The organism is Perlucidibaca piscinae DSM 21586, from assembly GCF_000420045.1.
Classification (GTDB): Bacteria; Pseudomonadota; Gammaproteobacteria; order Pseudomonadales; family Moraxellaceae; genus Perlucidibaca; species Perlucidibaca piscinae.
Genome location: NZ_ATUE01000007.1, coordinates 227,849 through 284,342, shown reverse-complemented (window position 1 = coordinate 284,342; position 56,494 = coordinate 227,849). Strand labels below are relative to the sequence as shown.

General features: G+C 65.8%; 53 protein-coding genes and 1 pseudogene (2 of these 54 cut by a window edge). 17 read left to right on the top strand and 37 right to left on the bottom strand.

Annotated elements, in window-relative coordinates:
* From pdxJ to F595_RS0108795, 7 genes are all read right to left on the bottom strand, one after another.
* Positions 1 to 521, bottom strand: partial view of a pyridoxine 5'-phosphate synthase gene (gene pdxJ / locus F595_RS0108825; protein ID WP_022956504.1) — the 5' portion only. Its footprint begins 217 nt before the window's first position; the window shows 521 of its 738 coding nt (coding positions 1–521); it begins with the start codon at positions 519 to 521; the stop codon falls past the left edge of the window.
* A gap of 18 nt (positions 522 to 539) precedes the next feature.
* Positions 540 to 1,259, bottom strand: a complete 720-nt coding sequence (gene recO, locus F595_RS0108820; protein ID WP_022956503.1) for a DNA repair protein RecO — start codon at positions 1,257 to 1,259, stop codon at positions 540 to 542.
* Between the two features lie 15 nt (positions 1,260 to 1,274).
* The gene (gene era, locus F595_RS0108815) at positions 1,275 to 2,234 is read right to left on the bottom strand and encodes a GTPase Era (protein ID WP_022956502.1); all 960 of its coding nucleotides are present in this window, start codon (positions 2,232 to 2,234) and stop codon (positions 1,275 to 1,277) included.
* A complete protein-coding gene (rnc, locus tag F595_RS0108810) occupies positions 2,234 to 2,941 on the bottom strand; it encodes a ribonuclease III (protein ID WP_022956501.1) in 708 nt (235 codons plus the stop codon). Before rnc ends, era begins: the two co-directional genes overlap by 1 nt.
* Positions 2,938 to 3,765, bottom strand: coding sequence for a signal peptidase I (lepB, locus tag F595_RS0108805; RefSeq protein ID WP_022956500.1), 828 nt, complete (start codon positions 3,763 to 3,765; stop codon positions 2,938 to 2,940). The genes rnc and lepB overlap by 4 nt, the downstream gene beginning before the upstream one ends.
* Positions 3,766 to 3,812: 47 nt before the next feature.
* Entirely contained in the window at positions 3,813 to 5,615 is a 1,803-nt protein-coding gene (gene lepA, locus F595_RS0108800) for a translation elongation factor 4 (RefSeq protein ID WP_022956499.1), read from the bottom strand.
* A gap of 135 nt (positions 5,616 to 5,750) precedes the next feature.
* A complete protein-coding gene (locus F595_RS0108795) occupies positions 5,751 to 7,178 on the bottom strand; it encodes a Do family serine endopeptidase (protein WP_022956498.1) in 1,428 nt (475 codons plus the stop codon).
* 254 nt (positions 7,179 to 7,432) lie between these two features.
* Here F595_RS0108795 and nadB point away from each other — a divergent pair, with 254 nt between their 5' ends.
* Positions 7,433 to 9,079 (top strand): L-aspartate oxidase, encoded by a 1,647-nt coding sequence (nadB, locus tag F595_RS13530; protein ID WP_022956497.1) that lies wholly within the window; start codon positions 7,433 to 7,435, stop codon positions 9,077 to 9,079.
* On the opposite strand, the gene F595_RS0108785 is transcribed toward nadB, so the two are convergent.
* Together F595_RS0108785 and F595_RS0108780 are read right to left on the bottom strand one after the other, a co-directional pair.
* Entirely contained in the window at positions 8,988 to 9,509 is a 522-nt protein-coding gene (locus tag F595_RS0108785) for a protein YgfX (RefSeq protein WP_022956496.1), read from the bottom strand. The genes nadB and F595_RS0108785 overlap by 92 nt on opposite strands.
* Positions 9,481 to 9,738, bottom strand: a complete 258-nt coding sequence (locus tag F595_RS0108780; protein ID WP_022956495.1) for an FAD assembly factor SdhE — start codon at positions 9,736 to 9,738, stop codon at positions 9,481 to 9,483. The genes F595_RS0108785 and F595_RS0108780 overlap by 29 nt, the downstream gene beginning before the upstream one ends.
* Positions 9,739 to 9,854: 116 nt before the next feature.
* Here F595_RS0108780 and ygfZ point away from each other — a divergent pair, with 116 nt between their 5' ends.
* Positions 9,855 to 10,811 (top strand): CAF17-like 4Fe-4S cluster assembly/insertion protein YgfZ, encoded by a 957-nt coding sequence (gene ygfZ, locus F595_RS0108775; RefSeq protein WP_022956494.1) that lies wholly within the window; start codon positions 9,855 to 9,857, stop codon positions 10,809 to 10,811.
* A 9-nt stretch (positions 10,812 to 10,820) separates the two neighbouring features.
* On the opposite strand, the gene F595_RS0108770 is transcribed toward ygfZ, so the two are convergent.
* From F595_RS0108770 to F595_RS0108740, 8 genes and pseudogenes are all read right to left on the bottom strand, one after another.
* A complete protein-coding gene (locus F595_RS0108770; RefSeq protein ID WP_022956493.1) occupies positions 10,821 to 11,942 on the bottom strand; it encodes an enoyl-CoA hydratase/isomerase family protein in 1,122 nt (373 codons plus the stop codon).
* Positions 11,943 to 11,969: 27 nt separating this feature from the next.
* The gene (gene ung, locus F595_RS0108765) at positions 11,970 to 12,680 is read right to left on the bottom strand and encodes a uracil-DNA glycosylase (protein WP_022956492.1); all 711 of its coding nucleotides are present in this window, start codon (positions 12,678 to 12,680) and stop codon (positions 11,970 to 11,972) included.
* Positions 12,680 to 13,399, bottom strand: coding sequence for a TetR/AcrR family transcriptional regulator (locus F595_RS13525; protein WP_051144676.1), 720 nt, complete (start codon positions 13,397 to 13,399; stop codon positions 12,680 to 12,682). The genes ung and F595_RS13525 overlap by 1 nt, the downstream gene beginning before the upstream one ends.
* Positions 13,400 to 13,455: 56 nt before the next feature.
* Positions 13,456 to 14,583, bottom strand: a complete 1,128-nt coding sequence (locus F595_RS0108755) for an OmpA family protein (RefSeq protein WP_022956490.1) — start codon at positions 14,581 to 14,583, stop codon at positions 13,456 to 13,458.
* A 124-nt stretch (positions 14,584 to 14,707) separates the two neighbouring features.
* Complete coding sequence (locus F595_RS0108750; RefSeq protein ID WP_022956489.1) at positions 14,708 to 15,529, bottom strand: MerR family transcriptional regulator; 822 nt, start codon at positions 15,527 to 15,529, stop codon at positions 14,708 to 14,710.
* A 108-nt stretch (positions 15,530 to 15,637) separates the two neighbouring features.
* Positions 15,638 to 15,895 (bottom strand): annotated as a pseudogene (locus tag F595_RS14875) (YkgJ family cysteine cluster protein); the annotation flags it as partial.
* 123 nt (positions 15,896 to 16,018) lie between these two features.
* Positions 16,019 to 18,193 (bottom strand): 3-hydroxyacyl-CoA dehydrogenase NAD-binding domain-containing protein, encoded by a 2,175-nt coding sequence (locus F595_RS0108745; protein WP_026913416.1) that lies wholly within the window; start codon positions 18,191 to 18,193, stop codon positions 16,019 to 16,021.
* A 36-nt stretch (positions 18,194 to 18,229) separates the two neighbouring features.
* Entirely contained in the window at positions 18,230 to 19,441 is a 1,212-nt protein-coding gene (locus F595_RS0108740) for an acetyl-CoA C-acetyltransferase (protein ID WP_022956487.1), read from the bottom strand.
* 219 nt (positions 19,442 to 19,660) lie between these two features.
* Here F595_RS0108740 and F595_RS0108735 point away from each other — a divergent pair, with 219 nt between their 5' ends.
* Positions 19,661 to 19,969 (top strand): DUF962 domain-containing protein, encoded by a 309-nt coding sequence (locus F595_RS0108735; RefSeq protein WP_022956486.1) that lies wholly within the window; start codon positions 19,661 to 19,663, stop codon positions 19,967 to 19,969.
* A 33-nt stretch (positions 19,970 to 20,002) separates the two neighbouring features.
* Here F595_RS0108735 and nqrM read toward each other — a convergent pair whose 3' ends face one another.
* The 10 genes from nqrM to yaaA all read right to left on the bottom strand — a co-directional run bounded on the left by nqrM (position 20,003) and on the right by yaaA (position 29,973).
* Positions 20,003 to 20,260, bottom strand: a complete 258-nt coding sequence (gene nqrM / locus F595_RS0108730) for a (Na+)-NQR maturation NqrM (protein WP_022956485.1) — start codon at positions 20,258 to 20,260, stop codon at positions 20,003 to 20,005.
* A gap of 50 nt (positions 20,261 to 20,310) precedes the next feature.
* Complete coding sequence (locus F595_RS13520) at positions 20,311 to 21,402, bottom strand: FAD:protein FMN transferase (RefSeq protein ID WP_169447000.1); 1,092 nt, start codon at positions 21,400 to 21,402, stop codon at positions 20,311 to 20,313.
* A 43-nt stretch (positions 21,403 to 21,445) separates the two neighbouring features.
* Positions 21,446 to 22,684 (bottom strand): NADH:ubiquinone reductase (Na(+)-transporting) subunit F, encoded by a 1,239-nt coding sequence (nqrF, locus tag F595_RS0108720; protein WP_022956483.1) that lies wholly within the window; start codon positions 22,682 to 22,684, stop codon positions 21,446 to 21,448.
* Positions 22,685 to 22,694: 10 nt separating this feature from the next.
* Positions 22,695 to 23,312: an NADH:ubiquinone reductase (Na(+)-transporting) subunit E gene (nqrE, locus tag F595_RS0108715; RefSeq protein ID WP_022956482.1), complete on the bottom strand. Its 618-nt coding sequence runs from the start codon at positions 23,310 to 23,312 to the stop codon at positions 22,695 to 22,697.
* Positions 23,313 to 23,325: 13 nt separating this feature from the next.
* The gene (locus F595_RS0108710) at positions 23,326 to 23,997 is read right to left on the bottom strand and encodes an NADH:ubiquinone reductase (Na(+)-transporting) subunit D (protein WP_022956481.1); all 672 of its coding nucleotides are present in this window, start codon (positions 23,995 to 23,997) and stop codon (positions 23,326 to 23,328) included.
* A 2-nt stretch (positions 23,998 to 23,999) separates the two neighbouring features.
* Entirely contained in the window at positions 24,000 to 24,782 is a 783-nt protein-coding gene (locus F595_RS0108705) for a Na(+)-translocating NADH-quinone reductase subunit C (protein ID WP_022956480.1), read from the bottom strand.
* A complete protein-coding gene (locus F595_RS0108700) occupies positions 24,775 to 26,040 on the bottom strand; it encodes an NADH:ubiquinone reductase (Na(+)-transporting) subunit B (protein ID WP_022956479.1) in 1,266 nt (421 codons plus the stop codon). The genes F595_RS0108705 and F595_RS0108700 overlap by 8 nt, the downstream gene beginning before the upstream one ends.
* A gap of 3 nt (positions 26,041 to 26,043) precedes the next feature.
* Positions 26,044 to 27,378: a Na(+)-translocating NADH-quinone reductase subunit A gene (locus F595_RS0108695; protein WP_022956478.1), complete on the bottom strand. Its 1,335-nt coding sequence runs from the start codon at positions 27,376 to 27,378 to the stop codon at positions 26,044 to 26,046.
* Between the two features lie 219 nt (positions 27,379 to 27,597).
* Positions 27,598 to 29,049, bottom strand: a complete 1,452-nt coding sequence (locus tag F595_RS0108690; RefSeq protein ID WP_026913414.1) for a glyceraldehyde-3-phosphate dehydrogenase — start codon at positions 29,047 to 29,049, stop codon at positions 27,598 to 27,600.
* 114 nt (positions 29,050 to 29,163) lie between these two features.
* Complete coding sequence (yaaA, locus tag F595_RS0108685; RefSeq protein WP_022956476.1) at positions 29,164 to 29,973, bottom strand: peroxide stress protein YaaA; 810 nt, start codon at positions 29,971 to 29,973, stop codon at positions 29,164 to 29,166.
* Positions 29,974 to 30,045: 72 nt separating this feature from the next.
* Here yaaA and F595_RS0108680 point away from each other — a divergent pair, with 72 nt between their 5' ends.
* Together F595_RS0108680 and F595_RS0108675 are read left to right on the top strand one after the other, a co-directional pair.
* Complete coding sequence (locus F595_RS0108680) at positions 30,046 to 30,951, top strand: MBL fold metallo-hydrolase (protein ID WP_022956475.1); 906 nt, start codon at positions 30,046 to 30,048, stop codon at positions 30,949 to 30,951.
* Positions 30,952 to 31,008: 57 nt separating this feature from the next.
* Positions 31,009 to 32,367, top strand: a complete 1,359-nt coding sequence (locus F595_RS0108675) for an ABC1 kinase family protein (protein WP_022956474.1) — start codon at positions 31,009 to 31,011, stop codon at positions 32,365 to 32,367.
* On the opposite strand, the gene F595_RS0108670 is transcribed toward F595_RS0108675, so the two are convergent.
* Positions 32,358 to 32,855 carry a hypothetical protein gene (locus tag F595_RS0108670; protein WP_211213156.1) on the bottom strand — a complete coding sequence of 166 codons (498 nt, stop codon included), beginning with the start codon at positions 32,853 to 32,855 and terminating at the stop codon, positions 32,358 to 32,360. The two genes, F595_RS0108675 and F595_RS0108670, sit on opposite strands and share 10 nt — an antisense overlap.
* Positions 32,856 to 32,986: 131 nt before the next feature.
* On the opposite strand from F595_RS0108670, the gene F595_RS0108665 reads away from it, so the two are divergent.
* The 5 genes from F595_RS0108665 to F595_RS0108645 all read left to right on the top strand — a co-directional run bounded on the left by F595_RS0108665 (position 32,987) and on the right by F595_RS0108645 (position 39,921).
* Complete coding sequence (locus F595_RS0108665) at positions 32,987 to 34,144, top strand: acyl-CoA dehydrogenase family protein (RefSeq protein WP_022956472.1); 1,158 nt, start codon at positions 32,987 to 32,989, stop codon at positions 34,142 to 34,144.
* Positions 34,145 to 34,348: 204 nt separating this feature from the next.
* Positions 34,349 to 35,926 (top strand): S8 family peptidase, encoded by a 1,578-nt coding sequence (locus tag F595_RS13515; protein ID WP_169446998.1) that lies wholly within the window; start codon positions 34,349 to 34,351, stop codon positions 35,924 to 35,926.
* A 198-nt stretch (positions 35,927 to 36,124) separates the two neighbouring features.
* Complete coding sequence (locus F595_RS0108655) at positions 36,125 to 37,954, top strand: long-chain-acyl-CoA synthetase (RefSeq protein ID WP_022956470.1); 1,830 nt, start codon at positions 36,125 to 36,127, stop codon at positions 37,952 to 37,954.
* 328 nt (positions 37,955 to 38,282) lie between these two features.
* Positions 38,283 to 39,296, top strand: a complete 1,014-nt coding sequence (locus F595_RS0108650) for an NAD-dependent epimerase/dehydratase family protein (RefSeq protein WP_022956469.1) — start codon at positions 38,283 to 38,285, stop codon at positions 39,294 to 39,296.
* Positions 39,271 to 39,921, top strand: coding sequence for a DUF6989 domain-containing protein (locus F595_RS0108645; protein WP_156873848.1), 651 nt, complete (start codon positions 39,271 to 39,273; stop codon positions 39,919 to 39,921). The genes F595_RS0108650 and F595_RS0108645 overlap by 26 nt, the downstream gene beginning before the upstream one ends.
* 73 nt (positions 39,922 to 39,994) lie before the next feature.
* Here the strand turns inward: F595_RS0108645 and F595_RS0108640 are convergent, their stop codons facing one another.
* Positions 39,995 to 40,849 carry a metal-dependent hydrolase gene (locus tag F595_RS0108640; protein ID WP_022956467.1) on the bottom strand — a complete coding sequence of 285 codons (855 nt, stop codon included), beginning with the start codon at positions 40,847 to 40,849 and terminating at the stop codon, positions 39,995 to 39,997.
* A 111-nt stretch (positions 40,850 to 40,960) separates the two neighbouring features.
* On the opposite strand from F595_RS0108640, the gene F595_RS0108635 reads away from it, so the two are divergent.
* Complete coding sequence (locus tag F595_RS0108635) at positions 40,961 to 42,022, top strand: AraC family transcriptional regulator (RefSeq protein WP_022956466.1); 1,062 nt, start codon at positions 40,961 to 40,963, stop codon at positions 42,020 to 42,022.
* Here the strand turns inward: F595_RS0108635 and F595_RS0108630 are convergent.
* From F595_RS0108630 to F595_RS0108605, 6 genes are all read right to left on the bottom strand, one after another.
* Positions 41,992 to 43,284, bottom strand: a complete 1,293-nt coding sequence (locus tag F595_RS0108630) for a DASH family cryptochrome (protein WP_022956465.1) — start codon at positions 43,282 to 43,284, stop codon at positions 41,992 to 41,994. The genes F595_RS0108635 and F595_RS0108630 overlap by 31 nt on opposite strands.
* The gene (locus F595_RS0108625) at positions 43,281 to 44,816 is read right to left on the bottom strand and encodes an FAD-binding domain-containing protein (RefSeq protein ID WP_022956464.1); all 1,536 of its coding nucleotides are present in this window, start codon (positions 44,814 to 44,816) and stop codon (positions 43,281 to 43,283) included. The genes F595_RS0108630 and F595_RS0108625 overlap by 4 nt, the downstream gene beginning before the upstream one ends.
* Positions 44,817 to 44,900: 84 nt before the next feature.
* Positions 44,901 to 45,353: a BLUF domain-containing protein gene (locus tag F595_RS0108620; protein ID WP_022956463.1), complete on the bottom strand. Its 453-nt coding sequence runs from the start codon at positions 45,351 to 45,353 to the stop codon at positions 44,901 to 44,903.
* Positions 45,354 to 45,447: 94 nt separating this feature from the next.
* Positions 45,448 to 46,086: a ParA family protein gene (locus F595_RS0108615; protein WP_022956462.1), complete on the bottom strand. Its 639-nt coding sequence runs from the start codon at positions 46,084 to 46,086 to the stop codon at positions 45,448 to 45,450.
* A gap of 124 nt (positions 46,087 to 46,210) precedes the next feature.
* A complete protein-coding gene (locus tag F595_RS0108610; RefSeq protein WP_040568416.1) occupies positions 46,211 to 46,855 on the bottom strand; it encodes a class I SAM-dependent methyltransferase in 645 nt (214 codons plus the stop codon).
* Positions 46,856 to 46,857: 2 nt separating this feature from the next.
* Positions 46,858 to 47,856 (bottom strand): AraC family transcriptional regulator, encoded by a 999-nt coding sequence (locus F595_RS0108605; protein ID WP_022956460.1) that lies wholly within the window; start codon positions 47,854 to 47,856, stop codon positions 46,858 to 46,860.
* Positions 47,857 to 47,983: 127 nt separating this feature from the next.
* Here F595_RS0108605 and F595_RS0108600 point away from each other — a divergent pair, with 127 nt between their 5' ends.
* The 5 genes from F595_RS0108600 (at position 47,984) to F595_RS13510 (ending at position 53,705) form a co-directional block, all read left to right on the top strand.
* Complete coding sequence (locus F595_RS0108600; protein WP_022956459.1) at positions 47,984 to 48,865, top strand: MaoC family dehydratase; 882 nt, start codon at positions 47,984 to 47,986, stop codon at positions 48,863 to 48,865.
* Entirely contained in the window at positions 48,862 to 50,175 is a 1,314-nt protein-coding gene (locus F595_RS0108595; protein ID WP_022956458.1) for a thiolase family protein, read from the top strand. The genes F595_RS0108600 and F595_RS0108595 overlap by 4 nt, the downstream gene beginning before the upstream one ends.
* A gap of 99 nt (positions 50,176 to 50,274) precedes the next feature.
* Positions 50,275 to 51,042: an SDR family NAD(P)-dependent oxidoreductase gene (locus tag F595_RS0108590; RefSeq protein WP_022956457.1), complete on the top strand. Its 768-nt coding sequence runs from the start codon at positions 50,275 to 50,277 to the stop codon at positions 51,040 to 51,042.
* Positions 51,043 to 51,073: 31 nt separating this feature from the next.
* On the top strand, positions 51,074 to 52,294 hold the full coding sequence (locus F595_RS0108585; protein ID WP_022956456.1) for an acyl-CoA dehydrogenase family protein: 1,221 nt from the start codon (positions 51,074 to 51,076) through the stop codon (positions 52,292 to 52,294).
* Positions 52,287 to 53,705 carry a phosphotransferase gene (locus F595_RS13510; protein WP_022956455.1) on the top strand — a complete coding sequence of 473 codons (1,419 nt, stop codon included), beginning with the start codon at positions 52,287 to 52,289 and terminating at the stop codon, positions 53,703 to 53,705. The genes F595_RS0108585 and F595_RS13510 overlap by 8 nt, the downstream gene beginning before the upstream one ends.
* Before the next feature lie 13 nt (positions 53,706 to 53,718).
* Here the strand turns inward: F595_RS13510 and F595_RS0108575 are convergent, their stop codons facing one another.
* Together F595_RS0108575 and F595_RS13505 are read right to left on the bottom strand one after the other, a co-directional pair.
* Positions 53,719 to 54,273 (bottom strand): hypothetical protein, encoded by a 555-nt coding sequence (locus F595_RS0108575; protein ID WP_022956454.1) that lies wholly within the window; start codon positions 54,271 to 54,273, stop codon positions 53,719 to 53,721.
* Positions 54,274 to 54,367: 94 nt separating this feature from the next.
* A complete protein-coding gene (locus F595_RS13505) occupies positions 54,368 to 55,036 on the bottom strand; it encodes a TetR/AcrR family transcriptional regulator (protein WP_022956453.1) in 669 nt (222 codons plus the stop codon).
* 145 nt (positions 55,037 to 55,181) lie between these two features.
* Here F595_RS13505 and F595_RS0108565 point away from each other — a divergent pair, with 145 nt between their 5' ends.
* Positions 55,182 to 56,494, top strand: the 5' portion of a protein-coding gene (locus tag F595_RS0108565) for a flavin-containing monooxygenase (RefSeq protein WP_022956452.1). Its footprint extends 193 nt past the window's final position; the window shows 1,313 of its 1,506 coding nt (coding positions 1–1,313); its start codon is at positions 55,182 to 55,184; the stop codon falls past the right edge of the window.

The window sequence follows — 56,494 nt, the reverse complement described above, 5'->3', positions numbered from 1 at the left end:
CGCTGGAACTCGCGCTCGATGACCTCGGGATCGGTGGCCTCGGCATAGGCGCCGGTATGCAGCTCGATGGTGGGCGCACCGGCACGGATGGCAGCGTCGATCTGTGCCGGCTCCGGATCGATGAACAGCGACACGTCCATGCCCAGGGCGCCCAGACGGCGGCAGGCAGCGCTGACGCGGTCAAAGCCGCCGACCACGTCGAGCCCGCCCTCGGTGGTCAGCTCCTCACGCTTTTCCGGCACCAGACAGACGTGTCTGGGGCGAATCTCCTCGGCAAAGCGCAGCATGTCCTCGGTAACGGCCATCTCGAGATTCATGGGTGTCTGCAGCACCTCGGCCAGCACGCGCACGTCACGCTTCTGGATGTGCCTGCCATCCTCGCGCGGGTGCACGGTGATGCCGTCAGCACCATGCTCCTCGGCCATCAGGGCGGCATGCACCGGCTCCGGATAACGGGTGCCGCGGACCTGGCGCAGCGTGGCGACATGATCGATGTTGACGCCGAGATACAAGGCTGACATGACAGCACTCCTGAACGGTTAGGCGGGTTTCGCCGGTTGCATGGCGAGAAAGAGGTCACGACTCTTGAGCGGGCGGTCACCCAGCAGCGGCGCCAGCGCAGCACGGTAGAGCGTCTTGGCGAGCCGCCGGCGTGATGGCGTATCGAGCTCATCGCGGCCGACCGCGAGAATGTCGGCACCGCTCCAGGCACCGGCCTGCCCCTCTCTGGCCGGAAGCCAGCCGTGCTGGGGATAGTACTGGTAATGCAGGGTCGCTTGCAGCGGCTGATCGGTGTCTGCCTGACGTTCGTGGCTGATGCTCTGCCCCATGGCATCCAGCAATTGCCGCTCGAAGCGGCGCAGGGCCGGCTCGATGGCGTCTGGCGATGTCGCTTCCGCCAGCTCGCCGAGCGCTCCGGCATAGGCCACGAACAGCTCGCCCTGGGCCAGATCGCGCGGCAGCAGCCGCACCAGCAGCTCGTTCAGATAGAGCCCGGAGAACAGCGCGTTGCCGGTCAGCGACAGCGGCACGCCCGCCGGCTCGGCAGCGGTCACGGTGTGCAGATCGCCGGCACCGGCAAGCTGGATGAACCAGGGCTGGAACGGTGCCGGCATGGTCTGGCCCTTGCGGCGCGCGCCCCTCAGCACGGCAGCGACACGTCCGCGTGCCGGCAGGAAGAAGTCGGCCAGCACGCTGGTTTCGCGATACGGTCTGGCATGCAGCAGATACGCCGGTTGCCAGTCGCGATCACGTGTCATGTGCGCGGCCTCGGCTCAGAGATCGCTGTAGCCCAGGCTTTTCAGGGCGCGCTCGTCATCGGACCAGCCACCCTTGATCTTGACCCACAGCGACAGGAAGATCTTGCTGCCGAACAGCTTCTCCATGTCCAGGCGCGCCTCGGTGCCGATCAGCTTGAGGCGCTGGCCGCCATCGCCGATCACGATCTTCTTCTGACCCTCACGCTCGACCAGGATGCAGGCGGAAATGCGCAGCAGCTTGCCTTCCTGCTTGAACTCCTCGATTTCCACGGTCATCTCGTAGGGCACTTCCTCGCCGAGCTGGCGCATGATCTTCTCGCGCACCATCTCGGCGGCGAGAAAACGCTGCGAACGGTCGGTGACCTGGTCCTCGTCATAGAACGGCGGCGAGAACGGCAGGCGCTGGCCGACCGCATCGTGCAGACGATCCAGGTTGTGGCCCTTGAGTGCCGATACCGGAATCACTTCGGCAAAGGGCAGGCGCTGCGACAGCTGCTCGATGTGCGGCAGCAGCGCGGCCTTGTCCTCGATCGTGTCGACCTTGTTGATCACCAGCAGCACCGGCAGGTTGACCTTCTGCAGCTTGGTCAGCACCAGCTCGTCGTCCGGCGACCACTTGAGGCCGTCGACCACGAACAGCACGACGTCGACATCCTTGAGGGCCGAGGTCGCCGCCTTGTTCATGTAGCGGTTGATGGCCTTGCGCTCCTCGCCATGGATGCCCGGCGTGTCGACGTAGATGGCCTGCACCTTGTCACGGGTGACGATGCCGAGCATGCGGTGACGCGTGGTCTGCGGCTTGCGCGAGGTGATGGCGATCTTCTGGCCGAGGATGTGGTTGAGCAGCGTCGACTTGCCGACATTGGGACGCCCGACGATGGACACGTAGCCGCAGCGGTAGTCGGCCGGTATCGCCGACGGCGTCTTGGCAGCACCGGCAAAGAACGAATTGATGAGGTCATCGGACGTGGACATCAGGACTCCTGGGTCGCCGTGATCTGCGCCAGAATGGCGGCAGCGGCATCTTGTTCGGCGAGACGGCGACTGGGGCCGCGGCCCTCGGCCACCAGATCCTGCGTGCTGTCCGGCAAGGCCGCAACCTGGCAGCGGACCTGGAAATGCTGCTGGTGGGCGACACCGGTCACCGACAGCAGCGTGTACGTGGGCAGCTCCAGACGCCGGCCCTGCAGCCATTCCTGCAGACGGCTCTTGGCATCCTTGAGGGCCTCGCCGGCGCGGATGCCGGTCAGGCGTTCACCATACCAGCGCCGGATATGGTCCTGCATCTCCGCCGGCGTGACGCCATCGAGATGCATGGCACCAAGCACGGCCTCGACCGCATCGGCGAGGATGGAGTCGCGGCGGAAGCCGCCACTCTTGAGCTCGCCCGAGCCCATGTGCAGATAGTCACCCAGCTTCCACTCGCGCGCCAGTGACGCCAGGGTCTCCTCGCGCACCAGGGTCGCGCGCAGACGCGACAGGCGGCCCTCGTCCTCGTCGGGAAACTGCTGATACAGGCAATCGGCTATGACGAAATTGAGCAGGGCGTCGCCGAGAAACTCCAGACGCTCGTTGTTGTGGCGTCCGGACACGCTGCGGTGGGTCAGCGCCAGGCGCAACCAGGCCTCGTCGTGAAAACGGTAGCCCAGCACGCGCTGCAGGCGTGCCAGCGCGTCACTCACTCGATGCCCCCGTTGCGCGAGAAGCTGGGCCAGTTCAGGCCGGGCTTCTTGTGCATCCAGATCGCCACTGCCTTGCCCACGATCAGGTGCTCGGGCACCGGACCCCAGAAGCGGCTGTCATTGGAGTTGTCGCGGTTGTCGCCCATCACGAAGTACTGCCCTTCCGGCACCGTGAAACGCCAGTCGGCGCCCACCGGATCGCGGCCGATCTCTTCACGGATGGTGTACTGGCGTTCGCCCTGCGACTCGCGCCAGACCTGCTCCCAGGGCGCCTCGACCGGCGTCTCCGAGACCAGGCTGCGTGCCACCGGCTGACCGTTGATGAAAAGCTGTTCGCCGCGGCTCTCGACTTGGTCACCGGGCAGACCGATGACGCGCTTGATGTAGTTCATGCCCGGCTGCGGCGGAAACTTGAACACCATGACATCGCCACGCTCGGGCAGCGCAACCGGCAGGATTTCGCGGTTCAGCACCGGCAGGCGCAGGCCATAGCTGAACTTGCTGACCAGCACGTAGTCACCGACCTGCAGCGACGGCAGCATGGAACCGGAGGGGATGGTGAACGGCTCAGCCACGAACGAGCGCAGCACCCAGACCACGGCAAGCACGGGAAAGAAGCTGTGTGCGGTCTCGAACAGCCAGGGTTCGCGCTGCAGGCGCTCGCGGGCCTCGGCCGGCAAGGCGGCCCCCTGCGCTGCCGCCGTCGTCTCGGCGGCAGCCAGGCGGCGCAGGCGGCCCGGCTTGAGCAGCAGGGCATCAAAGGCCCAGAGTGCTCCGCAGACCAGCACGGCCACCGTCAGTACCAGGGAAAAATCAATGTCCATGCCGCACTCCGGGGCTGCGGGCGGTGTGTCCGCCCGGATTCACAGGCTTACTTGTCGACCTTGAGCACGGCCAGGAAGGCTTCCTGCGGGATTTCCACGCTGCCGACCTGCTTCATGCGCTTCTTGCCTTCCTTCTGCTTCTCGAGAAGCTTCTTCTTGCGCGACACGTCGCCGCCATAGCACTTGGCGAGCACGTCCTTGCGCATGGCCTTGACGGTCTGACGCGCGATGATCTGCGCACCGATGGCGGCCTGGATGGCGACATCGAACATCTGGCGCGGAATCAGTTCCTTCATCTTCTCGACGATGGCCATGCCGCGGTAGCGGGCGTTGGCGGTGTGGCAGATCATCGCCAGCGCGTCGACACGCTCGCCGTTGATGAGGATGTCGACACGGGCCAGGCTGGCGTTCTCGAAGCGGCTGAAGGCGTAGTCCAGCGAGGCGTAGCCGCGCGAGCAGGACTTCAGGCGGTCGAAGAAGTCGAGCACGACCTCGCCCATGGGCACGTCATAGGTCAGCGCCACCTGCTTGCCGTGGAACAGCATGCTCTTCTGCACGCCGCGTCGCTCCTGGCAGAGCTTGATGACGTCGCCGACGAACTCCGGTGGCACCAGGATGTGGCACTCGGCAATGGGCTCGCGGAACTCCTCGACCGATCCCGTGTCAGGCAGCTTCGAGGGGTTGTCGACGTAAAGGGTCTCGCCCTTCTTGGTCACGATCTCGTAGATCACGGTCGGTGCCGTGGTCAGCAGATCGAGGTTGTATTCGCGCTCCAGACGCTCCTGCACGATTTCCATGTGCAGCATGCCGAGGAAGCCGCAACGGAAGCCGAAGCCCAGCGCATCCGACGACTCCGGCTCGAAGAACAGCGCCGAGTCGTTCAGGGTCAGCTTGGACAGGGCATCGCGGAACGGCTCGTAGTCATCCGAGGAGATCGGGAAGAGGCCGGCGTAGACCTGCGGCTTGACCTTCTTGAAGCCGGGCAGAATGGCCACGTCAGGCGTGGTCGACAGGGTCAGGGTGTCGCCGACCGGTGCGCCGAAGATGTCCTTGATGCCGGCGATGACGAAGCCCACTTCACCCGCTTCGAGCAGACCGGTTTCCTGGTGCTTGGGGTTGAACACGCCGACGCTGGTGACCAGGTGGGTCTGGCCGGTGCTCTTGACCAGGATCTTGTCGCCCTTCTTGACGCGGCCGTGCTTGACACGCACCAGAGACACCACGCCCAGGTAGTTGTCGAACCAGGAGTCGATGATCAGGGCCTGCAAGGGCGCATCACGATCTCCCTCGGGCGCCGGGATGCGCGCGACCAGGGCCTCGAGCACGTCGACGACACCGAGACCGGTCTTGGCCGAGCACTGCGGCGAATCAACGGCTTCGACGCCGATGATCTCCTCGATTTCCTCGCAGACGCGATCGGGATCTGCCTGCGGCAGATCGATCTTGTTCAGCACCGGCATGACCTCCAGGCCCTGCTCGATGGCGGTGTAGCAGTTGGCCACCGACTGCGCCTCCACACCCTGGGCGGCATCCACCACCAGCAGGGCACCCTCGCAGGCCGCCAGCGAACGGCTGACCTCGTAGGAGAAGTCGACATGACCGGGGGTGTCGATGAAGTTCAGCTGGTACTTCTGGCCGTCCTTCCGCGAGGTGTAATACAGCGTGACCGAGTGCGCCTTGATGGTGATGCCGCGCTCGCGCTCGAGGTCCATGGAGTCAAGCACCTGCGCCTGCATCTCGCGGTCCTCGAGGCCGCCACAGATCTGGATGAAGCGGTCAGCCAGCGTCGACTTGCCATGGTCGATGTGAGCGATGATGGAAAAATTGCGGATGTTCTTGATGTCGGACACGGACTCTTACCCGGATGGGGGCTATGCAAAGTCGCGAAGTGTAGCATGCAGCTGACGCGCTGGTGAGCGGACAGCACAGGCTGGCGCGTTGCCAGCGCCAGCCTCCCGCAGCCATGATCGGGCTGCCGCGACGGCTCAGCCGCCCTCGCCCTCCGGCTGCGGCATGCGCAGTGCCAGGATCTGGCTGCTTCCGCGACGCACGATGCTGATCGGCAGGGTCTTGCCGGCAGGCTGGCCGCTCATCACGGCAGCAAAGTCCTGGGTGGAGTTGATCACGGTACTGCCGACGCGATTGATGACATCACCCACCGCCAGACCGGCCTCCGCCGCCGAGCCTTCGCTGACCCGCACCACCAGCGTGCCGGCCTTGACCTTGAGCGCCGTCTTCTCGCTGGGCAGCAGATCGCGAACCACCAGACCGAGGCGGGAAAAGTCCGGCGCCTCCTTCTTGCCGGCACCCTTGGCTGGCGTACCGGCAGCCGTCTCTTCGGCCTCCGGCAGGGCGGCCACCTTGACCATCACGGTCATCGGCTTCCGCTCGCGCACCACCGTCAGGCGATAGCTTTCACCGACCTTGGCACGCCCCACTGACTGCGGCAGCTCGGCCGACAGGTTGAGCGCGCGGCCATTGAATTCGGTCACCACGTCACCCTGGCGCAGACCGGCCTCGGCCGCCGGGGAACCCGGCTCGATGCCGGCGATCAGCGCCCCGGCAGGCCGCTCCAGACCATAGGCATCCGCCAGCTCGCGCGTGACCTCCTGGATGGAGACGCCGAGGTAGCCACGTCGCACCTTGCCATGCTCGCGCAGCTGCTCCACCACCTCCATGGCGACATCGATGGGAATCGCGAACGACACGCCCATGAAGCCCCCGGAGCGGCTGTAGATCTGCGAATTGATGCCGACCACCTCGCCCGCCGCATTGAACAGCGGACCGCCGGAATTGCCGGGGTTGATGGCGACATCGGTCTGGATGAAAGGCACGTAGGCCTCGTTGGGCAGGGCCCGTGCCTTGGCGCTGACGATGCCGGACGTGGCCGAGTAGTCGAAGCCGAACGGCGAGCCGATGGCCAGCACCCAGTCGCCGACGCGCAGCGCACCCGGGCTGCCGATCTTCACGGCCGGAAGATTGCCTGCCGGAATCTTGAGCAGGGCGATGTCGGTGCGCGGGTCGGTGCCGATGACCTTGGCCTCGACCTCGCGTCGGTCACTGAGACGAACCATGACCTTGTCGGTGTTGTCGATGACGTGGTTGTTGGTCAGCACGTAGCCATCGGCACTGATGATGAAGCCGGAGCCGAACGACTGGCGCTGGCGTGGCTGCTGCGGCTGCAGGTCCAGCCCGTAGAAGCGGCGCAGCAGCTCCTGCATTTCCTCGCTGGAGGCATTGGCGGCCGGGCGCGAGCGCGCGGTGGCGCTGATGTTGACGACCGAGGGGCTGGTGCTGGCAACAATGTCGGCGAATTCGGGCAGCGCCGCTGCCACCGGCAGGGGCGCCAGACCGCAGGCAAACACGGACATCAGCATCAGGGCAGGAAGACCGGGACGGCGGGACGGCGACATCGACTCTCTCCAGGACAAGCCACGAACACATCAGGATAGTGGCGACAGTTTGCAGGCGCTGCAAGGGGACTCGGGCAGGCCGCAAAGCCGCCACGTCCCTGCCATAACGTCGCCTGTCGCGGCGCGCTGACACGCTGCCGGCGAGCAATGTGTCACTGTCCTGCAGCTGTCCGGCCCGACGGTCTCGCCAGCACGCGGCCGGCACCGCATACTGTGGCATCATCACGCTTTCATGACAGCCAGCCTGATTTTCCATGAACACGACTTACGAGCATGACGTGCTGGTCATCGGCAGCGGTGCCGCCGGCATGACCCTGGCACTCAACCTGCCCGCGCACCTGCGCATCGCCCTGCTGTCCAAGGCAGTGCCCACCGAGGCCAGCACCTACTACGCCCAGGGCGGTGTCGCCGCCGTGCTGGATGCCACCGACTCGCTGGGCAGCCATGTCAGCGACACCCTGGTGGCCGGTGCCGGCCTCTGCCACGAGGACAGCGTCACCTTCACCGTCGAGCATGGTCCCGAGGCCGTGAACTGGCTGGTGCAGCAGGGTGTGCGCTTCACCCTGGACGAAAGTGATCATCTGCACCTGACCCGTGAAGGCGGCCATTCGCATCGCCGCATCATTCACGCCGACGATGCCACCGGGCGTGCCATCTCCACCGGTCTGCTGGACAGGGTACGTGCCGCCGCCAACATCGATCTGCTGGAAAATCGCGTCGCCGTCGACCTGATCACCACGCACAAGCTCGGGCAAGCCGGTGACAACCGGGTGCTCGGCGCCTACGTGCTGGACAAGGACAGCGGCGAGGTGGATGTCTTTCGCGCCCGTTTCGTGGCCCTGGCCACCGGAGGCGCCAGTCGCGCCTACCTCTACACCAGCAATCCCGACATCGCCACCGGTGACGGCATCGCCATGGCCTGGCGGGCCGGCTGCCGTGTCGCCAACATGGAATTCAACCAGTTCCATCCGACCTGCCTGTACCATCCGCAGGCCGGCACCTTCCTGATCACCGAAGCCATGCGCGGCGAAGGCGCCCTGCTGCGCCTGCCCGACGGCACCCGCTTCATGCCCAGCTTCGATGAGCGTGCCGAGCTCGCGCCACGCGACATCGTGGCTCGCGCCATCGATTACGAAATGAAGCGTCTTGGCATACGTTGCGTCTATCTCGACATCTCGCACCAGCCCGCCGACTTCATCAAGGCGCACTTCCCCAACATTCACCAGAAGTGCCTGGAGCTGGGCATCGACATCACCACCGACCCCATCCCGGTGGTGCCGGCCGCACACTTCACCTGCGGCGGCGTGATGGTCAACGGGCACAGCGAAACCGATGTGCAAAACCTCTATGCCATCGGTGAAACCTCGTTCACCGGACTGCACGGCGCCAACCGCATGGCGAGCAACTCCCTGCTAGAATGCGTGGTCTATGCCATGGCCGCCGCACGCGACATCAGCACTCGTTTCGACAGCACGCCGCCGCCCTCCGCCTGCCCGGCATGGGATGCCTCGCAGGTGCGCGATCCGGACGAGGACGTGGTGATCCTGCACAACTGGGACGAGCTGCGCCGTTTCATGTGGGACTACGTCGGCATCGTGCGCACCACCAAGCGGCTGGAGCGCGCGCTGCACCGCGTGCAGCTGCTGCAGGACGAGATCGAGGAGTACTACAGCCACTACCGGGTGTCGGCCAACCTGCTCGAACTGCGCAATCTGGTGATGGTGTCCGAGCTGATCATCCGCTGTGCGCTGATGCGCAAGGAGTCACGTGGCCTGCATTACACGCTGGACTACCCCGAGCTGGACAGCGTCATCCAGGACAGCGTGCTGGTGCCGGAGCAGTCGACCTGGCGAGTGCCCTCGCTGTCGACTCGGGACCGCGCGATCGCCAGCGCAGGCTGACCCGCAGGCGCCGCCAGTCATCCGCCGGCAGCTGATCGGACCACAGGGCCAGACGCCAGATGCGTGGCTGCTGACCCGGTGCCAGATCGGCGGCCTGCTCCCGCCAGGCCAGACAGAGCAGATGACGCGCATCGCGTACCGGTCCGTGCAGATCGGCATGTGCCGTGCTGCCATCCACCAGGGTCAGTCGCCATCCGGTGGCAATCTGCCGGCAGGCCCGCACGTCCGCGTCATTGACGCGCCCGGATTGCCACCGGATCAGTCCGGCCCAGATGGCGACCAGCACGGCGGCTGCACCCTGCAACCAGAGCGGAGCATGACTGCAGGCAATCGCGGGCAATGCCAGCAGGAGCAGCGCCAGGCACCAGAGCCGGGCCAGGCGTGAGGCGCGGAAACGGTGCTCAGGTTGCCAGACGCCGGAGCACGACATGCACTATGCGCTCCAGCTCGGCATCGTCGGGAACGGTGTATTGCATGAACCAGGACAGCAGGTCGACATCCTCCTCGGCCAGCAGACGCTGAAACAGGTCCTGCTCCTCGGCACTGACATCACGGTAATGCTCCTCCATGAAGGGTTCCAGCAACACGTCGAGCTCCTTGAGCCCGCGACGGCATTGCCAGCGCAACCGGCGCTCGGCATCGGTAAATGGCCGCGACATAGAAAATCCTGCAGTCCTGATCCTGAACGCGGCATTATAGATCTTGTAAATAGCCACGCGATCCCCATTTCGCCACCATGTCCGTCATCTTGTGACCTTGTCATCCAGGAGTCTTCATGTCGTCTGCCAGCCTCTACCCGCGCCCGGCCCTTGCCGAACGGGAAGCCACCGCCAGCCTGCTGGCCTCGGCCGATCTGCAGGCCCTGCTGCCGCTGGCGACCCTGGCCGTGACCGGCCCCGATGCCGCCAGCTTTCTGCAAGGTCAGGTCACCTGCGACATGCGTGAGGTGACGACGGAAAGCAGCCGTCCGGGCGGCCTGCTCAACCTCAAGGGTCGCCTCCAGATCAGCTTTCGTGTGCTCGCCGTGGCCGACGGCTTTGTGCTGGTTCTGCCCGCCGACCAGCTTGCGGCAGCGCAGCAGCGCCTGGGCAAATACGCCGTCTTCTCCAAGGTGACGTTGACGGCCGGCGGCTGGCAGGTCGCTGGCGTGCTCGGCCAGCATGCCTGGCAGGCCAGCGGCCCGTGGCCTGCCGAGCCGAACCAGGTTTGCCAGGACGAGGGCCGGATGAAACTGCATCTGCCGGGCCACTTTCGCGGACTGGTGCTGACGGCAGCTGCTGCCGGCAGTGCCGAGGTGACGGCAGACGCAGCGGCCTGGCAGGCCTGGCTGACCGGCAGCCTGCGTGCCGGTGACCTGATGCTGCCAGCCGCCGACAGCGAACGCTTTCAGCCCCAGGAGCTGGATTTTCATGTCCTGCAGGGCGTGAGTTACCAGAAGGGCTGCTATCTGGGTCAGGAAATCGTGGCGCGGCTGTATTTCCGCGGGCAGCTCAAGACCCGTCTGGCCTGCCTGCAGGGCAGCGATCCGGGCGGTGATGACGCGTTGACCCTGGTGTCAGGCACGCCGGTGACCGCACATGGCCAGACTGTCGGCGAACTGGTGGCGGCGAGCTGGGGCGACCCGGCTCATGTCACCGTGCTGGCGCTGCTGCGTGACGACAGCGAACACTATGAGCTGATCAGCCAGGAAGGCCGCTCATTGACCCTGAGCGCCTTGCCCTTCACCCGCTGAGCGTTCGCCTCAGCTGCCATAGCAGGCTTCGAGATCGTCCAGCGGCAGCGCATGGCCCGCCGGCACCTGATCAAAGCCGGCCAGCCACGCCGGCGTGACCTCGGCCAGCGTGGCCGGCTGCCAGCGCGGCTGCTGGTCCTTGTCGATGAGCAGGGCACGCACGCCTTCGGGGAAATCATGGCGGGCAGCACAGTGCGTCGCGATGCGCCACTCGTCACGGAACACCTGCGCCAGCGACTGCCGGCTGCCACGGTGCCACTGCTGCCAGACCAGCGCAGCGCTGGTGGGCGAGCCGGCACGATACGTGGACATCGCCTTGGCAAGCCAGTCCTGCTCCGGCACGACATCCCGCCAGACCGCATCCAGCGTGACCAGATCGGCATGGGCACAGACCGCTTCGATGGCGTCCTCTCGTGACAGCAGCGCCGACGCGGGCGCAGACGAGGCGCGTGCACGCAGCACGGCCTGCACCTGGTCAGCATGCTCGGCGGCATCGCCAGACCAGGCCAGGCCGGCCAGATCATCCAGCAGGGGCTGCCAGTCGCTGCTCGACAGCTGATCCGTGGCCAGCCCGAGCGCGAGGGCATCGGCACCGTTGAAATGCTGCGCGGTCAGACCCAGGTAGAGCCCGAAGCGGCCAGGCAGACGCGACAGGAAGTAGCTGCCGCCAACATCCGGGAACAGTCCGATACTGATCTCGGGCATGGCCATGCGGGTGGTCTCGGTCACCACGCGGAAGCGCGCACCCATCCACAGACCCATGCCGCCACCCATGACGATGCCGCTGCCCCAGACCAGCAAGGGCTTTGGGAATTGGTGGATGGCGTAGTCCAGACGATATTCGCGGGCAAAGAAATGCCCGGCCGCCAGGGCATCACCCTCGCCACTGCGCGCGAACTCGGTAAGCCGTCGCACGTCACCCCCGGCACAGAAGGCGCGCTCGCCGCGGCCACGCAGCAGCACCATGACCACGCGTTCGTCGGCTGCCCACGCCGCCAGCTGCGGCAGCAGGCAGTCGACCATGTCCAAGGTCAGGGCATTGAGGCTGCGCTCGCTGTCCAGGGTGGCGATGCCAAGGCATCGTCCGGACGCCAATTCACGGGTTTCACACTGTACCGGCAGGGATGTCACGACTCACTCCTCAGGCAGGCGCCCGGCTCAGGATGGTAGGGCCCAGTCGATGGTGGTCTGGCCGCGCTCGCGCAGCCAGGCATTGGCACGGGAAAAATGCCGGCAACCGAACCAGCCGCCGCGATTCGCCGACAGCGGCGACGGGTGAGCGGCGGTCAGCACGCAATGACGACGGGTGTCGATGATACGTCCCTTGCGCTGGGCGTACCCTCCCCAGAGCATGAACACCAGGCCTTCACGCTCACGGTTGAGCACCTCGATGACGGCATCGGTGAAACGCTCCCAGCCCCTGCCCTGATGCGAGGCGGCCTCGCCGGCGCGCACGGTGAGCACGCTGTTGAGCAGCAGCACACCCTGCCCTGCCCAGTTGCGCAAGTCGCCGTGAGGCGGAGGCAGGATGCCGAGATCCTGGTGCAGCTCGCGAAAGATGTTCTGCAGCGATGGCGGCTGGCGCTGCCCGGGCGGCACCGAAAAGCTCAGGCCATGCGCCTGGCCCGGACCGTGATAGGGGTCCTGGCCCAGAATGACCACACGCACGGCCGACAGCGGCGTGGCATTGAAGGCGGCAAAGATCTGGTTGCCCGGCGGGTAGACTGGATGTCCGGCGGCTTTTTCCTCACGCAGGAAATCACGCAGTGCATCCATCCAGGGCTGGCGCAAGGTGGCATCCAGGCTGGCATGCCAGTCCGGCGGCAACTGCACCGGGCGTGCCGGCATCGCGGCAGCATCCAGACTCATCACCACAGCCCCTTGATCTGGTAATGCAGTGCCTCGCGTATCCAGTTCTGCTGCGTCGTGGCAGAGCTTTCGATCAAGGCTTCGTATTCAATCCGGCGCACCGTGGCCAGCACGCAACGGGCAGCCTGCTCAGGCTGCCTGAGACCGGCCTGACGCAACCAGGGCAGCAGCAGCCCCATCCAGCGCAGGGCCATGTCACGCACGGCCGGCTGCAGCTCCGGCTCGTGCAAGGCGGCATACCAGAAGGCATACTCCATGACCACCTGCTCACGGTGATCGCGCAGGCGCTGGGCGATGTAGTCGGCCGCCAGATCCGTCAGCAGGTCGCTCCAGCGACGATCATCCGGGCCGAGCGCAACCTCGCTCATGCGCTCGGCAGCCTGCAGCCAGAACGGCTGGGTGAAGCGCGTGTAGGCCTCTTCGGCAAAGAGCTGAAAGGACTGCACCAGCAGCTCGTGAATGTCCTTGAAGTAATAGGTCGTGGACGCCAGCGGCACGCCGGCCGCTTCGGCGACCGCGCGATGGCGCACACCGCGGACACCGTCACGCAGCACTACCTGCCAGGTGGCGCGCAGAATGGCCGTGCGCCGCAGCTCGCCGCGCTGCTGCCGCTGCACACTGGACGATGCCGGTCTGCCCGCCGCCGTGGCGGCCGGCTCTGCTGCATCCATGCGGGTCTCTGCACTCACCTTGAGGTCCACTCCCTGCTGCGAGGTCATGCTGATTCTGCAATGAAAAAGGGCCCGAGGGCCCTTTTTCATCACCACCAGAGCACTTACTTCTGGATCTGGAACTCGACGCGGCGATTCAGCTCGCGGCCTTCGTCGTTGTCGTTGCTGGCAACCGGACGGGACTCGCCGTAGCCGGCAGCTTCCAGGCGGCTGGCATCGATGCCGTAGCCCACCAGGTAGTCACGCACTTCGTTGGCACGATCACGCGACAGCTTCATGTTGTAGGCATCGCTGCCACGGCTGTCGGTGTGGCCGGAGATGGCGATGCGGGTGCTCGGGTCGTTGCGCAGGAAGGCCACGACGTTTTCCATCAGACGCTGGGCATTGGCGGTCAGACGAGCCGAATCGAACTCGAAGGTGATGTCGCGCATGACCAGGGTCTGCTCGACGACACAGCCGTTGCCGTCAACCTTGGCACCTTGCGGGGTGTTCGGGCACTTGTCGCGCTCGTTGATGACGCCGTCACCGTCGTCGTCAACCTGGGCTTCCTCGACCACGACCTTCTCGACCGGCACTTCCTTGATGACGATCTTCTCGACCGGCACTTCCTTGACCACGATTTCCGGGGCCGGCTTGCCGAGGGCCATTTCCAGGCCGACAGCGGCGCGGTAGTCGATCAGACCCTTGTCGCCATCATTGAGGCCGTTGTCGTAGGTGTCGTAGACGGCGCGCACTTCGCCACGCAGGCGCAGGTTGTCATAGCCGAAGATGGCCTTGGTGAAGCCGGCACCGACGTTCACGTACGGGCTGAATTCGTCGTCATCCTTGCCGAACACGTCGTTGTAGACGGCACCGGCGCCGGCAACCAGGTAGGGGGTGAATTCGCTGCGGTCACCGAAGGCGTACTGCAGGTCGGCACCGACGCCGTACTGGTAGAAGTCGGTGTCATTGCCATTGCCGGTCTCGACGGTGTCACCGAAGAACTGGCCTTCGAGCCAGAGGTTCTTGGAGATGCTGCCGAGGCGCTGACCGAAACCGGCCTGGTAACCGACGCTGCCGCCATCGGCACCGCGATCCTTGTCGGCTTCGAGATAGAAGCCACCGAAGTAGACGTACTTGTCATAGACACTGCCCGCAGAACCTTCAGCGGCAATGGCGGTCGTGGAGGCACCGGCCAGAGCGGCGGCGGCAATGGCCAGTCGCAGGGATTGGGAGAAAGCCTTGGCGTTCATGTCTGATCCTCAAGAAAGTGTATGCGGCAGTCCGTTTGCGTGCCTTGACTGCAAGGTTACTGGAAACGTAAGTGCTCTAAACACGGAATATACAAGAAATTAACAAAAAAAATCCGGCCGTCGGTCAACCCGATCGATCCTTGCTTTTCACCACGTACTGGAACAGGGCATCCATGCGCTCGCCGAAGTAACGCTGGGTGGCTTTTTCCATGGCAGTGGCGACCTCGGCCTCGACCGCGACGTCGATGATCGGACGCAGCCGCCAGAGAATGTCGGCCAGCTGCGGAACATCGCTGCCCAGCGACGGCTTGCCGGCGCCCAGCGGCTCGAGCACGTGATGCGCCACCAGCTGCATGATCTGGTTGGCAACCTGCTCGACATTGGCACGCAGACCGCCCAGCACGTCCAGCAGACTCATCATGGGAACACCCATGGCGACCAGCTCGAGTCCGGCGTTGAACAGGCGCGGACTGGGTACGCGAAAACGCGCGCCGTCAACCTGCACCAGGTTCAGTTGCACGGCACGGCCGAGCAGCTCGGGCGTCATCTGGCGACCGAATGCCGTCATCAGTTCGGACAGTTCGTAATAGACCGGCACATCCTCGGACCAGGGCGAGGTGATGGCCTGCTCGAGGCCGAGCAGCTGACGCAGGTCCTGCCCCCGCTCCCAGGCCCCGATGAGTTCGGCGATGTTGCCGAGGCTGTAACCGCGCGCCAGCAGGGGCCCGATCATGCGCAGACGAGCCAGGTGGGCGTCGGAATAGATGCCGGTACGGCCGCGGATCTCGGGAGGCGGGATCAGGCCCTTGTCCTGGTAGGCCCGCACGTTGCGGACTGTCATGCGCGCAATCTGCGCCAGCTCGTCGATGGTGAATTCACGCACCGAGGATGCAACCGCTGTCTCCGGATCACCGGCTGACAGTTGAGGATCGCTGGGTTCACTCATCCGGCAATGTCCCGACCACGTGGAAGAATTCTAGGACTATACCGCAGTCGTGGCGATAGTTCTCGCCTTGCTGACAGGTTCCGCTGTAACAGTCGTTGTGATTGCCGGGGATGTCGCCTGCTCCAGCGTGGTCAGCCAGGCCAGGGCCTGCTCCCTGCTCGCTCCGCACATGTCGAGCGCCGGGCGCAGGCCGGAACACACGGCAGGTCGCTCAGGCCGGCCGAACAGGCGGCACAGTCCGGCAGCGTCCAGCTGCACGCAAGGCACACCTGCCGGCTTGCCATCGGGCATGCCGGGAATCGGAGACGAGATGGAAGGCGCAATGCAGCAGGCGGCACAGCCCGGGCGACAGTCAGGAGAACTCATGCCGGCATGCTGACAGATTCCTGTCCGCGCAGAAAGCAGCAGGCCCGCTCCTTGCGGAGCGGGCCTGTGCAGACACGGGCAGCATCGGCCGGTCTCCACGGACCGGCCGATCACCACGACGGCTTACTCGAACGTCTTGCCGGCGGCGGCCATGTCACGCAGCAGTTGCGGCGGCGTGAAACGGTCACCGTACTTGGCAGCCAGTTCATCGGCGCGCTGCACGAACTCAGCCAGGCCGATGTAGTTGATGTACTGCAGCACGCCACCGGTCCACGGCGCCATGCCGATGCCGAAGATGGAGCCGATGTTGGCATCGGCCACCGAGGTCAGCACGCCCTCCTCGAAGCAGCGGGCCGATTCGATGGACTGGCGATAAAGCAGACGCTCCTTCAGCTCCTCGAACTCGGCATCGCCGATCTGCACCTTCTCGGGCTTCACGAAGTGCTCGACCAGACCCGGCCAGATGGTCTTCTTGCCACCTTCCGGATAGTCGTAGAAGCCCTTGCCGGTGCGCTTGCCGTTGCGGCCGAACTCGTCCATCAGACGATCGACGACCGCTTCGGCCGGGTGCGCCGGGTAGGTCTTGCCCTCGGCAGCGAGGTCCTTGATGGTCTGCAGACGCACCTTGCGGCCCAGCTCCATGGTGACTTCGTCGGTGACGGCGAGCGGGCCCACCGGCATGCCGGCCTGCAGGCCTGCCTGCTCGATGGTCTGCGGGTGGTAGCCCTCGCCCAGCATGGCGATGCCTTCGTAGGTGAAGGTGCCGAACACGCGCGAGGTGAAGAAGCCGCGCGAGTCATTGACCACGATCGGCGTCTTGCGGATCTGCAGCACGAAGTCGAAGGCCTTGGCGAGCGCGGCATCCGAGGTCTTCTCACCACGGATGATCTCCACCAGCGGCATCTTGTCGACCGGCGAGAAGAAGTGCAGACCGATGTAGTTCTCCGGCTTCTTCGAGGCCGTGGCCAGGCCGGTGATCGGCAGCGTCGAGGTGTTGGAACACATCAGGACGTCCGGCAGCGCATTGGCTTCGGCCAGCTCGGTGGCCTTGGCCTTGATGGCGCGATCCTCGAACACGGCCTCGATGACCATGTCGCAGCCCGTGAGGTCGGCGTGGTCAGCGGTGGTCCGAATCAGCGCCAGCGTGGCCTCGGCCTTGGCGGCATCGAGACGGCCCTTGCTGACGCGCTTGTCGAGCAGACCCTTGCTGTAGGCCTTGCCGCGCTCGGCAGCCTCGATGGTCTGGTCCAGCAGCACGACCTGGATGCCGACACTGGCGGCAACGTAGGCAATGCCCTGCCCCATCATGCCGGCGCCGAGGATGCCGACCTTGGTGGCCTTCCAGGCCGGGTACTGTTCCTTGCTCGGGCGCGAGCCGCCGCCGTTTATCTTCTGCAGGTCGAAGAAGAAGGCCTTGATCTGGTTCTTGGCCTGGCGACCGGTGGCCAGCTTGACGAAATAGCGACGTTCGATCTTGAGCGCGTTGTCAAAGTCGACCTGGGCGCCTTCCACCACCGCCGACATGATGGCGCGCGGTGCCGGGTAGTTGGCGTTCTTGGTCTGCTTGCGCAGATTGGCCGGGAAAGCCGGCAGGTTCATGGCCAGCGACGGCGTCGACGGTGTGCCGCCGGGCATCTTGTAGCCGGACTTGTCCCAGGGCTGCTGTGCGGCCGGATTGGCCTTGATCCAGGCACGGGCCTTGGCCAGCATGTCCTCGGCATCGCTGGCCAGCTCGTCGATGAGACCGGTGGACTGGGCCTTGTCGGCCTTCATGCGCTGACCCTGCAGCAGCACGTTCATGAGCGCGTTCTGGATGCCCAGCATGCGCGTGACACGGGTCAGACCGCCACCACCGGGCAGCAGGCCCAAGGAAACCTCGGGCAGACCGAACTCGGCCTTGGTGCCACCGATGGCGATGCGACGGTGCGCGGCCAGCGCGATTTCCAGGCCGCCGCCCAGGGCGGTACCGTTGAGCGCGGCCACCACGGGCTTGCCCAGGGTTTCCAGCTGACGCAGCTGGCCATTGATCTCGATCAGTTCGGCAGTGAGCGCGTCGGCGTGCTCGGCCGTGGCCTGGATCAGCAGACGCAGGTCGCCGCCGGCGAAGAAGGTCTTCTTGGCGGAGGTGAGGATGACACCGGCGATCTCGGCCTTCTCGGCGTGCAGACGGGCCACGGCCTCGCCCATCGACTTGCGGTACAGCTCGTTCATGGTGTTGGCGGACTGGTTGGGATCATCCAGCGTCAGGGTGACGATGTTGTCCGCGTCCTTTTCCCAGCGGATGGCACTCTGAGTCATGTTCATTCTCTCTGTCATTCAGGGGCTGAGCCGGGCTCAGACGCGTTCGATGATGGTGGCGATGCCCATGCCGCCGCCCACGCACAGGGTGCAGAGGGCGCGCTTGAGACCGCGACGTTCAAGTTCGTCAAGCGCGACCTGCACGATCATGCAGCCGGTGGCGCCGAGCGGATGACCCATGGCGATGGAGCCGCCGTTGACGTTGGTGATGTCATGGGAAATGCCCATGTCCTTCATGAAGCGCATGGCCACGGCGGCGAAGGCTTCGTTGATCTCCCAGAGATCGATGTCGGCGACGGTGAGACCGGCCTTGGCCAGCGCCTTGCGCGCGGCCGGCGCCGGACCGGTAAGCATGATGGTCGGGTCAGCACCGCTGACGGCGGTGGCGACGATGCGCGCACGCGGCTTCAGACCCAGCTTCTTGCCGGTGGCCTCGTTGCCGATCAGCATCAGCGCGGCACCGTCGACGATGCCCGAGGAATTGGCGGCGGTGTGCACGTGGTCGATCTTCTCGACCCAGTGGTACTTCTGCAGGGCGACGGCGTTGAAGCCGCCCATTTCGCCCATCATCATGAACGAGGGTTGCAGGCCGGCCAGCTTCTCGACGCTGGAATCCGGCTTGATGAACTCGTCCTCGGCCAGCACGACCTGACCGTTGAGATCGGTGACCGGCACCACCGAGCCCTTGAACCAGCCCTGGGCACGGGCATTCGCGGCACGCTTGTTGGACTCGACGGCATAGGCGTCGACGTCGGCACGGGTGAAGCCTTCCAGGGTGGCGATCAGGTCGGCACCGATGCCCTGCGGCACGAAGCCGGTTTCGAGGTTGGTTGCCGGGTCCATGGCCCAGGCGCCGCCGTCCGAGCCCATGGGCACGCGCGACATGCTTTCCACGCCGCCGACCACGACCAGGTCCTCGAAACCGGAACGGATCTTCATGGCGCCGAGGTTCACGGCCTCGAGGCCGGAGGCGCAGAAACGGTTGAGCTGAACACCTGCGGTCTCGTTCGGCCAGTGCGCGGCCAGCGCGGCAGTCTTGGCGATGTCGGCACCCTGGTCGCCCACCGGCGCGACGCAACCCAGCACCACGTCATCGACATGGTGCTTGATGGCGGCGCCATTGCGTTCTTCCAGCGCCTTCATCAGGCCGACCACGAGGTCGACCGGCTTCACGGTGTGCAGGGAACCGTCTTTCTTGCCTTTGCCACGCGGGGTGCGCACGGCATCGAAAATCAGGGCTTCCGTCATGGTGGAATGTCCTCTTGGGTGCGGGAAACACAGTGACCACGCGGTCACCGACTGGGTAGCGACTCTGGCGCCTGACCGCCAGCCCGACAATGACGCTTAACACCAAAAAGATGACATAAACGCTCAGGCGGCAGACAGGTCGCTTTTCATGGGCACAGGCATCTTGGCAAGGGCGGGATGCCTGGTTTAAAAAGGGCGACGATCCGCATCGAGGTGACCATGGACACGCCGCGTTTTGACAGTTTTGAGGCGTTCTACCCCTATTACCTGGCCGAGCACAGCAACCGCACCTGTCGCCGCCTGCACTTTGCCGGCACCACGCTGGTCATCGTGATTGCCGTGATTGCGGCACTGACTGCCAATGCCGGCTGGCTGTGGGCCTTGCCGGTGGCGGGTTACGGCTTTGCCTGGGTAGGTCATTTCGTGTTCGAGAAGAATCGGCCCGCCACCTTCAAGCACCCCTTCTACAGTCTGCTCGGTGACTTCGCGATGTATCGCGACATCTGGCTGGGCCGCATCAGCCTCTGAGTGGTCAGGGGCATTCCAGCCCGCCGCTGCTGCTCAGGAAGCGTCGCGCCCCAACGAGGCAGCCTTCGCCCTGGATTCGGCTGACCGGGCCTCGGCAGCCTGCGACTCAGCCGTCACCGTCTCGCAGCGCGTCGGGTCATCGCCGCAGATCGGGCAGGCCCCGTCACGCAAGCCGAGCTTGTTGAGCCCGCCACAGGAGCCCTTGATCGGCTCGCGGCCGCTCATGACGCCCACTGCCATGCCGGCAATCACCAGCAGGATGACGAACAGACAGATCAGGAACAGTGTCATGCGGTGACTCCGGGTCATGGCCGTCACGGGAGCGGACGGCCCTGGATGATTCAGGGACTTGTCAGCAGCGGCTTGGCAGCATCCGAGACGTAGTGCGTGAAACGGCCCTGCTCGCGCGCGATGAAAAGCGCCGCCAGATTCAGCCGGTTCGCCAGCACCAGGCCATCCTGCGGCCCGAGCACGTTCAGTGCCGTGGCCCAGGCATCGGCCGTGGCAACCGCCTTTCCCGGCGCCAGCATGACCGTCACCGACACGCCATGATGACTGACCGGCCGCCCGCTGCGCGGATCGATGGTGTGCGAATAGCGTACGCCATCCTGCTCGAAATAGTTGCGGTAGGAGCCCGACGTGGAGATCGCTCCGCCCCCGGGCAGGTTCAGGCGCCGGGCAACCCGGCCACTGCCATCGGGCTGTTCCACCGCCAGCTGCCAGGACTGTCCGTCGGGACGCAGACCGCGCGTGCGCAGGGTGCCTGCCACGCCCACCAGATAGTCCTGCACGCCACGGCGCTCCAGCACGGCCACCAGACGGTCCACGGCAACCCCCTCGCCCACCGACGACAGATCAACGAACAGGTCGCGCTGCCGGGTCAGCTCGCGCATCGCCGCGTCCAGTTGCAGGTGCTGCCAGCCGACACGGGCACGCGCGGCAGCAATCGCGGCAGCATCCGGCACGCGCTCCGGGCGGCCCTGCGCGCCGAAACCCCAGAGATTGACCAGCGGCCCGATGGTGACGTCATAGCGACCGTCGGTGGCCGCGCTGACTGCCAGCGCTGGCTGCAGCGCCTGCAGCAGGATCGGGGAAACGCCCACCGGCGTGCCGACAGGCGAGGCATTGAAACGCATCAGCTCGGTGTCCGGCTGATAGGTCGACAAGGCTCGATTGATGGCATCCAGCTCGGTCTGCAGCTCGGCCTGCAATGCCGTCGCCGTGACGCCGGAAGGCAGCTCGCGCAGCTTGACCTGCCAGGCCATGCTGTAGAACGCGATGCCGCCCAGCGTCACCGGTGGCGATGGCCGGCTGCAGCCTGACAGGGCCAGTATCGCCAGCACCAGAAGTGCCTGCAGCAGACTCCCCGGCCATCGCCATGGCCAGCGCACAATGACAAGGCCGGGGTGGTGAGGTGGGTGTCGTGAAGACACCCACCTCACCACCCCGGCCGTCACCTGCCGCAGGGTGTATCCGTCAGCCACCGAAGTCATCAAGCAGGATGTTCTCGCGGTCCACCCCCAGATCCTCGAGCATCTTGATGACGGCCGCGTTCATCATGGGCGGGCCGCACATGTAGAACTCGCAATCTTCCGGTGCCGGATGATCCTTGAGGTAGTTCTCGTAGAGCACGTTGTGGATGAAGCCGGTGTAGCCGGTCCAGTTGTCTTCCGGCTGCGGCTCGGACAGCGCCAGATGCCACTGGAAGTTGGGATTCTCGGCTTGCAGCTGGTCGTACTCGTCGACGTAGAAGGTCTCGCGCAGCGAGCGCGCGCCATACCAGAAGCTGATCTTGCGCTTGCTCTTGAGACGCTTGAGCTGGTCGAAGATGTGCGAGCGCATGGGTGCCATGCCGGCACCGCCGCCGACAAAGACCATCTCGGCATCGGTGTCCTTGGCAAAGAACTCGCCGAACGGACCGAACACGGTGACCTTGTCGCCGGGCTTGCGCGAGAACACGAACGACGACATCTTGCCGGGCGGGATCTCGTTCATCTGGCGCAGCGGCGGCGTGGCAATCCGGATGTTGAACTTGAGAATGCCCTTCTCGTCCGGGTAGTTCGCCATCGAGTAGGCACGGATGGTCGGCTCGGTGGTCTTCGAGCTCAGATCGACGATCTTGAACTTCTCCCAGTCGCCCCGGTATTCCTCGCCGATGTCCATGTCCTTGAAGTCGCACTCATAGGGCGGGATTTCCAGCTGCACATAGCCACCGGCGCGGAAATGCACATCCTCGCCTTCCGGCAGTTTCAGGGTCAGTTCCTTGATGAAGGTGGCGACGTTGTCGTTGGAAATGACCTCGCACTCCCAGCGCTTGACCCCGAAGAGCTCCTCGTCGAGCTCGATGTCCATGTTCTGCTTGACCTGGAGCTGGCAGCCCAGGCGCCAGCCTTCCTTGATCTCGCGCTTGGTGAAGTGCGGCTCCTCGGTGGGCAGGATGTCGCCGCCACCGGACTTGACCTTGACCTTGCACTGGCCGCAGGAGCCGCCGCCACCACAGGCCGAGGACAGGAAGATCTTCTTGTCAGCGAGCGCCCCCAGCAGCTTGCCGCCGCTTTCGACCTCGACGCGCTTGTCGGGATCGCCGTTGATGTCGAGAACGACATTGCCGGAGGTCACCAGCTTGGTGCGCGCCGCAAGAATCACCAGCACCAGGGCCACCACCACCCCGGTGAACATCAGCATGCTCAGGACAACAATGAATTCAGTCGACATGGTCTGCTCCTTAAAGCTGGATGCCGGAGAAGGACATGAAGCCCAGCGACATCAGGCCGACGGTGATGAAGGTGATGCCCAGACCCTTGAGGCCGGCCGGCACATCGCTGTACTTCATCTTTTCGCGAATGCCCGCCAGCAGGGCGATCGCCAGCGCCCAGGACAGGCCGGCACCAATGCCGAACACCGTGCTTTCCGCCAGGTTGTACTCGCGCTGCTGCATGAACAGGGCACCGCCGAGGATCGCGCAGTTCACCGTGATCAGCGGCAGGAAGATGCCCAGCGCGTTGTAGAGCGCAGGCAGGTACTTGTCGAGAACCATTTCAAGGATTTGCACGAAGGCGGCAATGGTACAGATGTAGACAAGCAGCGCCAGGAAGCTCAGGTCGATGCTGCCGGCATCGGTCATGCCGGTCCACTCCAGCGCGCCGGCCTTGAGCAGGTAGTTGAAGGCCAGGTTGTTGATGGGCATGGTCAGCGCCATCACCACCACCACCGCGATCCCCAGCATGATGGCGGTCTGCACCTTCTTGGAGATGGCCAGGAAGGTGCACATGCCCAGGAAGAACGACAGCGCCATGTTCTCGATGAAGATCGAGCGGACAAAAAGACTCAGGTAATGTTCCATGCTTCAGCTCCGCTCAATGCGCCTGCGAGGACTTGCTGTTGGGCGCGATCCTGAACTCGTCCTGCTCCTGCTGGGCCGGCTTCCACGAACGCAGCGCCCAGATGATCAGACCGATCAGGAAGAAGGCCGACGGCGGCAGCAGCATCAGGCCGTTGGGCAGGTACCAGCCGCCATCGGCAATGCGCGGCAGGATGGTCAGACCGAACCAGGTGCCGGAACCGAGGATCTCGCGGATGGTGCCGACCAGCAGCAGCAGCGCGGAGTAGCCGAGACCGTTGCCGAGACCGTCGAGAAAGCTCACGCCGGGCGGATTCTTCATGGCGAAGGCCTCGAGCCGTCCCATGACGATGCAGTTGGTGATGATGAGACCGACAAACACCGACATCTGCTTGGAGATGGCGGGAGCGAAGGCCTGCAGGAACTGGTCGACGATGATCACCAGCGAGGCCACCACGACCATCTGCACGATGATGCGGATGGAATTGGGAATGTGGTTGCGGATCATCGACACGAACAGGTTGGAGAACGCCGTCACCGCCGTCAGGCCGATGGACATTGCCAGCGCCGTCTTCATGTTCGAGGTCACGGCCAGTGCCGAGCAGATGCCAAGCACCTGGAACACCACCGGATTGGTGTTGAGAATCGGCTGGACGACAATGTCGCGCATGGAAAGCTTGTCAGCCATGATCAGACTCCAGAGTCACGGACGTTGTCGAGGAACTTGCGGAAACCCATGTCACCCATCCAGAACCTGACCAGGTTGGACACGCCGTTGGAGGTCAGCGTCGAGCCGGACAGGGCATCGACCTGGTGCACGGCTTCCGGCTTGGCGGGATCAACCCCCTTCTTCAGGCCCAGCACCGGGTTGCCGCTGGCGTCATAGACCTGCTTGCCCGGCCACAGTGCTTTCCAGGCCGGGTTGTCGACCTCGCCACCGAGGCCCGGCGTTTCGGCATGCTCAGTGAAAGTGATGCCGGCCACGGTGTTGGCATCGGCACCCACCACCAGATAGCCATGCAGCGTCGACCACAGGCCGTAGCCAGACACCGGCAGCACGTAGCGCTCGGCCTTGCCCTGCTCATTGCGCAGGACGTAGATGTCAGCCTGGTTGGCACGGCGCTTGATGCTGGCGATGTCCTGCTCGCCACTCAGGGCGATGGACTGCTCGGGATCCTTGGCCGCCTTGCGCTGATCATAGGCATCCTGCAAATCGATGCGCTTGAACTCGCCGGTGTCGAGCGTGACCAGGTAACGCTCGAGGCGGGCAAATTCGCGGGACACCTCGGCTGCCGAGCCCTGCCCTTCCGCGAGCACACCGGCTGCAGCAAGGATCTTGCGCTGCTTGTCGAGCATCTTGTTGGTGTCCTGCACCGGCTTCAGCAGGGTCACGGCTGCTGCCAGGGCGATCGAGCAGACCACCGACAGCACCACGGCCACGGTCAGGGTCTTGCCACGGGATTCCTTAGACATGGCGCAGCGCCCTCCGCTTGATGTTGGCCTGGATGACAAAGTAGTCGATCAGCGGCGCGGTCAGGTTGGCAAACAGGATGGCCAGCATCATGCCCTCCGGATAGGCCGGATTGACCACGCGGATCAGCGTCACCATGACACCGCAGACGATGCCGAAGACCCAGCGTCCGGCGTGGGTCATGGCTGCCGACACCGGATCGGTGGCCATGAACACCATGCCGAAGGCGAAGCCGCCGAGCACCAGATGCCAGTGCCAGGGCATGGCAAACATCGGGTTGGTGTCGGAGCCGATGAGGTTGAACAGCAGCGAGGTCATCATCATGCCCATGGACACGCCGGCCATGATGCGCCAGGAGGCGACGCGGGTGGCGAGCAGGATGACGGCCCCGATCGCGATGCCCAGCGTCGAGACCTCGCCCATGGAGCCGGGAATGTTGCCGATGAAGGCATCCCACCAGGTGATGGCCTGCAGACCGCCGTCACCGATGCGCTGCATGGCCTCGATGCCGGCGGCCTTGGCCTGGCCCAGCGCGGTGGCGCCGCTGAAGCCGTCCACCGCCTGCGACCACAGGGCCGGATTGGCCGCGGTCCACACCGTGTCACCGGAAAGCTGCGCCGGGTAGGCGAAGAACAGGAAGGCACGACCGGCCAGCGCTGGATTGACGAAGTTCTTGCCGGTGCCGCCGAAGACTTCCTTGGCGATGACCACGCCGAAGGTGATGCCCAGGGCCACCTGCCAGAGCGGGATGGTCGGCGGGCAGGTCAGCGCGAACAGCACCGAAGTGACGAAGAAGCCCTCGTTGACCTCATGGCCGCGCTTCTGCGCGAACAGCACTTCCCAGAAGCCGCCGACAATGAAGGTGACCAGGTAGACCGGCACGAAATAGGTGGCGCCATAGACCAGGCAGTCCCACCAGCTGCCGGCATCGAAACCGGCAATCAGGCTGATGACCCAGACGCGCCAGGCATCGGTGAGCTGGTCCGGCGTTGCCCCCGGCACGTTGGCGAGCAGGGTCAGGGCCTGGCTGCCGGTGTTCCACATGCCCAGGAACATGGCCGGGAAGGTGGCCGCCCAGACAATGATCATGATGCGCTTGAGATCGATGGAGTCACGCACATGCGCCGCGGCATGCGTCACCTTCTTCGGACTGTAGAAGAAGGTGTCGATGGCCTCGAACAGCGCCGCCCAGTTCTCGTGCTTGCCGCCCTTGCGGAAATCAGGCTCCATGGCCTCGAGTTTGTTCTTGAGCCAGCTCATGCGTCAGCCCTCCTTCTCGATCAGGGTCAGCACATCGCGCAGGACCGGTCCGTATTCGTACTTGCCCGGGCAGGCATAGGTGCACAGGCCCAGATCCTCCTCGTCCAGCTCCAGGCAGCCCAGCGCCTGCGCGGCATCGCTGTCGCCCACCAGCATGCTGCGCAGCAGCTGCGTCGGCAGGATGTCCAGCGGCATCACCTGCTCGTAGGTTCCGACCGGCACCATGGCACGCTCGGAGCCGTTGGTGCTGGTGGTCATGGCAAACGTCTTGCGCAGGAACTTGCCGAGATAGAGGTTGAGCACCGAGCTGCGGTGCGTGCCCGGGCGGAAGTAGTGCAGCAGTTCGCGCTCGCGACCTTCGGCCAGACAGGACACCTGCAGGTGGTAGCGACCCAGGTAGGACTCGACGCCCTGGGCCTGCCGGCCGGAAAGCACCGATCCGGACACCACGCGGTTGTCGCCGGGCTGCAGCTCGCCACTGACCACATCGACCAGCGAGGCCCCCAGGGGAACCTTGATCAGGCGCGGCTGCTTCACCACCGGACCGCCCAGCGAAATCACGCGCTGCGTGTCAATGCGGCCCTGGGTGAAGAGCACGCCGATGGCGGCCACATCCTGGGCATTGAGATGCCAGACCGTGCGCTGGGCCGACACCGGATGCAGGAAATGGATATGGGTCCCGACCAGACCTGCCGGATGCGGACCGGAAAAGACCTCGTTGCGCGCCGTGCCGGTGGGCAGGTCGCTGCCGGGAGCCTGCGCGACATAGACCGTCGACGCCAGCTGCTGCAGCAGGACCAGGCCGTCGGCAAAGTCCTGCTCGCGGCCGACCAGGGTCACGCGCGGATGCGCCGCCAGCGGATTGCTGTCCATGGCATTGACGAAGATGGCCGAGGGCTGGCTGGCGGGATCGGGAACCTTGCTGAACGGACGGGTACGCAAGGCTGTCCAGATGCCGGAGGCAAGCAGACGCTCGCGCACGGCGTCGGCGCCCAGGCTGGCGAGGGCGTCACGTGCCACCGCCGGGAAGCTGACCGCGTCCGTGATGGCAGGATCAATGTCGATGACCAGCGACTGGAACACGCGCTTGTGTCCGCGGTTGATGGCACGCACGCGGCCGCTGGCCGGCGCCGTGAACACCACGGCCGGGTTCTTCTTGTCGCTGAACAGGGGCTGGCCAAGGATGACCTGATCGCCTTCGGCGACAGACATGGTGGGCTTGAGCCCGGGATAGTCGGCACCGACCACGGCAACGGAGCGCACGACGGGGCTGGTCCCAATCTGCTGGACAGGCGCACCCGCGATGGGCACATCGAGACCACGCTTGATCTTGATCATGGAGGCTTCCGGCAACGGTTGTTGTTATGGGCAGCGTCACTCGCGACACGACCCGGTTGGGCCGAAAGTATAAGGGAAAGACCGCAGGTGGAAACCCTGAACCGGGCCGGGACAGACCGAATGGGAGGCAAACAGACCGATTGCAGCCGTGACACGGCGGCTGCGCAAAAAAAAGCAGGGGCTTGTGCCCCCTGCTTTTTTCGCCACGGCTCAGACCGATCAGGCGGCCGGCAGCGAGAGGTGATGCGTACCGGCGATCTGCTCGGCAATGCGCATGACCTGGCAGCTGTAGCCCATCTCGTTGTCGTACCAGACATAGAGATTGGCCTTGTTGCCGTTGACGATGGTGGCCTGGGCATCGAACACGCCGGCGGCACGCGAGCCGATGAAGTCGGACGACACCACTTCGGTGGAGTTGGTGAAGTCGATCTGCTCGTCAAGGCTGGTGTGCAGGGACACGTTGCGCAGGAACTCGTTGATCTCTTCCTTGCTCGCGGCCTTGTCCAGGGTCAGGCTGAGGATGGCCATGGACACGTTCGGGGTCGGCACGCGGATGGAGTTGCCGGTGAGCTTGCCGAGCAGTTCCGGCAGTGCCTTGGCCACGGCCTTGGCGGCACCGGTCTCGGTGATGACCATGTTGAGCACGGCGGAACGACCACGGCGGTCGGCCTTGTGGTAGTTGTCGATCAGGTTCTGGTCGTTGGTGAACGAGTGCACGGTCTCGACGTGGCCGGACTGGATGCCGAACTGGTCGTTCATGACCTTGAGCACCGGCGTGATGGCATTGGTCGTGCACGATGCCGCCGACAGGATGGTGTCCGCATCGGTGATGGTGTCGTTGTTGACGCCGTAGACGATGTTCTTGACGTCGCCCTTGGCCGGCGCGGTCAGGATCACGCGGCTGACGCCCGGGCAGGTCAGGTGCTGACCGAGGCCTTCGCTGTCCTTGAGCTTGCCGGTGTTGTCGATGAGCAGGGCATTGCTGATGCCGTACTGGGTGTAATCGACGTCGCTGGGCTTGCCGGCGTAGATCACCTTGATGAAGTTGCCGTTGGCAATGATGGCTTCGTTCTCTTCATCCACCGCGATGGTGCCTTCGAACGGACCGTGGATGGAGTCGCGGCGCAGCAGCGAGGCACGCTTCTGCAGGTCGCCGTCGGTGGTCTTGCGGACGACGATGGCACGCAGGCGCAGACCGCCGGTGAGGCTGGCCTTCTCGATCAGCAGGCGGGCCAGGATGCGGCCGATGCGGCCGAAGCCGTAGAGTACGACGTCACGCGGCTCGCCTTGCTGCGGCAGGCCGATGCCCGGACGCAGGGCAGCCTCGACGAAGCTGCGCAGGTCCTGGCCGGCGCCCTTCTCGCGGTACTCGATGGCGAGCTTGCCGATGTCGACCTGGCAGGGACCGAGGTCCAGCGAGGCCACGATGTCGAGAATCGGATAGGTATCCACCACCGACAGATCGCCGGCGATCATGCGCACGCGGCGGTGATACTTGAGAATCTGGATGACCGAACGGTTCACCAGCGCACGACCGAAAACCGTGGTGATGACGTTGCGCTCGCGGTACAGGGTACCGATCACGGGGATCATGGACTCGGCGATGGACTCGCGATTCTTCCAGCGGCCGAAGTGGTCGGCCTGCAGGGCCTTGATGGTGTCGACGGTCACAGACTCATCCTCGTTGCACATAAAGAGGACAGGATTCTACGGGACAACCCGCTCCGGCTGCCAGCCCGCTCGGCACACGACTAATGGCATGAGCCGGCGGCAGCGCGCTGACGATCAGGATTCCGGCGTCAGCGCACCGGCGCAGGGCTCGCCCTGGCGACGGGTGAAGACCCAGTCATCCCCCCGGCTCAGGTCGGGGCTGAAACGGTAGCCATCGACGTCATAGGCCTGCAGCTGGTCAGGCTGGCTGATCCGGTTGCGGATGATCCAGGCAGCCATGCGTCCCCTCGCCTTCTTGGCAAAGAAACTGATGATCTTGAACTGGCCGTCCTTCTCGTCGCGGAACTGCGGAGTGACCAGGCGACCGGCCAGCTTCTTCGGCTGCACCGCCTTGAAATACTCCTGCGAAGCCAGGTTGATCAGCACGTCGTCGCCCTGCGCTGCCAGGTCGGCATTGAGCGCATCGGTAAGCTGCTCGCCCCAGAAGGCATACAGGCTGCGCCCGGCCGGATTGGCCAGCTCGGTACCCATTTCCAGACGATACGGCAGCATCAGATCGAGCGGACGCAGCACGCCATAAAGTCCGGACAGCATGCGCAGATGCTGCTGGGCATGATTGACGTCATCCAGCGACCAGCGCGCGACATCGAGGCCGGCGTAGACATCGCCCTTGAAGGCGAACAGGGCCTGACGCCCCGCCGGCTCGGCATACTCGGGGCGCCAGTCCTGGTAGCGGGCGACATTCAGGGCAGCCAGCTTGTCGGACAGCCCCATCAGGCTGGCCACCTGCGCCGGGGTCAGCGGACGCAGGATGTCGATCAGCTCGGAGGAGCGCGCCAGAAAGGCCGGCTGCGTGCTGGCCAGCCCGGCAGGCAGTGGCGACTCGTAATCCAGGGTCTTGGCGGGCGACAACACGATGAGCATGAACAACTCCGGACTCGGCCGATGTGGTGGCCGGTAGTATAGTGCGCCCACGCCCCCTGCACAGACTGAATCATGAGCCTGTCCTCCGCACCTGCTCCTGCCCTGGCCGACTGGCCGGACCTTGCCGTCACCGCCGAGGCCGTGATCGTGCTCAGCGACCGCGTCTGGCGCATCAGCGCCGGCAATCCCGGCCTGATGACCGGACCTGGCACCAACAGCTATCTGCTGCTGGGACCGGAGGCCGTGGCCGTGGTCGACCCCGGCCCGGCCGATGAGGCCCACTTCCAGGCACTGATGGCCGCTGTCCGGCACAGCGGTCGACCCTTGCGACACATCCTGCTCACGCACACGCACCGCGATCATTCACCGGGCTGCGCCGCCCTGGTGGCCGCCACCGGTGCCCGCGTGCACGGTCTGCCGCCGCTGGCCGAGGACCCCAGCCAGGACCGCGACACGGTCGTCGATGTCGAATTGCGCGGGCATTGCTGGGATGCCCTGGGCTGGCCGCTGACCGTGCTGCACACGCCGGGACATGTCGAGAACCACCTCTGTTTCGCCGACCTCGAACAGGGCTGGGTGATCACCGGGGACCACCTCATCCAGGGCTCCACGGTGGTGATCATTCCGCCGCACGGACGGCTGGCCGACTACATGGCCTCCTTGCGCCTGCTGCTGGACTATCCGCTGGAGGCCGTTCTGCCCGGTCACGGCCGTGTCATGACCGGTGCCCGCCAGGTCATCGCGGGCACGCTGGCGCATCGCCAGCAGCGCGAGGACAAGGTCCTGGAACGTCTGGCAGGCCAGCCGCCGCTGGCCCTGGCGGATCTGGTGCCGCTGGTCTATGACGATGTCGCGCCGTGGCTTCATCCGGTCGCACGCTTCAGCCTGTGGGCGCACCTGATCAAGCTCGAGGAGGAAGGCCGTGCCGTCTGCCGCAACGAGCTCTGGCAGTTGCAGGTCGCAGCTGGGGTAGAATAGCCGCCAACGCAATCCGGCCCGTGCAGCGGCGGGCCCCATCGAGCAAGGATTTCCGGCATGACCGATGAACGACTGACGCGACTGAAGACCGGTGCCTTCGAGCGTCGCCTGTCCATAGCCAAGGCCTCCATCGTGGCTGGCACACGCATGGCCGCCGCGTCTGCCGGGTCCATGTTCTCGGCCCCCGAAAACCGCGCCACGGCACGCCGCAAGGCGCTTGCGGAACAGGCCGACTATCTCGTCAACGAACTCGGCAAGCTCAAGGGCAGCGTGGTCAAGATCGGTCAGATGATGGCGCTCTACGGCGAACACTTCCTGCCGGTGGAAATCACCCAGGCCCTGCACAAGCTCAACGACAGCACCACGGCACTGACCTGGGCGTCGCTGGAGCCGCTGGTGCGGCAGCAGCTGGGCAGCCGCTTCGACGAGCTGGAGATTGATCCGGAGCCGCTGGGCGCCGCCTCGCTGGCGCAGGTTCACCGTGCCCGCCGCCGTCGCGACGGCCTTGAGCTGGTGCTCAAGATCCAGTACCCGGGCGTGGCGCAGGCCATCGATGCCGACCTCAACCTGGTCACGCACATGCTGCGCCTGACCCGTGCCGTGCCGCAGACACGCGACTTTGACGAGTGGCTGGACGAGGTGCGCATGATGATGCACCGCGAGGTCAACTACCCGCTGGAGGCCGAGACCACCCGTCACTTCCGCGACTATCTCAAGAACGACCCGCGCTTCATCGTGCCCCAGGTGTTTCCGGAATATTGCGGAGAGCAGCTGCTGGTCATGACCTACGAGCATGGCGTGCCGGTCAACAGTGCCCGCATCATGACCCTGCCACCGGAGCGCCGCAATGCCATTGCCCGCGCCGCGCTCGAGGTCTGCTGCCGCGAGGTCTTCGAGTGGGGGCAGATCCAGACCGACCCCAATTTCGGCAACTATCTGGTACGTCTCGGAAACGGCGCTGACCAGCCGGACCAGATCATCCTGCTCGACTTCGGTGCCGTGCGTGACTTTCCGGAAAACCTGCTGGCCCTGGCCCGCAACCTGACCAAGGCCGCCTATCGCCGTGACCGCGATGCCATGCGCCAGGCCATGGTCGGTTTCAAGTTTCTCGACAGCCTCAACAGCAGCACCCGCGAGAACTTCATCGACCTCGCCCTGCTCGCCTTCGAGCCGTTTGCCGAACCGGAGTTCGTGCCGGCAGAGGTACTCAATGCCAATGGCGACTACTGCTGGGCGCGCAGCCGCCTGCATGTGCGTGCCACGTCCCAGGCCGCGCGCTCGGCCGCCAGCCGCCACTTCGTGGTGCCGCCCAAGGAATTCATGTTCCTGACCCGCAAGCTCATGGGCGCCTACACGTTCATGACCGTGATGGACGCCCAGATCAAGGCCCGCGCCCTGCTGACGCCTTACATGTAAGGCGTCAGGCGCAGGAACAGGCCGGTCACCAGCACGCCGATACCGGCGATCTCCACCACTGACAGCGCCGCCATGAAGCCGTGGATCACCCAGCCCGGCAGATGGAAGCGTCCCAGCACATAGGGACGCGCCAGCTGGTTGCGGGTGTCATTGAGCCAGCCATGCACCAGGTAGGTGCCCACGGCCGCCACGAAGAACACCAGCGGCCCCGCCACCGACCACCAGGTCACTGCCACTGACCACGGGCTCAGCGCCGCCAGCACCGCCACCAGCAGACTGGCAAAGGCATAGAACAGCGATGTGCGATGCGCGACATCCACGTAATGCGGCGCCCGTGCCTGCGGGCTGCGTGCTATCGCCGCGTACTTCCACAAGCCGGTCAGCAGGCCAGTCATGAACAGGCCGCCTGCTGCCAGCAGGGCCAGACTGACCGCCTGGTGGTGGAGTTCGGCCGAGAGCAGCCAGGCATTCATCACGGTCGTGGTCATTCATTACACCCAAGTACAGTTGTTGATCTTTTGCAAAATATCACAGAGGCCATTATGGTACGCGTGACTTGACAGTCAGCGCGATCCGGCCGCGCCTTCACGCCAAGTAGCCGCAGCATCAGGAAGCCATCATGCGATTCACCGAAGAACACGACGCCCTGCGTCGCACCACGCGCCAGTTTGTTGAAAACGACGTCAATCCGCACGTCGACCAGTGGGAAGAGGCCGGCCGCTTTCCGGCCCATCAGCTGTTCAGGCGCATGGGCGATCTCGGTCTGCTCGGCGTGCACAAGCCGGTGGAGTATGGCGGCTCCGGTCTCGACTACTCCTACAACATGGTGGTGGTGGAAGAGCTGGGTCGCATTGCCTGCGGCGGCATTCCCATGGCCATCGGCGTGCAGACTGACATGGCGACGCCGGCGATTGCCCGTTTCGGCTCCGACGAGCTCAAGGACACCTTCCTGCGCAAGGCCATCACCGGCGAATACGTCTGCTCCATCGCGGTCAGCGAGGTGCATGCCGGCTCTGACGTGGCGGCCATCAAGACCCGCGCGGTCAAGGACGGCGACGACTACGTCATCAACGGCTCCAAGATGTGGATCACCAACAGCCTGCAGGCCGACTTCTTCTGCCTGCTCGCCAACACCAGCGATGAAGGTCCCTACAACAACAAGTCGCTGATCGTGGTGCCGTCGAAGACGCCGGGCATCTCCTTCTCCAGCCCCATCGACAAGCTCGGCCAGCGCAGCTCCGACACCGCGCAGGTGTTCTTCGACAACGTGCGCGTGCCGCAGAAGAACCTGATCGGCGCCGAGGGCATGGGCTTCATGATGCAGATGCTGCAGTTCCAGGAGGAACGCATCTTCTGCGCCGCCAGCGGCATCGGCGGCATGGTCAAGTGCGTCGAGCTGACCATCGATTACGCGCGCTCGCGCATGATCTACGGCAAGCCGCTGCTGGACCAGCAGGTGGTGCACTTCCGCCTGGCCGAGCTGATGACCGAGATCGAGGCCCTGCGCGGTCTGGTGCATTCGGTCTGCGAACAGCACATCGCCGGCGACAACGTCACCATGCTGGCCTCGATGGCCAAGCTCAAGGCCGGACGCCTGATGCGCGAGGTCACCGACAGCTGCCTGCAGTACTGGGGCGGCCAGGGCTTTACCTGGGACAACCCGATCGCGCGCGCCTACCGCGACGGCCGTCTCGCCTCCATCGGCGGCGGCGCCGACGAGGTCATGCTCGGCATCATCTGCAAGCTCATGGGCACCCTGCCTGGCAAGAAACGCTGAAAAACCATTGCGTTGCAGCGCAAATCAAACCGACGGATCACCATTCGTCGGTTTTTTACACAAACGCGGCAAAACACCAACCCGTGTTGATTGTTTTGTCAGCAGCCGGACTGGCAGCATGATCCTGTTTCCGGGCAAGGACGTCAGGAAGCATCAACGCCCATGCGTCCTGCGGTTTTGCCGCGACCTGCCCGGTACCTGATCATGAAGAAACAGCTGCTCGCCCTTGCCACCACCGCCGTGCTGACCGCCACCAGCGCGCATGCCAGCATTGATCCCGACCTGCAGCGCGCCAAGCGCGGGCCGGTCAGCAATTCCTACGTGGTCACCATTGATCTGGCCAAGGCTCGCAAGCAGTACGGCAAGGCCAATGGTCGTGACATCGCCGAAGCGATGGTGCGCGAAGTCGGCAATGCCCCGCTGCGTCATGTCTACGAACGCGCCATGCAGGGTTTCGCGGCGGGCCTGACCGCCGGCCAGGCCAATGCCCTGCGCAAGAACAAGTCGGTGCTGCGTGTTGACCAGGACCAGTATGTCGCGGTCGCCGCCACCCAGTCGTCGGCTCCCTGGGGACTGGATCGCATTGACCAGCCAACCGGTCTCAACGGCCAGTTCACCTACCCGGATGCCGCCGCCAACGCTGCCCACATCTACGTGCTGGATACCGGCATCCTCGCCAGCCACAGCCAGTTCACCGGTCGCCTCGGCACCGGCCGCAACTTCATCGCCAACGAGGATGGCGCCATCAACGCCACCAACACCAACGACTGCAACGGCCATGGCACCCATGTCTCCGGCACGGCAGCCGGCACCACCTATGGCGTCGCCAAGCAAGCCACCGTGCATGCCGTGCGCGTGCTGGGCTGCGATGGCGGTGGCACCGTCTCCGGCGCCATCGCCGGCATCGACTGGGTGATCAGTCACGTCAGCGGTCAGCGCAGTGCCGGTCAGGCCTGGCCGGCGGTGATCAACCTGTCGCTGTCGTCCAGCACCTACACGCCCTTCAATGACGCGGTGAAGAAGGCTGTCGCCAACCGCGTGCTGGTGGTTGCCGCCGCCGGCAACAGCAACGCCGATGCCTGCGCCTATTCCCCGGCCGGCACCCCGGAAATTCTCACCGTCGGCGCCACCAGCAGCAACGACGCCCGTGCCAGCTTCTCCAACTTCGGCAGCTGCGTTGACGTGTTCGCCCCTGGCGTCGGCATCCTGTCGTCGGTGCATACCGGCACCACCGCCACCGCCAGCTACAGCGGCACCTCGATGGCCGCACCGCATGTGGCCGGCGTGGTGGCGCACCACCTGACCCTGAACCCGTCCGCCACCCAGGAACAGGTCGCCACCCTGCTGATCAACGAGAGCGTCAAGGACATTGTCGGCAGCGAAGGCACCGGCTCGCCGGATCGTCTGCTGCAGATGCCGGCCGGCACCGTGCTGCCGCCGGCACCGCCACCCGAACAGCCAGCGGCCGCGCCATGCAGCAACTGCCAGCCCTACAGCGTGACAGCCAGTGCCGGCTCGGTCGCCACCCTGCCCTCCAGTGCCGGTTTCAGAACCACGCAGTCCATGGCACTTCGCGGCTACCTGCGCGCACCGAGCAACATGACCGGCAGGATTTTCCTCGACAAGCAGAACGCCAAGACCCGCAAATGGGCCAACGTCGCCTCCAGTGCCACTGGCAGCAGCGTCGATCTGACCTATTCGGCCGGCGCCGGGACCTACCGCTGGCGTGTCCAGGTGGTCAGCGGCAGCGGCAGCTACACCTTCTACGGCCAGCCGAACTAGACACTGCCCTTTCCGCTCCACCCGCTCGCCCCCGCACAGGCTTCCTGCCTGTCGGGGGCGAGTCCGTCAAGTCTTGCAGCATCTCCTTAGCACAGTTAAGTTAGCGTCCGACCGCGTGGAACACGCTTCCGCGCCCACCATTGCGTTGCACAGACGCTCGCCAGCAAGCGCCCCGAGAGGCTGCTGAGGACAAAAAGCATGACAACTCACGCCGACGTCATTTCTCCCATCGATGTGGCCCGCAAGCTGCCCGATCTGCTGCCGCGCCTGCCGCGCATGGTGCAAGGCCTGCTGCTTGCCAACAACACCAGCAATGACAAGACGGTAGGCCTGGCCTGGGCCTTCGAGCAGGCCGTGCGGGAAAATCCGCAGGGCGTCGCCATTCTTTACCGTGATGTCAGCTTCACCTACAGCGAATTCAACCAGTGGGCCAACCGCCTGGCTCACGTCTTCCTGCGCCAGGGCCTGAAGAAGGGTGATGTCGCCACGGTACTGATCGAGAACCGTCCGGAACTGCTGGTGACCGCGCTGGCGCTGAGCAAGATCGGCGTCATCGCCGCCCTGGTCAACACCTCGCAGACCGGCAAGGTGCTGACCCACAGCATCAACCTGGTCAAGCCGTCGGTGCTGGTCACCGGCGCCGAATGCGCCGCCAATGTCATGGACGTGCGTGCCGACCTGCTTCTCTCGGACAGCCAGCTGTTCTGGCTCGATGACGCCGACTGCAGCCAGCACGCCGGACAGGCCCCCGAGGGTCTTCGCAACCTGGCCGAGGAAGCTGTCGCCAGCCCCGGCTACAACCCGCCGACCGCGCAGCACATCCATCGTCTTGACGGTCTGTTCTACATCTATACCTCCGGCACCACCGGTCTGCCCAAGGCGGCCGTGTTCAACAACGGGCGCTGGATGAAGGCCTACGGCGGTCTCGGCTTCAGCCTCGGGCTGGGACGTGATGACGTGCTCTACTCGACCCTGCCGCTCTACCACGCCACCGCCATGGTGGTGTGCTGGGGCGCCGTCATTGCCGGTCGCAGCGGTCTGGCCATTCGCCGCAAGTTCTCGGCCAGTGAATTCTGGGATGACTGCCGCAAGTACAAGGCCACGGCCTTTGGCTATGTCGGCGAACTCTGCCGTTATCTGCTGGAAAAGCCGGCCGGTGAGGGTGACCGTGCCCATGCCGTGCGCAAGATGGTCGGCAACGGCCTGCGTCCGTCGATCTGGCGCCAGTTCAAGGAGCGTTTCGGCATCGAGGTGGTTGCCGAGCTGTACGGTTCCTCCGAGGGCAACGTCGGCTTCAGCAACATCTTCAATTTCGACAACACCGTCGGCTTCTCGCCCGTGCCCTACGCCATCGTCAAGTACGACAAGGAAGCCGAAGCCCCGGTGCGTGACAGGAAAGGCCGCATGATCAAGGTCAAGCAGGGCGAAGTCGGCCTGATGATCGGCGAGATCAGTGACAAGACACCGTTCGATGGCTACACCGACAGCGGCAAGAACGTCAGCTGCATCTTCACCGACGTGTTCAAGAAGGGCGATCGCTACTTCAACACCGGCGACCTCATGCGCGACATCGGCTTCCGCCATGCCCAGTTCGTCGACCGTACCGGCGACACCTTCCGCTGGAAGGGCGAGAACGTGTCGACCACCGAGGTCGAGAACATCATGACCGGCCACCACAGCCTGGCGGAGGCCGTGGTCTACGGGGTCGAGATTCCCAACACCAACGGTCGCGCCGGCATGGCCGCCATCACCCCGCACGCCGGTCACACGGTCGACTTCTCCAATCTCGCCACCTACCTGCGTCGCGAGCTGCCGCCCTATGCCGTACCGGTATTCCTGCGCGTCAAGGCGGCCATGGAGACCACCGGGACCTTCAAGTACCAGAAATCCGGCCTCAAGCAGGAAGGTTTCGATCCGTCACTGTGCGGCGACGAACCCCTGTTCGTGATGCTGCCCGGCAACAGCGACTTCGTGCCGCTGGATGCCGCTGTCCACGCGGACATCCTGGCCGGAAAATTCCGTTTCTGAGCATCACCCGCCTGCCGGCAGCACGCTGCCGGCAGGTTTCCGCACGGCCCTGACACGGCATCACGCCACTTTCACCCCGCCCCCCGGCAACTGCACGACCTCATTCTGCGGATTTCGTTCAAAAATCCGACATTTGGAATAACGAGACTTGTTCTCGCTCCGTGGAGCGTCTACAACGACGGCTGATCGTGTCCGCTTGCATTTCGGTTGTTCTTGAACGACCCTGAATCCGACAACGGATGGTTTCAACACCCCCCATGACGGGAGCAGTCAACGTGCCTATTCACCTTGCCCTGATGGCGTTCAGCCAGTTGCGGAGGCTCTGGTCATGACCGTTGTGGCCATTACCGGCATCGGTGGATCGCTGGGATTGCGTCTGGTGGAACGTACCATCGCCCTGGGCTGGAGCGTGCGCGGCATAGACCGGGATGCCACCGCAGGACTGCGCGCCCGTGCTCGCGGCGCCCAGGTGGTCATCGCCGACATCAATGACCGCGACGCGCTGCGTCGCTGCCTGGATGGCGCCGACGTGGTCATGCACACTGCTGCCCGGGTCGGGGAGGACGGTCCGCTTGCCGCGTTCGAACATGACAACGTGCATGGCACCGACTCGGTATGTGCGGTCATGGAGGAGCTTGGCCTGCGCCACCTGATCCATGTTTCCAGCGTGATGGTCTACGGTTTCGACTATCCGCCTGATGCCGACGAAGACACCGCCACCCAGGGCCAGGGCAACGTCTACAACACCACCAAGATCGCTGGTGAGCGGCTGGTCCGCGAGCGCATCGACGCCGGCACGCTGGATGCGGTGATCCTGCGTCCCAGCGAGCTTTACGGTCCTGGCTGCAAGGCCTGGGTGGATCGCCCGCTGGAGCTGCTGCGCAATCTGCAGTTCGCGCTTCCCGATCGCGGCCGCGGCGTGCTCAACCCCCTGCATGTCGACAACCTCATCGATGCCATGCTGCTGGTCTGGCAGCAGCTGCGCACCACGCCTGACACGGTGCGTGGCCAGGTCTTCAACATCACCGATGGCGTCACGGTGTCCTGTGCCGAGTTCTTTGGCTGGCATGCGCGCATGGTGCACAGGCCGCTGCCCCTGGTCAGCACGACGGCAGCGACGCTCCTGTTGCGCCTGGGCAAGCTGTTCTGGTGGGCCAGTGCACGCTTCGAACCCATTTCCAGCGAATCCCTGCGTTTCGTGCTGCGCCGGCATCGCTACGACATCAGAAAGGCGCGCGACGTGCTTGGCTATGTCCCGCATATCCAGCTCGATGCCGGCATGCGTGACCTGTTCCGTTACCGGGAGGTGGATGAGGATGTGGCTGTCGAGAGTGCCTCGTGACGTTCTGACCTTTCATGCCGTGTTCATGGCGGCGGCGATTCCTGCCGCCCTGACCGTGCAGGGACGCTGGCTGGGTCTGCTGCTGTGCCTGTGCGCCCTGCTCTACAACCTGGCTCTGCCGCTGTTCTGCCAGTGGCGCGGTGATCGCGAAGGACTCGCGCTGTGGCGCTTCCTGCTGCCGCTGTCAATCGCCCTGCCCTGCGCCGACTGGATGCTGGTGGAGCGCATGCAGACCCTGCAGTTCCCCGATCATGGCGCGCCTCGGCTGGGCGGTGCGGTGCCGATCTACTTCATGGGGTTCTGGATCATGCTGCTGTGGCCGCTGCTGCGCCTGGCCCAGGCTTGGCGGCACGGCTATCTGTGGACAGGTGCCAGCGGCCTGCTGGCGTTCGTGATCTGGGAGTGGGCCGCTCGACCGATGGCACTGTGGCATGCCGTCGACGTGACCCAGATTGCCGGTTTCGCGCTCTATCCGCTGCTGCCTGAGGCAGCGCTGTGCATGCTGGCACTCTGGGCCTGGCGCCAGTTGCGCCACCAGACCGCACTGGCACGGCTGATCGCCGGGCCGGCCATCGCCGTGTTCTATGCCGGCGCACTCAGTCTGGCGCTGCTCTGGATCGGCTGATCGCTGGATTGGCTGATCAAAAGACACCATCCACACCGGGCGGGCAGGCACGCCAGCCCGGCTTGACGATGCCTCAGGCCTGGTCGCCCAGGTAGCGCGCCTTGACCCGGGCCAGCGCGGCGCTGGCATCGATCTGGTCAGGATGGAAGTCGCGGCGGTAGAACGCCAGATAGGACGGGATCAGCTTGCGGAAATGCCCCGGCACGCCCCACATCTCGTTCACGGCCTTCAGCCACAGGCGCGGGCTGCTGGCCAGACCGCGGGTCTGCAGCAGACGCACCAGGTCAACGGCGGTGAAGCCGAGAAACAGCACGGTGACCATGGCCATCTCCGACAGTCGCAGCCACTCGTCATCCACGGTCTGCTTGTAGACGTCGAACGCCACCGCCTTGTGCTCGGCCTCCTCGACGGCATGCCAGGCCCACAGCTTCGCCATGCGCGGATCCATCTTCTCCAGCTCGCTGCCCGGCAGCAGGAAGCCTTCAGCCAGGATCGCGGTGAAATGCTCGACCGCCACCGTGTGCGCGAGCTGGCGCTCGGGCGAGAAGCGCTTCTTCATGAAGCGCATGAAGGCGCCGACATTGCGGTCGATGACGTCGATGGGCAGGCCGCGGCGCACCAGGAAATCGTTGAGCAGGCCATGCTCGCGGGAATGATGGCCCTCCTGGCCGATGAAGGCGCGCACCGCCTCCTTCAGCGCCGGATCGGTGAGACGGTCGCGGAAATGCCGCACCGAATCGATGAAGAAGCGCTCTCCTTCGGGGAAGCCGCCTGACATGGCCGACAGCAGCAGAGTCTTGAACGGGTCGTTGTCGTACCAGTACTCGGGAATGTCGTCGCTCAGGTCGAACTTCATGTGACGGACCTTGAGATCGTGCTGGCCAAGGGCGGCACGCTGCACGGCACGGGTATCGAGGGCGGCGGTCATGGGGAATTCCTCATCGTTGACTACCCGGTCAGAATACTGGTGCGCAATGCCGCCCCGTGAGATGCTGCGCGGACAACATGCTTGTCATTGGTGGCCACATGCGGAGGTCCGGTGTCCCTGCTGAGCTTGCCTGACTGGGCCGACCTGCCCAACACGCCGGTAACCTATCCGGCCACCTACCTGGCCATCGCCGGCGAACGCGGCCTCGATACCCGGGCGCTGCTGCAGACTGCGGGACTCGATCCGGCGCTGGTCGATGACCTGGGCGGACGGATCTCGCTGAGACGCTTCCTGGTCCTGCTCGAGGCCCTGCTGGACGCCACCGACGACACCGGTCTGGCCATCGAGGCCAGCCTGCGCATGCCGCTGACGGCGCATGGCAGCATGGGCTATGCCCTGCTCTGCGCCGACCGGCCACGCACTGCCATCGACATCCTCAACCGTTTCTGGTCGCTGCGCGGCCGCGGCATCTGCTTCCGCCACGAGGAGCATGACACTCGCCACGTCTTCGTGTTCGAGACCGAACTGGTGCTGCCCGAGCGGCTGCGCCAGCTCATGCTCGAGGCCACCACGCTGAGCTTCTGCCAGGGCGTGCAGTTCCTGCTCGGTCCGGAACCGCTGCAGGGCGAGGTCTGCTTCGACTTCCCTGCCGGCGCGCACGTCGACCGCCTGCGCCCGCGCTGCCCGCCGCTGCGTCACCAGCAACCGCGCACCTGCGTGGTGCTGCATGACACGGAGCGCTTCGAGCGCCGGCTGCTGACCGCCAATCCGGAGGGCCTGCAGCAGGCTCTGAGCCAGTGCGAGCGCGAACTCGCCCTGCTCGGCGAACTGGCCTCGGCACGGCCGCTGCTGGCACGCGCACGTGCCGAAATGCTGCTCACCGCCACCGGCTACCCGTCACCGGCGGAGCTGGCGCGCCGTCTGCACCTGTCACTGCGCACCCTGCGCCGCCAGCTGCTGCAACAGGGCAGCGGCTACCAGCATCTGCTCGACGAGGCCCGCCATCGCGATGCCCTGCAGCTGCTGGCCTCGCCGCAGCCGGAGATCGCCCGCATCGCCGGGCTGCTGGGCTACCGCGAACCGGCCAACTTCACCCGTGCCTTCCGCCAGTGGACAGGCCAGACACCCAGTGCCTTCCGGGCTCAGGCCCTGGCCGACCACACGCGTCGATAGGCACCGTCCGGGTCGTACTGCTCGGCCTGTCGACGCGGACAGAAACGGCGCACGCCACGCGGATCGGTGCCGCGCCCGGCCAGATAGAGCCAGTTGCCCTGGTTGCTGCAGGGGTCGTAATCCATCAGCTGCGACTCGAACCAGGCCGCCCCGGCCCGCCAGTCACCCGGCACATCATGGATCAGCCAGCTGGCGACCATCTGGCGCATCCGGTTGGACAGGAAGCCGGTGGCCGCCAGATCGCGCATCCCGGCATCGACGAAGGCCTGTCCGCTGCGACCGGCGCACCAGTCGGCGAACCGTCGGGCATCGTGACGCGGCGGGGGCAGCTGTCCAAGCCCCTCGACGCGGTACAGGCGACTGCCATGACGGGCATGCAGGAAGCGGAAGTAATCACGCCAGAGCAGCTCGAACCACAGCCAGTAGCTGCCGTCGCTGACACCGGCCTCGGCCTCGTGGTCGCGCAGCGCGGCGAACACCCTGCGCGGCGACAGCGCCCCGGTGGCCAGCCAGGGTGACCACTTGCTGGAATAGCTGGTGCCGGTCAGACCGTTGCGCGTGGCCTTGTAGGTCGGTGCCCGGTCATCGCTGAAATAGGCATGCAGATGACGCAATGCCGCCTGCTCGCCGCCCTGCCAGGCCGGCTCGGCATAAGGGAAGGCGCTGCGGGGATCGTGTGCCGGCTCCGGGCGCGCCAGACGCGGCGGAACATCCGGCACGGGGCAGGCTGCAGGCCGTGGTGGCAGACTGACTGGCTCGGGCAGGGGCTGCAGGGGCAGCACGCCGGCCTCCTCGATACGCACCCGGAATCGCGTGAACACGCCGGGCAGGTCGGCGACCGCAAACGGCAGCTGAGGCGGAGCGATCAGGGTCGCGTGCCAGATCGTCTGCACCGTGATGCCGGCAGCCCTGATCGCCCGCACCGCGTCCTGCTCCTGCGGACAGGGAATGTCCTCGCAGACGATGCGGCTGGCGCCGCAGGCCCGCGCCAGCGCCGGCAGCACCGTCTCCGGCGTGCCAGTGACGATCTCGAGGCCGTTGCCCAGGCGGCGCAGACTGGCGTCGAGATCGGCCAGCGTGTCGGCGAGAAAGACCTGGCGGTGCCGGCCGCGCGGCGCAAAGCCCCAGCGATCAGGCTGCTGCTGACGCGGATCGTCAACGAATACCGGCAGCAGCCGGGTGGCGTCACGCAGCGCGGCTTGCAGTCCGGGGTGGTCATGCACGCGGCAGTCGCTGCGAAACCAGTAGATGACGGTGGTCACAACGGAAGCTCCATCTGGTGGCGGGTATCCGGCCGGCTGGCAGACGCCCGGTTGCGCGCTGCCGGACGCTGGCGCGAGCCATGCCGCGTGATCACGGCTGCCTTGGCGGCACGCACCTCGGGATCGCCACGGCGCTCGAACAGTCGCTGACGCGCCAGCCGCGTGGCCTGCTCGAGATCGACAACCGGGGCCGGCAGTTCGTGGCCGACACGCAGGCCGTAGCGCTGCTGCAAGGACTCCGGCAAGCGCCAGGGCTCGAACAGCCAGGCATCCGGCAGCTGGCGCAGGGCCGGCAGCCAGCGCCGCACGAAGCGGCCCTGCGGATCATGGTCGCGCGCCTGCTTGATCGGGTTGTAGATGCGCGGAATGTTGATGCCGGTGGTGCCGGACTGCATCTGCAGCTGGCTCCAGTGAATGCCTGGCTCGTAGTCGACGAACTGCCGTGCCAGCCACTCGCCCACGGGCCGCCAGTGCAGCCAGAGCGGATAGGCGGCCACCGACACCAGCATGGCGCGCATGCGGAAGTTGATCCAGCCGGTGTGACGCAGCATGGCGACGCAGGCATCGACCAGCGGCCAGCCGGTGCGTCCCTCGACAAGCGCCGTGAAATGCGCGGGCTGCCAGTCGGCTTCGCGCAGACCGTCATAGCCGCGATGCAGATTGCGCCACTCCAGCTCGGGCTCGCTCTCCAGCTTCTGGATGAAATGGCAGTGCCAGTACAGCCGGCTGACGAAGGCATCGAGACCGCGACGCTGGAAGGCGGCATCCGGCGGCAGCCGTGCCCGTTGCGCACGGGTGGCCTGCACCACCTCACGCAGGCTCAGGCAGCCCCAGGCCAGGTAGGGTGACAGCCGCGAACAGGCCGTGGGCGCCGACAGCGGCGACGAGATGCCACCCCGGTAGCTGGCCGAGCGCTCGGTCAGGAAGCTGGCCAGCACCGCGTCGGCGGCATGACGACCGCCATGCTGTCGCCCGGGCGCGTCCTCGTCCGGCAGGCCGAGGCGCGTGGCGGATGGCAGCTGCCGGACCAGCTCGGGCCGGGTGTCGCCGGTGATGACATCGGGCAGCTGGTGGCATGGTACAGCCATCTGGGCCTCCCAGCCGCGCAGCCAGTGGTCGCGGTCGGCCAGCCCCCGGAACACGCCGAACTGGCGGTATTCACGGCATGTCACGCCCTGGTCGCGGCACCAGGCGCGCACCGCGCGGTCGCGTGCGAAGGTCCAGGCATTGCCGGTTTCCTCATGGGCATGGATGGCCGACAGACCGACGGTCCGGTGCAGATGGCGCAACACCTCGAGCACGTCGCCCTGCACCACGTGCAGGGTCAGACCGTGCGCGCGCAGATCGGCGGACAGGTCGCGCAGACTCTCGCGCAGGAAACCGTAGTGACGGGCGGAAACGTCGCTGCCTGACCAGTAGTCGGGCTCGATCACGTACAGGCACAGCACCTGTCCGTGCCGGGCCGCCTCCAGCAGCGGCTGGTGATCCTGGCAGCGCAGGTCACGCTTGAACCACACCAGTTGGCAGGGCATGTCCGGTTCCGATGGCAGGGAACCGGTATTTCACCGCTGGTGGCGTCCGGTGACGGGTGGTCAAGCCATGGACAACCGCGTCAATCAGTTGGACACCGTCTTCAGGTGCGGCACCGACGACAGCGTGGGCACGTGGCTGGCCAGCTCCACCAGCAGTCCTGCCGCGCTCTGGCCGCTGAGCTCGTAGGGCTTGAACTCGGAGGAGTTGGAGTAGCGCAGCAGGATTTCCTGCGAGAAAAGGTTCTCGCCGATGTAGCCCATGGCCCACTGCGGGAACTGGCGCTGGTGGATCTCGTGATAGGCCAGCAGCACCGGGCTGTGATGGCGCTTGTCATTGAGAATGGCGTGGTAGGCGCTGTTGACGGCCGAGCGCGAGCCTTCCAGGCATTGCAGGAAGTAGCTGCTGTTGAAGGCCAGGATGCCGGTGATGCCCCGGCGCGCGTTGTTGCGCGCAGACGATTCGAGGATCTGCGCGATGTCGTCGGGGTTGAACGACGGGTCGGTGCGACTCACGTAGAGCATGTTGACGAGATACATGGGACCACTCCAGCCACTCGGATGCTGTCATCGAGCGTGCCGGAAGCCCGGGCAGACTGCTGTTGCGAACGCGTTACCGCCTGTTGCGGGCGCGTTACGCGAGCTTGAGCTGGGTCTTGACCTCGGCGACGAAGGCGCGGAACTCCTCGCAGGCCTTGGCATCGCGGCCTTCGCACACCGTGCGCCCGTGGCCCATGGCATCGAGGTAGGCATTGCGCTGACCCAGGCGGGATTCGCACTCCTTGGCGCGTATGCTGGCTGCCGTGGTTGCCATGAAGACCTCGGTGGACTTGCCCGGACGCAGACGGTTCCAGACCAGGCGTGCCTTCAGTCGCTTGCTGGTCTTCTTGGCCTCGCGCACGACATCAACCAGCTGCTCGGTGGCCCAGACATCGGCCGGTGACGCGGTCAGCGGCATCAGCACCAGATCGGTGTAGGCCATGATCTCGCGCAGAAACTTGTGACTGCGCGGCGGAAGATCAATGACCACGACATCGCAGCTGCTGTCGAACTGCTCAACGGCGGCACCCAGCTGGGTGACATTCTCGGCGGTGATCACCTGCAATTCCGGATCGCCGCGCAGCTCGGCCCAATGCGACGACGTGCCCTGCGGCATGTCGGCATCAATCAGCCCGGTGCGAAACTCCCGCGCCAGCTCACCAGCCAGATTGGTTGCCAGCGTGCTTTTACCGGCACCGCCCTTGAGCTGTGCCACCGCAATCAGACGCGCCATGGTATCCCGTTGAATTTTTTGATCATTCGAGTGTATCCGAAGTCCCAATCATAAAGCTGTTGCAGTTTCATGACAGCGGTCGGCATGCGCTGCCCGGCGGCAGATGACCGGGCTTGACGCCACCTCACGCGACAGTGCCCGCAAATGGCCGCGGTCTCGCCACGCCGGTGCTGATCCAGGTCATGGGACGCGGGCCGGTCACGTAATGCTGATCCAGCTCGACGATGTCAAAACCGCCGTCGGCAAGCAGCGCAGGCATGTCACGATCGAGATGGCAGCCTCCGGCAAAGGGCTTCCAGACCGGGGTCAGCCAGTGCTGCCAGCGCTCGACACCGGCATCCGGTGACAGCCCGTGCTCGCTGAACAGCAGCTCGCCACCGGGCTTGAGCACGCGTCGCAGTTCGGCCAGCGCCGCCAGCGGGTCCGGAATCGTGCACAGCGTGAAGGTGCAGACCACGCTGTCGAACTGCCGGTCCGGCACCGGGATGCGCTCAGCCGACAGCGGAATCAGCTCCAGCACCAGACCGCTGCGTTGCAGGCGATCCGCCGCGATGTCGTGCAGCGCCAGCGACGGATCCAGCCCGCACAGCCGGGTGATCTGCTCCGCCCGGTAATGCGCCAGGTTGAGACCGGTGCCGATGCCGATCTCCAGCACCTCGCCGCGCGCACGCGGCACGATGCGGGCACGCTCGCGGTCTATCGCCTTCATGCCGCAGGCGCAGTCAATCAGATGCGGCAACACGCGCCGCTCATACCACGAACCGATCATGATCATTCTCCTGGGGACGAGCCCTGCCGGGGTGCCGTGCCGAACCAGCGCTTGTGGGCCCGGCGAAAGGCCGTGGCATCCTGGTAGCCGAGACTCAGGGCCACCGACTCCACGGTGTGATCGGCGCGCTCAAGCAGCACGCGCGCCTGCTGCGACAGCACCTGATCGAGCAGATCCTGATAGGACGTGCCCTCGGACTTGAGATAGCGCATCAGCGTGCGCGACGACATGCCCCAGTGTTCCGCCAGCGCCGCCAGCTGCCAGCGCTGGCCCGGATTCTGCTGCAGCAGGCGGGTGATGCGCTCGCTCCAGCGACTGCTGCTGTCGCGCTGGGCGGTCAGCGCCTCGCAGGCCTGCACGGCTGCCTCCCAGGCGCCGGGATCCGCGAGCAGATTGGGCTGCTGCAGCAGACGCAGCGGCACCTGGATGCAGGTCGGCCCGCTGGCAAAGCTCACTGGTGAGCTGAAATAGGTGGCGTAGCGATCGGCATGAGCCGGTGCGGCATAGCCGAAGCGGATCTGTGCCTCGCGCAGGCGGTAGCCCAGCACCAGGTCGAAGCCGCCCAGAATGCACAGCGCCGTGGCCTCGAGGCAGAAGCGGCCGACCGGACTTTCCGGATCAGCCACGGTCAGGGTGAGGATAAGCGCGTCGCGGGTGAAGGCACGCTGCAGCTGCACGCCCGGCACGCGCAGGCTGTGGAAGCGCTCCAGTGCTGCCCAGGCATCGCCGAGCGTGGGACTGGCCGAGAGCAGCACGCCAAGCGGACCGTGCGCCGTCACCGGCAACCGCGACGCCACCGCCAGCGCCAGGTCGGGGCGCGGATCCATGCTCAGAGCACGTGCCACGATGCGCTGGTAGTCGACTTCGCTGACCTCGCCGTCGAGCCGGGTCAGGTCCTCGACGCGCAGCGCGGTGCCCTCGACCAGCCGGGCAAGGCCGTCATCGTCGAGGCGCATGGCACGCGCCAGCAGGCGCAGATAGGTCACGGGATATCGCATCATGCCGCCATGATGCCCGGACCCTTTGTCACTTTCTACCTGCCAGAGTGTCACTCACCTCTCTTCTGCAGACTGGACAGCGCAGGCAAGATCGGATCACTGTCCTACCCTGTCCGGAGAGTTTCCTGTCATGACGGTCGCCGTACCCGCACGCCTGCTGCGCGAGCAGCTCCCCAACATCACCGCCTTCCTGCGTGGCGCCGTGACCTCCTACCTGCCCGTGAAGAGCGCCCGCCCCGGCGACTGGCTGCAGCGCGAGCTGCCAGCGCCATCGGATGCCTTGATCGACACCTATGCTCGCTGGTCAGGGGCACCTGCCGGTCGCTATGCCGACGAGATTCCGCCACACCTGGCCAGTGGCAAGCTGGCCCTGGGACTGATTGCCGAACTCACCTCGCAGTCGCCCTACCCCATGCTCAGCGTGCTCAACCAGGGCGTGCGCCTGCAGGTGAATGCGCCGCTGCCGCGCGGCCAGCGCCTGAGCCTGCGCGGCCAGCTCGTCGATGCCAGCGATGACGGCTACCGCGCCCGCGTGCACAGCCGAATCCTGCTGGGCACCAGCCACCAGCCTGACGCCCTGGTCATTGATGCCATGGCGGCGGTGGTGCTGCGCAATCGCCCGGCCAGTCTCGCCGAGCCTCGCGAGGAGCCTGTGTTCACGCCGGTCGGATACTGGCAGGCAGGCCCCGACGAAGGCGTCAAGTTCTTCTACCTGACAGGCGACTTCAACCCCATACACACCCTGCCGCTGGTGGCACGCCGCACTCGCTTCAAGGGCTGCATCATGCATGGCTACGGTGCCTTCGCGCAGGTCTTCGAGGCCGTTCAGAACACGGGCAGGAGAATTGCCGACATCGAGGTGCGTTTCATCCGCCCGCTGCCGCTGCCCAGTCCGCAGCTGGTGATCGAGGTTGCCGAGCCGGGCAGCGACGGACGCCGTCCGCTGCGCCTGCGAGATGGCGAGGGCACGGTCTACCAGGTCGGCAGCTTCCTGCCGCAGGAGGTCGCATGAGCTTCCGCCCCCAGCCGCTGCCAGCGGAACGCCAGCCCGTTCTGGCCGCCGGCGTGCGCACGGCCTTCCTCGACAGCGCCGGTCTGTATGCCGATCTGATGAGCTACGAGCTCGGCGCCGAGGCGCTGCGCGGCCTGCTCGAACGCACCGGCATCGATCCCGCGGTGCCCGAGCAGGTGATCATGGGCACCGTGCTGCACGAAGTGGAAACCACCAACGTGGCGCGCGAGGCCATGCTGGCGGCCGGACTGCCCAGCCGAACCCCGGCCTGGACCGTGGCCATGGCCGGCATCTCGCCCAGCGTCGGTGTCATGTCGCTGTGCGACCAGATCGCGCTCGGTCGCGTGCAGGCCGGCATCGCTGCCGGCACCGAGAACTTCTCCGACGTGCCGGTGCGACTGTCGCAGAACATCCGCCGCACGCTGATGAAGCTGCGCCAGCGCAAATCCGCGCCGGAGCGCCTGCAGGCCCTGCGCCAGCTGCGCGCGCGCGACTTTCTGCAGCTCGACATCCCGACCAGCAGCGACACCACCACCGGCCTGACCATGGGCGCGGCCTGCGAGAACATGGTCCGTCGCTTCGGCATCACGCGCGAGGCCTGCGATGCGTTTGCGGCACGCAGCCATGCCGGCGCCCTCGCAGCCGCCCATCATCACGCCGAACAGATCGTGCCGGTGACCGTGCCCGGCGGTGCGGTGGCGCGCGCCGACAACACCCCGCGTGCCGATGCCACCCGCGAGCGCCTGGCCACCCTGCCCCCGGTCTTCGACCGGCAGCATGGCATCATCACCGCTGGCAACGCCTCGCGCTTCACCGACGGTGCCACCGCGCTGCTGATGACCAGCGCCGCCCGTGCCGCCGAGCTGGGTCTGACGCCGCTGGCGCAGGTGCGCGATTACCTGCTGACCGGCGTCGACAGCCTGGAGCACGAGATGCTGCTGGGACCGGCGATGTCGATTCCACGCCTGCTGGCGCGCAACGGGCTGCGCTTTGCCGACGTCACGGTGTGGGAAATCCACGAGGCCTTCGCGGCACAGGTGCTGATCAACCGTGCCTGCATGGCCGATGCCCGCTTCGTGCATGAGCGCCTGGGCAGCGACTGTCCGGTCGGCGAAATCCCGATGCACCAGCTCAATCCCTGGGGCGGTTCGCTGTCGCTGGGCAACCCGTTTGCCGCCACCGGAGGACGCCTGCTGATGACGGCAGCCCGGCGCCTGCAGACCGAGGGCGGTCGCTACGCCGTGGTGTCCACCTGTGCCGGTGGCGGACTCGGTGCCGCCCTGCTGCTGGAGCTGTCCGACCCGGCCTGAGCACTGACAGAACCGGTCGGTCATGATACAAGGCATTGATTCCGCGCCCCGACAACGGGCGCTGAGAGATGCCCCTGCTGACTGACCGGAGAGCGCCTGGTGACGGACATCCTGCAAGAGCACACCGCGCTCATCACCGGCGCCTCCGGCGGTCTCGGCCTGCACTTTGCCGAGACGCTGGCACGCGCCGGCGCCCGGGTCGTGCTGGCGGCGCGCCGTGTCGAAGCGCTGGAGGCCGCCGTGCAGGCGCTGAACGACGCCGGCCACCGTGCCCATGCCGTGACCATGGACGTCACCGACGAGACCTCGGTGCAGACCGCACTGGCCGACGCCCTGCGCTGGGCCGGTGATGACAGCCTGTCCATCCTGGTCAACAACGCCGGCATCGCGCGCGAGGGCATGGCGGATACCCTGAGCGAAGCCGACTGGGATGCCGTGATCGACACCAACCTCAAGGGGCCGTGGCTGGTCAGCAAGGCCTTCGTGCAGGCACGGCGCGCGCGCGGGCTGGGCGGCAGCATCGTGCATGTCGGCTCGATTCTCGGCGAGCGCGTGGCCCAGGGTGTGGCCGCCTATGCCGCGGCCAAGGCCGGCCTGCACCATCTGACCCGCGCCCAGGCACTGGAGTTCGCGCGCCACGGCTTCCGCGTCAATGCACTGGCGCCGGGCTACATCGAGACCGATCTCAACCGGGACTTCTTCGCCAGCGAGGCCGGCCAGCGCCTGCTCGCGCGCATGCCCGCGCGCCGCCTCGGCCAGCCCGGCGAACTCGATGGCGCCCTGCTGCTGCTGGCCGGACCGGCAGGCAGCTTCATCAACGGCAGCGTCCTCACCGTCGACGGCGGACACTGCGTATCCACCCTTTGACCTTCACGGGTCTCCGACACGAGAGCAGCGCATGGATTTCGCCATTTCCCCCGACCTCGAGCAGCTGCGCCAGCGCGTGCGCGATTTCGTCGCCCGCGAGATCCTGCCGCGCGAACGCGAGGCCGGCTTTCTCGACGAACACGACAATGTCAGCGAGCCGGTGCTCGCCGACCTGCGCGCCAAGGCAAAGGCAGAGGGTCTCTGGGCCTTCCAGATGCCGGTCGCACGCGGTGGCCTGGGCCAGAACCATGTCGGCATGGCGGTGCTCTACGAGGAGGCCGCGCGCTCGCCCTTCGGCCCGGTGGTGTTCAACGTCGCCCCGCCCGATGACGGCAACATGCAGGTACTCAACAAGCTGCTCAAGACCGAGGCACAGAAGCAGCGATGGCTGCAGCCGCTGATCGATGGCACGGTGCGCTCCGCCTTCGCCATGACCGAGCCCATGGGCTGCGGGTCCGATCCGTCGCAGACCTACACGCGGGCCGAAAAGCGCGGCAATGACTGGGTCATCACCGGCCGCAAGTGGTTCATCACCGGTGCCGAGGGCGCACAGACCTTCATTCTGATCGCGCGCACCGCGCCTCCCCAGACAGGGAATGACGACCGCAAGAGCCTGACCGCCTTCCTGTTCGATGCCGGCCAGCCCGGCTGGCGCATCGAGCGACGCATTCCCATCATGGGCCCGGAAGAGCACGGCGGGCACTGCGAACTGGTCTTCGACGGACTGGTGATTCCCGACGAGAACCGCCTGCTCGAGGTCGGCGACGGCCTCAAGGTCACCCAGATCCGCCTCGGACCGGCGCGCCTGACGCACTGCATGCGCTGGCTGGGCCTGAGCCAGCGCTGCCTCGAGGTTGCCGGCGCCTACATCCGTGAACGCCAGAGCTTCGGCATGGCGCTGGCCGAGCACGAGGGCGTGCAGTGGATGCTCGGGGGTGCTGCCATGGACATCCACATCGGCCGGCTGCTGACCATGCAGGCGGCCTGGCTGCTCGACCAGGGCGACTTCGCCCGCAAGGAAGTGTCGATGGCCAAGGTCCATGTCGCCGACACCCTGCACAAGGCTGCCGACACCGCCATCCAGCTGCTCGGCGCGCGCGGCTACTCGCGCGACACCGTGGTCGAGTGGGTCTACCGCTACGCCCGTCAGGCACGGCTGGTCGATGGTGCCAGCGAGATCCACAAGATGGTGCTGTCACGCAGCTATCTGGCCGAGGGACGCGACTTCTTCCAGTGGCGCGGCCATGACTGAGACGGCCGGCCGCTGGTGGGACGATGCGGTCCTGGCAGCCTTCCTGTCACGACAGCTCGGCGGCGCGGCCTGCGTAAGCGCTGCCAGTCGCCTGTCCGGCGGGGCCATCCAGGACAACTGGGCACTGGAGGTGGCGATCGAGGGGCAGCCCCCGCTGGCGCTGGTCATGCGCAGCGATGCCGCCACCGGGGTGCAGGCCTCGCGCAGCCGTCAGCAGGAGTTCAAGCTGCTGCAGGTGGCCCATGCTGCCGGCGTGCTGGTGCCGGAGCCGCTGTGGCCGGGCGATGCCAGCCTCGGCCGTGCCTGCTTCTTCATGCGTCGCGTGGCCGGGGTGGCCGCTGGTCACCGCCTCGCCAAGGACGACCGACTGGTGCCGGATCGCGCGGCACTGGCCCGTGACATCGGTCGCCACATGGCGCGCCTGCACCGGGTGCGACCGGGCGAACCGCGTCTGGACTTCCTGCCCCCGGCCTCGCCGACCCCGGCAGCCGACGCGCTCGCCGAGATGGGCGCCTGGCTGGACCGGCACCACCAACCCCACCCGGCCCTGCGCTGGGCCTGGCGCTGGCTGCTACGGCACCAGCCGCCGGCCTGCACGCCCGTGCTCACCCACCGCGACCTGCGTACTGGCAACTACCTGGTCGATCAGGGGCGTCTGAGCGCGATTCTCGACTGGGAGTTCGCAGCCTGGTCCGATCCCGCCGAAGACCTGGGCTGGTTCTGCGCCGCCTGCTGGCGCTTCGGGCAGCCGGCCCGCGACGCGGGTGGCATCGGCCCGCGCGAGGCCCTGCTGGCAGGTTATGAGGAAGAAGCCGGCTGGGTGCCGTCGGCAGCGGCCATCCGCTACTGGGAAATCCACGCCCACCTGCGCTGGGCAGTGATCGCCTTGCAGCAGGCCGACCGTGTCACCCGTGGCGGCGAGGCCTCGCTGGAGCTGGCGCTGACCGGGCAGCTGGTGCCGTCGCTGGAATGCCAGCTGCTGGCCGACACCGGCATCGCCGTGCCGGCCGCGGACGATGCCCTGCCCGACCTCACGCTGCGCATCGCGCCCCCGCTGGCGACGCTGATCGGGCTGGCCCGGCAGACCCTGCTCGATGATCTGCTGCCGGCCCTGCCCGCCAGCGCCCACTACGACGCACGCATGATTGCCAACGTGCTTGCCATCAGTGCCCGCCAGCACGGCGACGCGTCCGATGAGCAGACACCCGCACACAGCCCGACCCTGCAGGCCTGGCTGGATGCCGATGACGCGGTGTCACGACTGGTCTTGTGGCGGCGGCTGGAACAGGCGCTGATGGCCGGCGAACTGGATGGCGACTCGGCACGTGCACACGCCGGGCGGGACGTGCTGGCGCGGCTGACCTGGGCGCGCCACCGCGAGGGCAGCGGTCGCCACTACCAGCCGGTGTGATGACGGAAAATCCTCAGTCGCGAGGCTCGGGCGCGTGAATCGCCGGCAGGCTTTCTAGCAGGCTGGATACCAGGGCATCGGAATCCGCGGCCCGGGTCAGGGTGACACGGCGCATCAGGGTGATGCGCTCGTTGTGCAGACCGCCAGCCACGAGGCTGGCACGCACCGGCAGACTGCCGGTGATCTGCACCGTGCTGTCGCCCTGACCGGGACGGAACTGGCGCTCGGCACCGCCAAGATCGCCACACACCACCAGCAACTGTCCCGGCAGAGGACTGCCGACCAGGCGCTGCCAGCCCGGGTAGCGCGCATCGAGTGTCACCACCAGCCCCTCGCGACCGGCGGCGCAGGCCTGCTCATGATGCTGGTCGGTACCATGTGACAGCACGGCATGCGCCAGGAACTGACCGGACAGATACAGCCGGGCTGCATCCAGCAGCAGCACCACGGTCAGGACGCCGAGCAGCAGCAATCCCGCCGGGGTCAGCCAGCGCGGCAATCGCGAGGTCGGGGTCGGGAACGCAGCCGGGTTCAGCTGTGCCAGACGCTGCAGGACAAGGGCTTTCATGGCGCCAGTTTACGCGCCGGAACTGGCTGAAAATCAGCCTGAAAACGGACTCCTACAAATTCGCACGCGGCCTCACAGGGGCCGGACAAAGCCGCTACAAATTGCTTCCCGGCTGCTCTTGACCGGCAGCGGCTGGTGTCATCTGAGGCGGCTGTCCTGAGGTGGCCGGATCGGGCAGGTCCAGATAGCGCCGCACGATGTCGGCCAGACCCTGACTGAGCTGGTCGTAGCTGATCGGCGGGTTGGGCGAAGACAGCTGCTGCAGCACCGTGAAGATGCCGGCATTGATCATGATGTAGGCCATCACCGGCAGGTCGGGCCGCCCGGCGAACTGCGGCCAGCGCATCACGAAGCCGGTCACTACCTGCATCAGCAGGTCGCGGATCGGCTCGATGTAGCGCAGCGAGTCGTGCGCAACCAGCTGCCGCGCCACTCGCAGATAACGCTCGTCATTCCGCGTCAGCAACTCGCCGAAACGCTGCAGCAGATGCAGGGTGGCGGCGTCCGGCGAACGCGTCATGAGCTCGGGCATGCAGTCGCGAATCATCACCAGCACATCCTCGATGAAGCGCTGGTGCATGGCGGCGAACACCGCTTCCTTGTTGTCGAAATACTCGTACAGCGAGCCGATGCTGATGCCGGCGACGCGGGCGATCTCGCGGGTGCTGGTGCCGGCGCCGTGCTCGCCCACCGATCTGAACCCGGCCTCGACAATGGCCTCGACGGTGGCGCGGGAACGGCTTTGCTGCGGGGTTCTGGGCATGGTCTGGAATCCGGCTTGAATCCGATCACTCGATCAGAATAGCCTAGCATATTGACAATATGCCATGTCCGACTAGCATGACCATCTGGTCACGCCTGTGCAACCGCGACGAGGTCCGGGCATTTCATCACTCTGGAGAGACATCATGGCAAACCCCGCTGTCCGCGGCGAACACGCTCCCGATCACGAAGTCATCATCATCGGCGGCGGCTTTTCCGGCATCGGGGCCGCCATCAAGCTCGACGAGATCGGCATGCGGGACTACCTGCTGGTGGAACAGGGTGACGGCATCGGTGGCGCCTGGCATTTCAACACCTATCCGGGTGTCGCTGTCGACATCCCCTCGCTGAGCTACTCGTTCTCGTTCGAGCGCAACCCGGAATGGTCGCGGGTGTTCGCGCCCGGCAAGGAGCTCAAGGCCTATGCCGAGCACTGCGTCGACAAGTACGGCCTGCGCTCGCGCATCCGTCTCAACACCGGCATCCGCGCCGCCCGCTTCGACGACGCCAGCAGCCTGTGGCACCTGACCACCGAGGCCGGCGAGACCCTGACGGCACGCTTCGTGATCGGCGCCACCGGCGTGCTGACCCAGCCCAAGTTGCCGGACATTCCGGGCATAGCCAGTTTTCGCGGCACCACCATGCACACCGCTCGCTGGGATCACGGCGTCGACCTGCGTGGCAAGCGTGTCGCCATCATCGGCACCGGTGCCTCGGCGCTGCAGGTGATTCCGGAGATCGCGCCCGAGGTGGCGCACCTGACAGTGTTCCAGCGCACCCCGATCTGGGTGCTGCCGAAGCCGGATGCCGCGATTCCCGGTGCCGTGCAGCAGGTCATGAAGCGGCTGCCGTGGCTGCAGCTGCCGGCCCGTCTGGCCAGCCAGGCCTTCGTGGAAACCACCTTCGTGCTGGCGGCGCACTATTACCGCCAGCTGCGCATCGTCAAAGCCTTCGAGCCGGTTGCCCTAAAGCACCTCGAGAACCAGGTCCGCGACCCGGTCACCCGTGCCAAGCTGACGCCGCGCTACGGTCTGGGCTGCAAGCGCCCGAGCGTGTCCAACACCTACCTGAAGACCTTCAACCGCGACAACGTGGCACTGGTCACCGAGGGCATCACCGGGATCGTGCCGGAGGGCGTGCGCACCGCGGACGGCGTGCTGCATGCGATCGACATCCTGATCTGCGCCACCGGCTTCAAGGTCTTCGAAAGTGGCAACATGCCGCCGTTCCAGGTCACCGGCAGCCAGGGCCGCGACCTCGAGTCGTGGTGGGATGCCGAACGCTACCAGGCCTACGAGGGCGTCTCCATGCCCGGTTTCCCGAACTTCTTCCTGATTCTCGGGCCCAACGGCTACAACGGCGCGTCCTACTTCCAGCTCATCGAGCAGCAGGTGCGGCACATCACCCGCTGCCTGAAACAGGCACGCACGCGCAAGGCACGCCGTGTCGAGGTGACGCG

Bases quoted from the DNA above. Each gene is read 5' to 3' on its own strand.
- recO (WP_022956503.1), bottom strand. From the start codon at position 1,259: ATGACACGTGATCGCGACTGGCAACCGGCGTATCTGCTGCATGCCAGA.
- era (WP_022956502.1), bottom strand. From the start codon at position 2,234: ATGTCCACGTCCGATGACCTCATCAATTCGTTCTTTGCCGGTGCTGCC.
- lepB (WP_022956500.1), bottom strand. From the start codon at position 3,765: ATGGACATTGATTTTTCCCTGGTACTGACGGTGGCCGTGCTGGTCTGC.
- F595_RS0108795 (WP_022956498.1), bottom strand. From the start codon at position 7,178: ATGTCGCCGTCCCGCCGTCCCGGTCTTCCTGCCCTGATGCTGATGTCC.
- nadB (WP_022956497.1), top strand. From the start codon at position 7,433: ATGAACACGACTTACGAGCATGACGTGCTGGTCATCGGCAGCGGTGCC.
- F595_RS0108785 (WP_022956496.1), bottom strand. From the start codon at position 9,509: ATGTCGTGCTCCGGCGTCTGGCAACCTGAGCACCGTTTCCGCGCCTCA.
- F595_RS0108780 (WP_022956495.1), bottom strand. From the start codon at position 9,738: ATGTCGCGGCCATTTACCGATGCCGAGCGCCGGTTGCGCTGGCAATGC.
- ygfZ (WP_022956494.1), top strand. From the start codon at position 9,855: ATGTCGTCTGCCAGCCTCTACCCGCGCCCGGCCCTTGCCGAACGGGAA.
- ung (WP_022956492.1), bottom strand. From the start codon at position 12,680: ATGAGTCTGGATGCTGCCGCGATGCCGGCACGCCCGGTGCAGTTGCCG.
- F595_RS13525 (WP_051144676.1), bottom strand. From the start codon at position 13,399: ATGACCTCGCAGCAGGGAGTGGACCTCAAGGTGAGTGCAGAGACCCGC.
- F595_RS0108755 (WP_022956490.1), bottom strand. From the start codon at position 14,583: ATGAACGCCAAGGCTTTCTCCCAATCCCTGCGACTGGCCATTGCCGCC.
- F595_RS0108750 (WP_022956489.1), bottom strand. From the start codon at position 15,529: ATGAGTGAACCCAGCGATCCTCAACTGTCAGCCGGTGATCCGGAGACA.
- F595_RS0108745 (WP_026913416.1), bottom strand. From the start codon at position 18,193: ATGACTCAGAGTGCCATCCGCTGGGAAAAGGACGCGGACAACATCGTC.
- F595_RS0108740 (WP_022956487.1), bottom strand. From the start codon at position 19,441: ATGACGGAAGCCCTGATTTTCGATGCCGTGCGCACCCCGCGTGGCAAA.
- F595_RS0108735 (WP_022956486.1), top strand. From the start codon at position 19,661: ATGGACACGCCGCGTTTTGACAGTTTTGAGGCGTTCTACCCCTATTAC.
- nqrM (WP_022956485.1), bottom strand. From the start codon at position 20,260: ATGACACTGTTCCTGATCTGTCTGTTCGTCATCCTGCTGGTGATTGCC.
- nqrF (WP_022956483.1), bottom strand. From the start codon at position 22,684: ATGTCGACTGAATTCATTGTTGTCCTGAGCATGCTGATGTTCACCGGG.
- nqrE (WP_022956482.1), bottom strand. From the start codon at position 23,312: ATGGAACATTACCTGAGTCTTTTTGTCCGCTCGATCTTCATCGAGAAC.
- F595_RS0108710 (WP_022956481.1), bottom strand. From the start codon at position 23,997: ATGGCTGACAAGCTTTCCATGCGCGACATTGTCGTCCAGCCGATTCTC.
- F595_RS0108705 (WP_022956480.1), bottom strand. From the start codon at position 24,782: ATGTCTAAGGAATCCCGTGGCAAGACCCTGACCGTGGCCGTGGTGCTG.
- F595_RS0108700 (WP_022956479.1), bottom strand. From the start codon at position 26,040: ATGAGCTGGCTCAAGAACAAACTCGAGGCCATGGAGCCTGATTTCCGC.
- F595_RS0108695 (WP_022956478.1), bottom strand. From the start codon at position 27,378: ATGATCAAGATCAAGCGTGGTCTCGATGTGCCCATCGCGGGTGCGCCT.
- yaaA (WP_022956476.1), bottom strand. From the start codon at position 29,973: ATGCTCATCGTGTTGTCGCCCGCCAAGACCCTGGATTACGAGTCGCCA.
- F595_RS0108680 (WP_022956475.1), top strand. From the start codon at position 30,046: ATGAGCCTGTCCTCCGCACCTGCTCCTGCCCTGGCCGACTGGCCGGAC.
- F595_RS0108675 (WP_022956474.1), top strand. From the start codon at position 31,009: ATGACCGATGAACGACTGACGCGACTGAAGACCGGTGCCTTCGAGCGT.
- F595_RS0108670 (WP_211213156.1), bottom strand. From the start codon at position 32,855: ATGACCACGACCGTGATGAATGCCTGGCTGCTCTCGGCCGAACTCCAC.
- F595_RS0108665 (WP_022956472.1), top strand. From the start codon at position 32,987: ATGCGATTCACCGAAGAACACGACGCCCTGCGTCGCACCACGCGCCAG.
- F595_RS13515 (WP_169446998.1), top strand. From the start codon at position 34,349: ATGAAGAAACAGCTGCTCGCCCTTGCCACCACCGCCGTGCTGACCGCC.
- F595_RS0108655 (WP_022956470.1), top strand. From the start codon at position 36,125: ATGACAACTCACGCCGACGTCATTTCTCCCATCGATGTGGCCCGCAAG.
- F595_RS0108650 (WP_022956469.1), top strand. From the start codon at position 38,283: ATGACCGTTGTGGCCATTACCGGCATCGGTGGATCGCTGGGATTGCGT.
- F595_RS0108645 (WP_156873848.1), top strand. From the start codon at position 39,271: ATGTGGCTGTCGAGAGTGCCTCGTGACGTTCTGACCTTTCATGCCGTG.
- F595_RS0108640 (WP_022956467.1), bottom strand. From the start codon at position 40,849: ATGACCGCCGCCCTCGATACCCGTGCCGTGCAGCGTGCCGCCCTTGGC.
- F595_RS0108625 (WP_022956464.1), bottom strand. From the start codon at position 44,816: ATGCCCTGCCAACTGGTGTGGTTCAAGCGTGACCTGCGCTGCCAGGAT.
- F595_RS0108620 (WP_022956463.1), bottom strand. From the start codon at position 45,353: ATGTATCTCGTCAACATGCTCTACGTGAGTCGCACCGACCCGTCGTTC.
- F595_RS0108615 (WP_022956462.1), bottom strand. From the start codon at position 46,086: ATGGCGCGTCTGATTGCGGTGGCACAGCTCAAGGGCGGTGCCGGTAAA.
- F595_RS0108610 (WP_040568416.1), bottom strand. From the start codon at position 46,855: ATGATCGGTTCGTGGTATGAGCGGCGCGTGTTGCCGCATCTGATTGAC.
- F595_RS0108605 (WP_022956460.1), bottom strand. From the start codon at position 47,856: ATGATGCGATATCCCGTGACCTATCTGCGCCTGCTGGCGCGTGCCATG.
- F595_RS0108600 (WP_022956459.1), top strand. From the start codon at position 47,984: ATGACGGTCGCCGTACCCGCACGCCTGCTGCGCGAGCAGCTCCCCAAC.
- F595_RS0108595 (WP_022956458.1), top strand. From the start codon at position 48,862: ATGAGCTTCCGCCCCCAGCCGCTGCCAGCGGAACGCCAGCCCGTTCTG.
- F595_RS0108585 (WP_022956456.1), top strand. From the start codon at position 51,074: ATGGATTTCGCCATTTCCCCCGACCTCGAGCAGCTGCGCCAGCGCGTG.
- F595_RS13510 (WP_022956455.1), top strand. From the start codon at position 52,287: ATGACTGAGACGGCCGGCCGCTGGTGGGACGATGCGGTCCTGGCAGCC.
- F595_RS0108575 (WP_022956454.1), bottom strand. From the start codon at position 54,273: ATGAAAGCCCTTGTCCTGCAGCGTCTGGCACAGCTGAACCCGGCTGCG.
- F595_RS13505 (WP_022956453.1), bottom strand. From the start codon at position 55,036: ATGCCCAGAACCCCGCAGCAAAGCCGTTCCCGCGCCACCGTCGAGGCC.